The 57,671-nt window shown below is 32.3% G+C and carries 44 protein-coding genes, 5 tRNA genes, 2 rRNA genes and 1 pseudogene; 26 read left to right on the top strand and 26 right to left on the bottom strand.

Annotation, left to right across the window (positions count from 1 at the left end; genetic code table 11):
• Positions 1-103 precede the first annotated feature (103 nt).
• The 5 genes from AJ939_RS05635 to AJ939_RS05620 all read left to right on the top strand — a co-directional run bounded on the left by AJ939_RS05635 (position 104) and on the right by AJ939_RS05620 (position 2,877).
• A tRNA-Ser gene (locus AJ939_RS05635) sits at positions 104-191 on the top strand.
• Positions 192-649: 458 nt separating this feature from the next.
• On the top strand, positions 650-1,150 hold the full coding sequence (locus AJ939_RS11145; protein WP_250540855.1) for a glycosyl transferase family 90: 501 nt from the start codon (positions 650-652) through the stop codon (positions 1,148-1,150).
• Positions 1,151-1,323: 173 nt separating this feature from the next.
• Entirely contained in the window at positions 1,324-1,482 is a 159-nt protein-coding gene (locus AJ939_RS10615) for a hypothetical protein (protein ID WP_079729000.1), read from the top strand.
• 209 nt (positions 1,483-1,691) lie between these two features.
• Positions 1,692-2,486, top strand: coding sequence for a Fic family protein (locus AJ939_RS05625; RefSeq protein WP_004305857.1), 795 nt, complete (start codon positions 1,692-1,694; stop codon positions 2,484-2,486).
• A gap of 1 nt (position 2,487) precedes the next feature.
• Positions 2,488-2,877, top strand: coding sequence for a hypothetical protein (locus AJ939_RS05620; RefSeq protein ID WP_053872655.1), 390 nt, complete (start codon positions 2,488-2,490; stop codon positions 2,875-2,877).
• Between the two features lie 95 nt (positions 2,878-2,972).
• Here AJ939_RS05620 and AJ939_RS05615 read toward each other — a convergent pair whose 3' ends face one another.
• From AJ939_RS05615 to AJ939_RS11310, 6 genes are all read right to left on the bottom strand, one after another.
• Positions 2,973-3,266 (bottom strand): hypothetical protein, encoded by a 294-nt coding sequence (locus AJ939_RS05615; RefSeq protein ID WP_070233456.1) that lies wholly within the window; start codon positions 3,264-3,266, stop codon positions 2,973-2,975.
• On the bottom strand, positions 3,254-3,601 hold the full coding sequence (locus tag AJ939_RS05610) for a hypothetical protein (protein ID WP_070276316.1): 348 nt from the start codon (positions 3,599-3,601) through the stop codon (positions 3,254-3,256). The genes AJ939_RS05615 and AJ939_RS05610 overlap by 13 nt, the downstream gene beginning before the upstream one ends.
• Positions 3,598-3,936, bottom strand: coding sequence for a hypothetical protein (locus AJ939_RS05605; protein WP_070276314.1), 339 nt, complete (start codon positions 3,934-3,936; stop codon positions 3,598-3,600). The genes AJ939_RS05610 and AJ939_RS05605 overlap by 4 nt, the downstream gene beginning before the upstream one ends.
• 155 nt (positions 3,937-4,091) lie before the next feature.
• Positions 4,092-4,787 carry a hypothetical protein gene (locus AJ939_RS05600; RefSeq protein ID WP_053872652.1) on the bottom strand — a complete coding sequence of 232 codons (696 nt, stop codon included), beginning with the start codon at positions 4,785-4,787 and terminating at the stop codon, positions 4,092-4,094.
• A gap of 80 nt (positions 4,788-4,867) precedes the next feature.
• Positions 4,868-6,442, bottom strand: coding sequence for a hypothetical protein (locus tag AJ939_RS05595; RefSeq protein WP_053872651.1), 1,575 nt, complete (start codon positions 6,440-6,442; stop codon positions 4,868-4,870).
• A gap of 276 nt (positions 6,443-6,718) precedes the next feature.
• Positions 6,719-7,159, bottom strand: coding sequence for a DNA topoisomerase (locus AJ939_RS11310; RefSeq protein ID WP_315940633.1), 441 nt, complete (start codon positions 7,157-7,159; stop codon positions 6,719-6,721).
• 136 nt (positions 7,160-7,295) lie between these two features.
• Between AJ939_RS11310 and AJ939_RS05585 the strand changes: the two genes are divergently transcribed.
• From AJ939_RS05585 to AJ939_RS05575, 3 genes are all read left to right on the top strand, one after another.
• Positions 7,296-7,371 (top strand) — tRNA-Ala (locus tag AJ939_RS05585).
• 3 nt (positions 7,372-7,374) lie between these two features.
• Positions 7,375-7,450 (top strand) — tRNA-Val (locus tag AJ939_RS05580).
• Between the two features lie 27 nt (positions 7,451-7,477).
• Entirely contained in the window at positions 7,478-8,029 is a 552-nt protein-coding gene (locus AJ939_RS05575) for a GNAT family N-acetyltransferase (protein WP_070276312.1), read from the top strand.
• On the opposite strand, the pseudogene leuD reads toward AJ939_RS05575, so the two are convergent.
• Positions 7,950-8,376 (bottom strand): annotated as a pseudogene (gene leuD, locus AJ939_RS05570) (3-isopropylmalate dehydratase small subunit); the annotation flags it as partial. The gene AJ939_RS05575 and the pseudogene leuD sit on opposite strands and share 80 nt — an antisense overlap.
• Positions 8,377-8,838: 462 nt before the next feature.
• On the opposite strand from leuD, the gene AJ939_RS05565 reads away from it, so the two are divergent.
• Positions 8,839-9,468, top strand: coding sequence for a hypothetical protein (locus AJ939_RS05565; RefSeq protein ID WP_002860843.1), 630 nt, complete (start codon positions 8,839-8,841; stop codon positions 9,466-9,468).
• 35 nt (positions 9,469-9,503) lie between these two features.
• On the opposite strand, the gene AJ939_RS05560 is transcribed toward AJ939_RS05565, so the two are convergent.
• From AJ939_RS05560 to ruvC, 4 genes are all read right to left on the bottom strand, one after another.
• Positions 9,504-10,151, bottom strand: coding sequence for an outer membrane beta-barrel protein (locus AJ939_RS05560; RefSeq protein WP_070276308.1), 648 nt, complete (start codon positions 10,149-10,151; stop codon positions 9,504-9,506).
• A gap of 137 nt (positions 10,152-10,288) precedes the next feature.
• A complete protein-coding gene (gene queF, locus AJ939_RS05555; protein WP_070233449.1) occupies positions 10,289-10,672 on the bottom strand; it encodes a preQ(1) synthase in 384 nt (127 codons plus the stop codon).
• A gap of 245 nt (positions 10,673-10,917) precedes the next feature.
• Positions 10,918-13,452, bottom strand: a complete 2,535-nt coding sequence (gene flgE, locus AJ939_RS05545) for a flagellar hook protein FlgE (RefSeq protein WP_070276306.1) — start codon at positions 13,450-13,452, stop codon at positions 10,918-10,920.
• Positions 13,453-13,653: 201 nt separating this feature from the next.
• Positions 13,654-14,136: a crossover junction endodeoxyribonuclease RuvC gene (gene ruvC, locus AJ939_RS05540; RefSeq protein ID WP_011050020.1), complete on the bottom strand. Its 483-nt coding sequence runs from the start codon at positions 14,134-14,136 to the stop codon at positions 13,654-13,656.
• A 94-nt stretch (positions 14,137-14,230) separates the two neighbouring features.
• On the opposite strand from ruvC, the gene dnaA reads away from it, so the two are divergent.
• From dnaA to gyrB, 3 genes are all read left to right on the top strand, one after another.
• Positions 14,231-15,553, top strand: a complete 1,323-nt coding sequence (gene dnaA / locus AJ939_RS05535) for a chromosomal replication initiator protein DnaA (RefSeq protein ID WP_002870442.1) — start codon at positions 14,231-14,233, stop codon at positions 15,551-15,553.
• Between the two features lie 159 nt (positions 15,554-15,712).
• A complete protein-coding gene (gene dnaN / locus AJ939_RS05530; protein WP_002860849.1) occupies positions 15,713-16,780 on the top strand; it encodes a DNA polymerase III subunit beta in 1,068 nt (355 codons plus the stop codon).
• Positions 16,781-16,809: 29 nt separating this feature from the next.
• A complete protein-coding gene (gyrB, locus tag AJ939_RS05525) occupies positions 16,810-19,119 on the top strand; it encodes a DNA topoisomerase (ATP-hydrolyzing) subunit B (protein WP_070240267.1) in 2,310 nt (769 codons plus the stop codon).
• Between the two features lie 25 nt (positions 19,120-19,144).
• Here gyrB and AJ939_RS05520 read toward each other — a convergent pair whose 3' ends face one another.
• Positions 19,145-19,486 carry a monoheme cytochrome C gene (locus tag AJ939_RS05520; protein WP_002857673.1) on the bottom strand — a complete coding sequence of 114 codons (342 nt, stop codon included), beginning with the start codon at positions 19,484-19,486 and terminating at the stop codon, positions 19,145-19,147.
• 5 nt (positions 19,487-19,491) lie between these two features.
• Positions 19,492-20,730 (bottom strand): sulfite oxidase, encoded by a 1,239-nt coding sequence (locus tag AJ939_RS05515; RefSeq protein ID WP_044778576.1) that lies wholly within the window; start codon positions 20,728-20,730, stop codon positions 19,492-19,494.
• 203 nt (positions 20,731-20,933) lie between these two features.
• Between AJ939_RS05515 and AJ939_RS05510 the strand changes: the two genes are divergently transcribed.
• From AJ939_RS05510 to AJ939_RS05500, 3 genes are all read left to right on the top strand, one after another.
• Complete coding sequence (locus AJ939_RS05510) at positions 20,934-22,241, top strand: Na+/H+ antiporter family protein (protein WP_070276304.1); 1,308 nt, start codon at positions 20,934-20,936, stop codon at positions 22,239-22,241.
• A gap of 133 nt (positions 22,242-22,374) precedes the next feature.
• Positions 22,375-26,865, top strand: a complete 4,491-nt coding sequence (gene gltB, locus AJ939_RS05505) for a glutamate synthase large subunit (RefSeq protein ID WP_070276302.1) — start codon at positions 22,375-22,377, stop codon at positions 26,863-26,865.
• Positions 26,866-26,874: 9 nt separating this feature from the next.
• Entirely contained in the window at positions 26,875-28,320 is a 1,446-nt protein-coding gene (locus AJ939_RS05500; protein ID WP_070276300.1) for a glutamate synthase subunit beta, read from the top strand.
• Here the strand turns inward: AJ939_RS05500 and AJ939_RS05495 are convergent, their stop codons facing one another.
• The 3 genes from AJ939_RS05495 to AJ939_RS05485 all read right to left on the bottom strand — a co-directional run bounded on the left by AJ939_RS05495 (position 28,321) and on the right by AJ939_RS05485 (position 29,880).
• Entirely contained in the window at positions 28,321-28,896 is a 576-nt protein-coding gene (locus AJ939_RS05495; RefSeq protein ID WP_002866799.1) for a ribonuclease HII, read from the bottom strand. It abuts the gene before it with no gap.
• Between the two features lie 32 nt (positions 28,897-28,928).
• Positions 28,929-29,168 carry a ComEA family DNA-binding protein gene (locus AJ939_RS05490; protein ID WP_002855574.1) on the bottom strand — a complete coding sequence of 80 codons (240 nt, stop codon included), beginning with the start codon at positions 29,166-29,168 and terminating at the stop codon, positions 28,929-28,931.
• Between the two features lie 64 nt (positions 29,169-29,232).
• The gene (locus AJ939_RS05485; RefSeq protein ID WP_002855562.1) at positions 29,233-29,880 is read right to left on the bottom strand and encodes a ferritin family protein; all 648 of its coding nucleotides are present in this window, start codon (positions 29,878-29,880) and stop codon (positions 29,233-29,235) included.
• A 159-nt stretch (positions 29,881-30,039) separates the two neighbouring features.
• On the opposite strand from AJ939_RS05485, the gene ilvD reads away from it, so the two are divergent.
• A complete protein-coding gene (ilvD, locus tag AJ939_RS05480; RefSeq protein ID WP_070276299.1) occupies positions 30,040-31,716 on the top strand; it encodes a dihydroxy-acid dehydratase in 1,677 nt (558 codons plus the stop codon).
• An 11-nt stretch (positions 31,717-31,727) separates the two neighbouring features.
• On the opposite strand, the gene AJ939_RS05475 is transcribed toward ilvD, so the two are convergent.
• Together AJ939_RS05475 and AJ939_RS05470 are read right to left on the bottom strand one after the other, a co-directional pair.
• Positions 31,728-32,252, bottom strand: coding sequence for a YagU family protein (locus tag AJ939_RS05475; RefSeq protein ID WP_002860860.1), 525 nt, complete (start codon positions 32,250-32,252; stop codon positions 31,728-31,730).
• Positions 32,253-32,343: 91 nt separating this feature from the next.
• Complete coding sequence (locus tag AJ939_RS05470; protein WP_070276297.1) at positions 32,344-33,570, bottom strand: HD domain-containing protein; 1,227 nt, start codon at positions 33,568-33,570, stop codon at positions 32,344-32,346.
• A 77-nt stretch (positions 33,571-33,647) separates the two neighbouring features.
• On the opposite strand from AJ939_RS05470, the gene queC reads away from it, so the two are divergent.
• A complete protein-coding gene (queC, locus tag AJ939_RS05465) occupies positions 33,648-34,322 on the top strand; it encodes a 7-cyano-7-deazaguanine synthase QueC (protein ID WP_070276295.1) in 675 nt (224 codons plus the stop codon).
• A gap of 20 nt (positions 34,323-34,342) precedes the next feature.
• Here the strand turns inward: queC and dsbI are convergent, their stop codons facing one another.
• The 6 genes from dsbI to AJ939_RS05435 all read right to left on the bottom strand — a co-directional run bounded on the left by dsbI (position 34,343) and on the right by AJ939_RS05435 (position 40,811).
• Positions 34,343-35,869 (bottom strand): disulfide bond formation protein DsbI, encoded by a 1,527-nt coding sequence (gene dsbI / locus AJ939_RS05460; RefSeq protein WP_070274830.1) that lies wholly within the window; start codon positions 35,867-35,869, stop codon positions 34,343-34,345.
• 11 nt (positions 35,870-35,880) lie between these two features.
• On the bottom strand, positions 35,881-36,048 hold the full coding sequence (gene dba, locus AJ939_RS05455; RefSeq protein ID WP_002779270.1) for a disulfide bond formation protein Dba: 168 nt from the start codon (positions 36,046-36,048) through the stop codon (positions 35,881-35,883).
• A gap of 106 nt (positions 36,049-36,154) precedes the next feature.
• A complete protein-coding gene (locus AJ939_RS05450) occupies positions 36,155-37,933 on the bottom strand; it encodes a methyl-accepting chemotaxis protein (protein ID WP_002860864.1) in 1,779 nt (592 codons plus the stop codon).
• Positions 37,923-38,837, bottom strand: coding sequence for a cytochrome-c peroxidase (locus AJ939_RS05445; RefSeq protein ID WP_044778565.1), 915 nt, complete (start codon positions 38,835-38,837; stop codon positions 37,923-37,925). Before AJ939_RS05445 ends, AJ939_RS05450 begins: the two co-directional genes overlap by 11 nt.
• Positions 38,838-38,924: 87 nt before the next feature.
• Positions 38,925-39,797, bottom strand: coding sequence for a fumarylacetoacetate hydrolase family protein (locus tag AJ939_RS05440; RefSeq protein WP_002860866.1), 873 nt, complete (start codon positions 39,795-39,797; stop codon positions 38,925-38,927).
• A gap of 111 nt (positions 39,798-39,908) precedes the next feature.
• The gene (locus AJ939_RS05435; RefSeq protein ID WP_052859117.1) at positions 39,909-40,811 is read right to left on the bottom strand and encodes an RluA family pseudouridine synthase; all 903 of its coding nucleotides are present in this window, start codon (positions 40,809-40,811) and stop codon (positions 39,909-39,911) included.
• Positions 40,812-40,888: 77 nt separating this feature from the next.
• Here AJ939_RS05435 and purB point away from each other — a divergent pair, with 77 nt between their 5' ends.
• Both purB and AJ939_RS05425 read left to right on the top strand, forming a co-directional pair.
• Positions 40,889-42,217, top strand: a complete 1,329-nt coding sequence (purB, locus tag AJ939_RS05430) for an adenylosuccinate lyase (RefSeq protein ID WP_070276294.1) — start codon at positions 40,889-40,891, stop codon at positions 42,215-42,217.
• Between the two features lie 15 nt (positions 42,218-42,232).
• Complete coding sequence (locus AJ939_RS05425) at positions 42,233-44,602, top strand: ribonucleoside-diphosphate reductase subunit alpha (RefSeq protein WP_002860869.1); 2,370 nt, start codon at positions 42,233-42,235, stop codon at positions 44,600-44,602.
• Positions 44,603-44,640: 38 nt separating this feature from the next.
• Here AJ939_RS05425 and AJ939_RS05420 read toward each other — a convergent pair whose 3' ends face one another.
• Together AJ939_RS05420 and thyX are read right to left on the bottom strand one after the other, a co-directional pair.
• The gene (locus AJ939_RS05420; RefSeq protein WP_070276293.1) at positions 44,641-46,026 is read right to left on the bottom strand and encodes a cation:dicarboxylate symporter family transporter; all 1,386 of its coding nucleotides are present in this window, start codon (positions 46,024-46,026) and stop codon (positions 44,641-44,643) included.
• Positions 46,027-46,145: 119 nt separating this feature from the next.
• A complete protein-coding gene (gene thyX, locus AJ939_RS05415; RefSeq protein WP_044778558.1) occupies positions 46,146-46,769 on the bottom strand; it encodes an FAD-dependent thymidylate synthase in 624 nt (207 codons plus the stop codon).
• A gap of 119 nt (positions 46,770-46,888) precedes the next feature.
• Between thyX and AJ939_RS05410 the strand changes: the two genes are divergently transcribed.
• The 7 genes from AJ939_RS05410 (at position 46,889) to AJ939_RS05380 (ending at position 57,517) form a co-directional block, all read left to right on the top strand.
• On the top strand, positions 46,889-48,520 hold the full coding sequence (locus tag AJ939_RS05410) for a CTP synthase (RefSeq protein WP_070276292.1): 1,632 nt from the start codon (positions 46,889-46,891) through the stop codon (positions 48,518-48,520).
• Positions 48,507-50,078, top strand: a complete 1,572-nt coding sequence (gene recJ / locus AJ939_RS05405) for a single-stranded-DNA-specific exonuclease RecJ (protein ID WP_002866784.1) — start codon at positions 48,507-48,509, stop codon at positions 50,076-50,078. Before AJ939_RS05410 ends, recJ begins: the two co-directional genes overlap by 14 nt.
• An 85-nt stretch (positions 50,079-50,163) precedes the next feature.
• On the top strand, positions 50,164-51,210 hold the full coding sequence (locus AJ939_RS05400) for a type II asparaginase (protein ID WP_074469943.1): 1,047 nt from the start codon (positions 50,164-50,166) through the stop codon (positions 51,208-51,210).
• Positions 51,211-51,955: 745 nt separating this feature from the next.
• Positions 51,956-53,468, top strand: a 16S ribosomal RNA gene (locus tag AJ939_RS05395).
• A 103-nt stretch (positions 53,469-53,571) separates the two neighbouring features.
• Positions 53,572-53,647 (top strand) — tRNA-Ala (locus AJ939_RS05390).
• 8 nt (positions 53,648-53,655) lie between these two features.
• Positions 53,656-53,732, top strand: a tRNA-Ile gene (locus tag AJ939_RS05385).
• 726 nt (positions 53,733-54,458) lie between these two features.
• Positions 54,459-57,517, top strand: a 23S ribosomal RNA gene (locus tag AJ939_RS05380).
• The 16S and 23S rRNA genes sit together here with 2 tRNA genes alongside, the layout of an rRNA operon.
• Positions 57,518-57,671: the final 154 nt, after the last annotated feature.

Raw genomic sequence — 57,671 nt, 5'->3', positions numbered from 1 at the left:
CTAAAAATTTTCTGATTTTTTTAAAAAATAATTTTATTTTCAATATTTAAAAAATTTCTTTATTTTTAAAGCTTTTATAGATATAATGAACGCTTTATTTCATAGACAGGTGTCCGAGCGGTTGAAGGAGCACGCCTGGAACGCGTGTAAAGTGCAAGCTTTCGAGGGTTCGAATCCCTTCCTGTCTGCCATTCTTATTTTTAATATTTAAAAATTATTGTTTTGTCAAAAGTTATTTTATTGTTTACAAATTCTTAAATTTTTGATAAGATATTAAAAATTTTATTTATTAGGTTTTTTATAATGCTACAATCAAGACTTTTGATGAATTTAAAAGGAATAGGAATATCTTTTATACCAAGATATTTTTTTTCAAATAAATTTAGATAAAATTTTTAATGATATTTTAAAATACAATATTAAAGACCTAGAAGAAATACAAACTCGAGTTAAATATTATAATCAAATAAATGAATTTTTTACACCTACAGCAAAGGAAAAAATAGGAAAATTTCCTTTTAAAGACACCTCTTATGCTTTTGATGCTTATGAAATCAGTAAATACTTTAAAGATGAATTTTTATGGAATAAAGAATTTGGCGATGTAAGACATACTTTTAAAGAAGCAACTATTTGCAAATCGAGATCTTTGGAAAATAATATAAATAATATTTTATTAAAACTTGATAAAAATAGGCACTTTTGCTTTTTAAAAGATAACATAAACTATGAAAATAAAAAGGATATAGCAATATTTAGAGGAGCAGTATATCAAAAACATAGAAAAGAATTTTTTGATTCTTATTTTGGTAGAACTTTTTGCGATATAGGAGATACTTCAAAACAACCTAGCCAATGGAAAAAAAACTTTTTAAACAAAAAAGAACAAATGAAATATAAATTTATAATTTCTTTAGAGGGTAACGATGCAGCAAGCAACTTAAAATGGGCTATGAATTCTAATTCTTTAGTTTTAGCTCCAAAAATAACTTGCGAAACTTGGTTTACGGAAGGAACTTTAAAACCAAATTATCACTTTGCTTTGATTGATAATGAGAATTTGTCAGCAGTAATTGAATATTTTAAAGTCGCCCAAAAGATGCATTGGAAATTATTAATAATGTTCATCAATATATTAAGAAATTTTTAGATAAGAAAAAAGAATTCCATATAGGAATTTTGGTTTTGACCAAATATTTTTATTATTCTAGACAACTTGAACTTAACAAAAAAAGAGATATTTTAGAATTAATCAAATAATTTTTCATAAAAAATAAATCTTTTTATACATTTATCACAGCTTATCATTTTTGGCAAAAATATATGGGTATTGTTAAATTTGGGAAAAATGGTTTTGTGCTTACATCGAATATAGATGAAGATGCGGAACAAGGTGGAGAAATAACTTATTATGAAAAATATTATTATAATTTTGAAATCGTAGGCAATATCTACGAAAACAAGGAGTTATTTAGAAGTTAAGGAGTGAAAATTTTATAATATAATACTATATAATATAATATTGATTATCTTTGGAATAAAAGGAGAAAAAAATGAATAACAAAAGAAAAGTTAGGGAATTTCTGTCTTATATGGAGAAATATCTGTTTTTTGTATTGGGATGGTTAAATTAATAGAAAAATTGATAAAATAAAAAAATATTCTATCATTATAAAAAATAGGAAAAGAAAATGAATTTAAAAGATGTTCTAAAGGAAATTGATATTCTAAAAGATTTTTTGAAAGAACACAAACTAGCTTTTGAAACTAAAAAATCACTAGAAGAAGATTTTAAATTAAGATATACAAATGATTCTAATGCAATCGAAGGAAATACACTTACCTTATTTGAAACAAAAGCAGTGCTTGAAGGTATGACTATTGCAGGAAAAAGTGTAAAAGAACACTTAGAAACCATAAACCATTCACATGCTATTGATTTTATGTTAGAACTTGCAAATGCTAATACAATTTTAAATGAATTTGATATTAAATCTTTACATCAAATTATTTTACAAACAATTGATATAAAGAATGCTGGAGTATATAGAAAGGCTAATGTAGTGATTAGCGGTGCAAAACATATTCCACCTGATTATTTGAGTATTGATTTTGAAATGAAAAACTTTTTAAATTGGTATGAGAATGAAGCACAAAATTTACACCCTATTATTAGAGCTTCAAGAATACATATTGACTTTGTTAGAATACACCCATTTATTGATGGTAATGGAAGAATGTCAAGGCTTTTAATGAATTATGAGCTTGTTAAAAATAATTATCCACCTATCAATATTAAGTATTCTTCAAAAGAAGAATACTTTCAAGCTTTGGAAGAAGCTTGTTATTATAAAAACTTTGAAAAATTTGACACAATAGTAATAAAAGAAGTTAAAAATGAACTAGAAAAAAGAAAACATTTCGCTCTAAAAAATGAAAAAAATGAATATCAAGAAAATTTAAAAGATAAAATAAGAAGGAACTAAAATGAAAAAAGAAAAAAGTTTGCATTTAATTATTTTTGGATTATCTTTAATTTTTATAGGTTGTGGAGAACCTAAACTTAAAGAATATACTTATAATTCAGAGCAAGGAAGTAAAGAAGGATATGAATTTGCACTTAAAAAAATTGATGAAGAGTATAAAACAAGTGGAAAGTATTCTTTAATTGATTTAAGCGAAATAAAAAATATTAAAACACTTAAAGAAAGAGATTATAATTTTCTTTTAAATTCACAAAAAGAATCTAAAAAAGAAATTGAAAATGGAAGATATGAATATGCTGATATAATGATTATAAATTATAATGATCATTATAGTATACTTAGCGTTGAGTGTAATTTGCGAAGGAAATTTTGTGATATTTCTGATAATTAAAATGTTTTTATGGGTTGAGTTGCGTTAATGCCTAACTCTTCAGCTTTTTTATCTAGTGTTTCTTTGAGTTTAGCATTTTTCGAAAAAACTTTTAATCACTTTTGATTAAAAGTTTCCATATCTTTCATAATAAGATGGTAAATATATGTATTTAAAGGAAAACCTAAGCTGTCAGCTCTCTCTTGAAGGTATTCTTTCGTCTTATCGCTAATTCTTAATTGTATAGGATTGCTCCCCTTACTTTCTTTCTCTTCTACCATTTTCTTTTTATCCTTTTCTATATCTTTTTTTGTTGCGTTTGGATTTGTAATTTTAACATAGTTACTCTTTCCATATTTTTTTGTAAGTTCTAATTCTTTTAATTTTTTCTCAAATTTTATGTTTTCCATAAAAAATCAACTTTCTCATATTCTTTAAAATTTTCTTCAAAATATTTTTCTCCTTGTTCTTTTGTTTCAAGGCTATATCCTGAAAAATCTATTTTTCTATCTTTGTCTTTTTCAAAGCTGATTATTGTGTAACATTGCTTGTTTTTTGTTACAAAGAGAAAATTATTATGAAGCACAAAAAAATCATATTTTCTTTTATTAAGATTGTATTTTTCTACCATTTCTTTTAAAAAATTTAAAAATACTTCTTCTGTAAGCTCCTTTTGTTCTTCTTTGTATTTTTTCATTAAGTAATCTGCTTCATCTAAAAAATTATAATAATCTATTTTTGTCATTTTCTTCTCCTTTGAAATTTATATTCTTTATTGGAATTTTCTTCTTTTATATTATTTTTGTTAAAATCAATAATGTGATTTACTACTTTTTCAATATCTTTTAAGCATAAATCTTCATCTAACTGAGTATTTATCCTACTTTTATTCCAAGAATGATTTTGATCAAAAAATATGATTTTAGTAATATTCTCGTCTTTTTCAAATAAATCAGTGTCAAATTTTTCTAAATAAATAGGGGCTATACAAACTTCATTTTTCAACTTATTAAAATCTAATTCTTGTTCGTGTTTTAAGCCAATATAGCCACAAAGCCATTGTCCTTTGTCATTTTGCATTAATAAATCCTTATCTTTTAATTCTTTTAGATTAGGATATTCAACTTTCAAAATAGCGTATGGAATGTCATTGATTTGTCCTTCTTTTCTTTCAAGTTCTATATATTTTTTTCCATTTTATTCCTTTGTATATATTTGGTTTAGTTGAGATTTCTTTAAACAATATTTGCTCTCTTGTTTAAAGTGTTTTCCATACCTTGAGAAATCATTTCACTTTGTTTTCCATCAATACCTACTAATGATAAAGCCCATGAAGACCCTTTAATAATTAAATTCCACATAATTACCGCTGAAGCAATTTTTGCAAATATAGTTAATAAGCCTGTGATTGCACCTATAATAAAGTTAGTGTGAAAATTATATACGCTAGTTTTAATTCCTGTAAATTGTTCTACAGAAACAAATAAGAAAAATTCGTCTACTAAAACATTTATAAATAATGATAAATATATAAAGAGAATAATTAATACGGGTTTTAAAAATATAGCCATACCATTAATTAAGAATTCAATAATTTTATCCATTCTTTTAGTTGCTAAGGAGAAAGCTACAACGAATGGTGAAATATAAAAATATTTTATCAAAGAAACTAAATAAGATACAAATATTATAATAGAAGCTGTAGTGCAAACCAATAATGGTATTTTTTGAAAAGTCCATTCTATTAACATTATAGCTATAGCATATCCTGTAATTGTTGAGGCAACTGTTCCTGTTATGTATCCAACGATAGCTCCACCTACTGTTCCTATGATTGGCACAGTAGAAGCTGCTGCTGCTTGAATTACAGCCATGAATTTTCCAGTATTTTCCATTACAAAATCTTTTATAGTTGAAGCTCCTGGTAACATCATCCATACTAATTTACCTGCTATCCATCCTAAAGAGCTATCTGTAATATCATCTTTACTAATTTCAATATCTCCTTTATTTATATTTTCTTTAGTGTTTTGAATATTTTTTTAGTTGCTTTAATCATCCTTTCTTTTTGTTCATCTTCATCACCTTGCTCTTCTTTAAACATAGTTACTTCTGCTAAAATTGCACTACTTGGCGTAAATAAAGAATTTATCCATCCAAGTTGCATTTCTCTTACTGCAAAATAAGCATCAAGATTTTTCATTTCATTGATTTTTTGAGTGTTATCTCTTAATTTATCAATTTTTTCCATTTGAGAATTTATTTTAGTTATTTCATTTCTTGCTTTTAAAATATCAGCTTCTAAAGCTATACAAGCTTCCAAGGAAATATCGCCATTTTTTCCTGCCATATCATTACTATCTTCAGCTAAAAATCGTTTTATTTTTTCTTTATCTTCATCTGTTAAAGAAGTGATATAGCTTTCTCTAATGGCAGATAGTTGGTTTTTATATCTTAAAGAACAAGTTTTTTTATAAATTTCATCTCCTTGACTTATAAGAAACTCATTTTCTTTCTTTTTCTCTAATAAGGCTTTAATACCTTGAATATTTACTCCACCTATACTTTTATAAATTTTATCCATATAGGTTTTTCCACCAATTGCACTAGCCATATCTGCAATATCTGTTGATTTTAATGCAAAATATCTAATGACGTTTTGCATAATTGTTGAGTGAGCTAAACCATTTCCTTCGGGTATAGGCATAAAAAATGTTCCTATCATAATCATTGGAATATAAAATTTATGTAAAAATTTTTGCTTTCCTTCATTTTCGCCCCTATTTTCTAAGTAAGCTTGAATTTTTTCTGCACTAATTGAAGTAAGAAAAAATCCACCAACTAAAACAAGAATTAGAATTTGTAAATGTTGATAAATTTTTTCATTGGCTAAAAATAGATTTGAAAAATACGCCATATTATTTTTATTAAAACCATCTACAGCTGAAGTTTCTTGCAAACTTATACTTGAAGTAGAAAATCCTTTATTTTGATTTAAAACAGAATTTGGAGCTATCAAAAAATCCATAAAACTTTGATTTTTTTGTATAGTTTTAATGCTAAAATTATCTATACCATCTTTTAAGGTTAATTCTCCTAAATTATAAGTTTTTTCTCTATCGATAATATTTGGATTTAAAGTTGCTAAAGCAACTAAATATTTTGCAAAATTAATTTTAGTATCGCTTGGCGTCCATTTAATTATACTTTCTAAATTAATTTTTCTATCTATATTTTCATAATTTTTTAATTCAGTATCAAGTCCTGTATACACTTGTTTAGCACAAGATAAATTAGTTTTTGAAGCATTAAATTTTAAATCTAAATCAAAATTTTCATTTTTATAAACTCTACAAAAAGTTGTCCCATTTTTAAAATCAAATCCTATGATTTGAGTTCCATATCCGCTATTAACCTTTCTACACTCCCAACTACATCCATTTTTAGAATCTATGTCATCATCACTATTAGGAAATATTTTTTGCATTTCTTCTTTAGTAGTTTCAGAAACAACTCCTTGCCCATTATTTGTTCCTTCTGCAAATAAGAAATTAAACAGCAATAAAAATAAAATTATTTTTTTCATTTGTATTTAACCTTTTGCTTATAATTGTTTTGAAAATTATTTTTAGCATTTAAATTAGGTTCGCCATTTAATTCAGGACACATAAATTTACAACCATTTTTCCATTCAGAACAACCATACCAAAATTTGTTTTTTTCATTTTTACTTTCTCTTTTTATTAAGTTTCCTTGATTACATTGAGGACATTTAAAAGATATATTTAAATTAGTGCTTTTATTTTCTAATTCAGGTTTTCCATTAACAGATTTCGCCTTAAAATCACAACCATTAGAATATTCAGAACAAGAAAAGAATTTTCCAAATTTTCCATTTATTTCTCTTAAAAAACCTTTTTTGACATTTAGGACAAGTTATTTTTTCTTTTTCTTCATTAGAAACAATTTTTTTGTTTAAACTCTTTTCATTATCAATTATTTTTAAAATAAAATCATTAATTGAATTTAAAAAATCGCTTCTTTTTAGTTTTCCTTCTTGTATCTCTTTTTGAGATTCAAACCATAAAGCTGTCATGTCTGGATTTGTCAATATAGGATCTAAATTTTGGATTAAATTAATTCCAAGTTCTGTAGCATTAACAATTTGCTTTTTATCCTTTGAAACTACAATATAGCCTCTGTTTATTAAAGTTTCTATGTGATTACTTCTTGTTGCTGGAGTTCCTATTCCGCCATTTTCGCCTTTTTTATCTTTATCTTTTTCTATTAAAAGTTTTTTAATTTTTTCATCTTTAACATATTTAGAAACTTGATTTAAATCTTTTAATAAAGTAGTATATTACATCATAAATTAAAAATTTGATTTTAGTTTTCAGCCAAAAACAAGTAATATTGCGATAAAATCTCAGACTTATAAAGGGGCATTAGCTCAGCTGGGAGAGCACAACGCTGGCAGCGTTGGGGTCAGCGGTTCGAACCCGCTATGCTCCACCATATGGTTCCGTAGCTCAGCTGGTAGAGCACTACCTTGACATGGTAGTGGCCGTTGGTTCAAGTCCAATCGGAGCCACCATCGCCCTTCCTTATACAAAGGATTATCATGCAAAACACTATCATACAAAAAGCCGTCCATAAAGATTTAAATTCTATACTTGAAATCACAAAAGATGCTTTAAATGCTATGAAAGCTATGAATTTTCATCAATGGGATGAGAATTATCCTAATGAAATAGTTTTTCAAGAAGATATACAAGCACAAGAACTTTATGTGTTTAAAGAAAATGATGAAATTTTAGGCTTTATCTGTATCAATGAAAAATTTGAACCTGAATTTTACAAACAAGTTATTTTTAACAAAAAATATGATGATAAAGCTTTTTATCTACACCGTTTAGCCGTCAAACAAAAAGCAAAGGGCAAAGGCGTAGCACAAAAACTTTTAAATTTTTGCGAAAATTTTGCCTTGGAAAATCACAAGGCAAGTTTAAGAGCAGATACTCATAGTAAAAATTTTCCTATGAATTCGCTTTTTAAAAAGCTTGATTTTAATTTTTGTGGAAATTTTAACATACCTAATTACCAAGATCCTTTTTTAGCTTATGAAAAAATTCTAAACTCAAAAAGCTTTTTGAGTTTTTCTCATAGGCTTTGATTTGTGCTTCATGTTTTAAAGTCAAAGCTATATTATCAAGTCCTTCCAAAAGACAAATTCTGTGAAAATCATCTAAATCAAAAGAAAAAATCTTATCTTTAAAAAATACTCTTTTTTTCCAACAAAGAAATTTCTATATTTTTATCTTGGGATTTTTTTAACTCATCAACTATTTCCAAAACCTCATCTTTAGTAAGTTCTATGGTAAGCAAACCATTTCCTAAGGCATTGTTTTTAAAAATATCTGCAAAAGAAGGTGCGATAATAACTCTAATACCATAATCAACCAAAGCCCAAGGCGCATGCTTTCTTGAAGAGCCGCTACAAAAATTTTCAAAACTCACCAAACATAAACATCATCTAAATTATAAATATTTTCATCGTAGTCTAAATTTTCAAGGCAAGTTTTTATCGCCATAACCACTTCTTCTAAATCGCATTTTCTACATCACGCAAAGTGGTGTCAAAGATTATGATTTTATTATCTTTCATGATTTAATCCTTTAAAACCAAATAGACTAAATGAATAAAATTTCAAAAACTTAACAACAATGATAAAAAATTAAAAATGTAAAAAATGATTAAAAATAAAATTGAGTTTTAAAGTGAGAGTTGCAGTAGCAGATTAAAAGTATTGTCTTTACTTTTTTGTTGGACTGAATTTGAAATTTACAAATTTGCTTCATCTTTTCCTCCTTTGTTAAAACTAATCCTTGATGTATCATATTTTTAGTAAATGTATTTGTAAAATTCTTAAATTAAGAAAATTATTGATATAATTGTAATTTTAAGTAACAAAAAGGATGTTGATGTTAAAAGAACTCTTAGAGATTAAAAAAGAAATGGAACCTGTTATTCACGAAGCCAATGTAAAATTAAATATGCTAGCCCGTGAAGTCATAGTCCGAAAAAAAGAATACGAAATTTATGGCCCTATGGTAGATCGTGTTTATCTTGATAATGCCATTTATGTTAAAGTTATGTCAAGTGGACGCGATGTAAAAACAGACAATGTAGCTATAAAAAACGGTTTTTACATGGTTTTTGTCGCCCCTGAAAAGGAAAGTACAAAAGATATCAAAAACAAACTCAAAGTAGCTTATGAGGGGCTTGATAACAAATTTATCGCTACACTCATACGATCTTGCCAACGCTTTAAAGAAATCATAAATAAAACCCAAGCTACACTCGCTAAAGCTTCTAAAATGAATGTAGTAGTAAAAACGAATTTAGGTGAAGCAAGTGCTGCACTAAAATTTAACATCAATATAGAATACACTAGAGACACTCAAAAACTCACTCGCGAAAATTCAAAATCAGCAGGAAGCTTTAGAGATACTAAAACTTATATAAATCTTATAGTAGAAAAAAACACAGATTCTCAAATTTGTGAAAAATTACTTGATGATGTAGAAAAATACTTTATCGGTGGAGGTTGATTTCATTAATGCAAGTTATAAAAACTTGCATTAGATTAAAATTTATAATTATATCCTAAATATACACCATAATTTGTTTGTTTAGGATCGTAAAAGTTTGAGCCCACTTTATTTTGATAAAAATTTCTAGAATTATAATGAATTTGCTCTGCTTTAAAGCCTAATTCTATTTCATTATGTGGTGTCAAATCATATAAAGCACCTATTTTCGCTCCATAAAAATAACCGTCAAAATTTTGCGACAAAGATAAAAAGCTTGTTTTTAAGGTAAGATCTGTTCTTGCATATCCTCCATACACACCTAAAACAGCTCTGGTTTTTTCAAAAAGCTTAGGAGTAAAATCATAACCTGTTAAAAATTTATGTGTAGTAAAATCACCTTCGATTTGAATTCTAGGAGTTTTGATAAAATCACTAAATTCATCAGAATAATTATAACCAGCATAAATTCTATGATTTTCATTTAAACGATATCCAAGTTTTAGACCAAACGATGGTATATTACCTGAAATATCTCCATTGAAAATTTGCTTAGTTGTTTTATTATGCTTTAACTCACTTTTTACTTGAGCATGCATCCAAGCTGCATCAGCACCTATAAAAAAACCGGAATTCTCATCTGCTAAAGCCAAATTTGAAAACAAAGTAGCACTTGCGACAATGCTTAATAATTTTTTATTCATAACCTAACTCCTTATAATAAAATTCGATCTAAAAATTTTAGATCTTTTTATATTATATATTCTTCAAAGATTAAATAAGAATTTTTTATAAAATATTTAATCTTTACATAAAAATATGTGAATATTTTACTCAAATATTATTTTGGAACAACTATATCACTACGACATTCTATTACCGTATGCACATTTCCACGCGGGTTAAAATCCCCCACAACTTTAATCCATTTTGGTTTTAATTTATCTTTTAAAGTATTATAAATTTCATTGATACTTGCTTCATGTGAAACATTTCTATGCATAAAAGTATTGATATAAAGCTTTATCGCCTTAAGCTCAACCACAAATTTATCAGGCATATATTCAAGATAAATCGTCGCAAAGTCAGGATAACCCGAACGCGGACAACAACACATAAATTCAGGCAAAGTAATTTTAATAATATAGTCATTTTTCGCATCATTTGGCCAAATTTCCATATTTTCTACATCAAATTCTTTGATTTCTTTTTCACCATAACGCATAGATTTTCCTTAAATTTAAATTCAAGCAAAAATTATAACAAAATAAGTTTTTAAAACGATTATGATACAGATAAGAAAATGCAATTTTATTGCAACTCACCCCTAGCAAGAGTGAGTTAGCAATAAATTGAAGGCAGTTCAAGCCTAAGCCTAGTATTACAAGACTACCAAGATAGGCTTGTAAAGCAAGGCTTGCTCCCTTAAAGGGAGCAAAAAACAATATTTTATAGAATATTAAGCTTAAATTATTGTTTAAGCTGGATCAAGGTTTGAAGCATTTGATCACTGGTTGAAATGGTTTTTGAGTTTGCTTGATAACCCCTTTGGATAATGATAAGTTCTGTTAAAGAACGGCTCAAATCCACATTTGACATTTCAAGAGCGGAGGTTTTCATCTCGCCACGACCCCCTGTTCCTGCTTCACCTACTACGATATTACCACTATTTGCAGTAACTTTGAAAAGGTTTCCGCCGATTTCCTCAAGACCTGAGTTATTAGCCACTGAAGCCATAGCGATTTTTGCCACTGCAAAGGTTTTACCATTGGTAAATTCGCCTAAGATATTTCCTTTATCATCAACGCGGATAGCATCAGGTTTTAAGTTACCCGAAGTATAACCATCAGTTGCTTGTCCTGTTAGAGTTGAAGCAGAGTTTGAGCTTACAAGGCCGTCATTACTTCCGCTTGTTCCAAAGGAAAGTTTGATTTGTTGATTTGGCGCAGCACCATTGTTTGGTGAAAAGCTTATAGTTTTTGGTGTATAGCTAGCCAAAGATCCATCGTTGTTAAATCTTGCACTACCCACGATGATGTTCGTAGGACCTTCTCCTGTAGTGTTGATCTCTGCAGGTTCTGGCACACGGATGATCATTTGCCATTCATTACCCCCATCTTGAGTGGTACTTTGTTTTACAAACTGTACTTCAAGACTGTGTTTTGAACCTAAAGAATCATAGATATCAAGCGCGGCTGAAAAAGATGAAAGTTTAAGTTGTTCGCTTTCTTTGATCGATCCACCCGTTACTAAAGGACCATCCCAAGCTTTAAAGATAGCTGTAAAAGCATCATTAGTGCTTACTGTGCCTTCTTTGTTAGAATAAGCAGTGATATTAAAACTCATATTTTTTGGTGTACCAGTCTCAATTTTACTATTTTGTGCTGTTGCTCCTGCTGGTATAGTTGAATTTTCTTTAGCATTTGAGATAGCAAAATGCCCTGTATCATTTACAACAACTTTTACAGCTTGGTTTACATCTCCACCTATAGTAAATTTACCATCTCCATCATAGTCTACCCCATATCTAGCATCTCTTTGCAAAAGCTCTCTTAAATCTTCTGTGGTTCTAAACTGTCTTGCAGTAGTATTTAAAAGTCCACCTGTAAGAGCATCTCTATAGTTTTTAGAAGCAGGATCAGTAGGAGTTGCACCATCTCCAGCGTCAAAAGATGGACCTCCATCAGGATTTGTCATAGGTGGCAAATCCACAGGATTTGAACTATAAATATATTTATGCGCAGTAATAACTTGAGCTCTTTCAGTTGTACCATTAACAGCAGCAACATCTATCCAATTGGAATTCCCGTTTTTCTTTAAATTATCTGCTTTAAATTTATCCGTATCACCATCGTAAGTCAATTTATGTAATTCACCTGCTGTATTGGCTTGATTTACGGTTAAATCAATATTTTTCATATTGTCTGTAGTGCCATCAGCATTATCATTAACAAGTTCAAATCCTGTTCCATCAGACTTTTTAACCGCTTTTACTCCTGTTCCATCTCTAGTATCAGTTGGTGCAGTGAAAGTGTTGATATAAGCTATAGCATCATCAAGACTTTGTATGTCTGAATTTTGAATTTTAACTCCGTTTATAGTGATATCAAGAGTTACTTTATTATCTTTGTTACCCCAGAAAATCACACCATTTGGATCACCTTGACTGGTTTTATTATTTTCGTCAAAAGCTGTTCCGGTTTTATTGATAGTATATTTTGCATCAGCATATGAAACCCAAATTCCTTGACCATCTCTTAAATTTAGCCCTGTTCCACTGGCGTTAAAAAGCGATCCTGCATCCACACCTTTTTCAGTTACTTCAATCGAGTTTTTAGAAGTGGTATAAAACTGAGTCGTTCCAGTATCGTTTTCATCTTCAGCTTTGTTGGTTTTAGTATTATAACCATGAACTGAGTCAAGACCATAAAGATTTCTACTTGAAGTTCCTATATTTAAGCCACTATTTAAGTTTGCTTTGATAGCTACTTCGGTTGATTTTGCTGCAGGGATATGCATACCTGGATCGATAAAAATGTTTTGTGGAGTTCTTGAACTATCTATGGTTTGATCATCCCAGTTGATGTTCCATCCTTGAACAATAAAACCTGAATTATTTACAAAGTTACCATAAGCATCAAGTTTAAAATCCCCGCTTCTTGTAAGATAGTTTGTAAGACCGCCATCATCACTCACCATGAAAAAACCATCACCATTGATAGCAACGTCAGTGTTTTTATCTGTAGTTTGAACTGAACCTTGAGAGTGAATTCTTGTAGTAGAACTTACTGAAACGCCAAGACCGATTTGAAGTGGGTTTTGTCCGCCTCTTCCATCAGTTGGAGTTGTAGCGATTTTTACTGTTTGGCTAAACATAGTTCCAAAATCTGCACGAGAGTATTTAAAACCAGTGGTGTTAACATTTGAAATGTTATTGCCTTCAACATCCATCGCAACTTGATGTGCTTGTAGTCCGCTTACGCCAGACCAAAGTGATCTCATCATCTTAAATCCTTTATAAAATATTGCTTTAAAAATTTAACGCTTTGGCTTTAAAAAACTTTTTGCGTTTATTTGAAGTTTATAAGCAAGTTCTGTTCCAACTTTTGAAATTTTTTATAAAATTTTTAAAAAATATAGAAAAAATTTAAAGGTATTTTGGGGTTTATGGAGCTTTGGGCTTTTGTGTAATGAAAATTACCAAAATCACACCCTAACTCTTAAATTTGCCGCATGGGTTAAAGCCACTGCGATAGCATCTGTGATATCTAAAGGCTTGATATCTTTACTAAGTCCTAAAAGCCTTTTTACCATAAAAGCAACTTGTTCTTTGGTTGCTTTGGCTTTTCCTGTAACGGCTTTTTTCACTTGCAAGGGAGTGTATTCTGCAAAATCTCCATGAATTTGAAGAATTTTTAAAGATAGGGCTCCACGAAATTGTGCGAGTTTTAAAACAGTTTTTGGATTGTAAGCAAAAAAGATATCTTCTATAGCCACTTCATCAAAAGAATGGTTTTTAAAAATCAAGTCCAAACCCTCACAAAGTTCTGTGATTTGATACTGTAAGGTACTTGGCTTTATCTTTATAAGTCCTGCTTCTATGAGAATGTTTTTTCCTTTGTTGGCTTCTATGATAGCATAACCACAATTTCTTGAACCTGGATCTATACCTAAAATTTTCAAATTCATACCTTTTGAAAATAAAATACAAAAGCGGATTTTAACCTTTTTTTATGAAATTTAAGATAAAATTTATACATTATGCAAAATTTAAAGAGAGATTATGAATCCAAGCCAAATACTTGAAAATTTAAAAAAAGAATTAAGCGAAAACGAATACGAAAACTATCTATCAAATTTAAAATTCAACGAAAAGCAAAGCAAAGCAGATCTTTTGGTTTTTAATGCTCCAAATGAACTCATGGCTAAATTCATACAAACAAAATACGGCAAAAAAATCGCACATTTTTATGAAGTGCAAAGCGGAAATAAAGCCATCATAAATATACAAGCACAAAGCACCAAACAAAGCAACAAAAGCACAAAAATCGACATAGCTCATATAAAGGCACAAAGCACGATTTTAAATCCTTCTTTTACTTTTGAAAGTTTTGTTGTAGGGGATTCTAACAAATACGCTTATGGAGCATGTAAAGCTATAATACATAAAGACAAACTTGGAAAACTTTATAATCCAATCTTTGTTTATGGGCCTACAGGACTTGGAAAAACGCATTTACTTCAAGCAGTTGGAAATGCGAGCTTAGAAATGGGAAAAAAAGTCATTTATGCTACAAGTGAAAATTTTATCAATGATTTTACTTCAAATTTAAAAAATGGCTCTTTAGATAAATTTCATGAAAAGTATAGAAACTGCGATGTTTTGCTTATAGATGATGTGCAGTTTTTAGGAAAAACCGATAAAATTCAAGAAGAATTTTTCTTTATATTTAATGAAATCAAAAACAACGATGGACAAATCATCATGACTTCAGACAATCCACCCAACATGCTAAAAGGTATAACCGAACGCTTAAAAAGTCGTTTTGCACATGGGATCATAGCTGATATAACCCCGCCTCAACTAGATACAAAAATAGCCATCATAAGAAAAAAATGTGAATTTAACGATATCAATCTTTCTAATGATATCATAAACTATATCGCCACTTCTTTAGGGGATAATATAAGAGAAATCGAAGGCATCATCATAAGTTTGAATGCTTATGCAACCATACTAGGACAAGAAATCACGCTCGAACTTGCTAAAAGTGTGATGAAAGATCATATCAAAGAAAAAAAAGAAAATATCACTATAGATGACATCTTATCTTTGGTATGTAAAGAATTTAACATAAAACCAAGCGATGTGAAATCCAATAAAAAAACTCAAAATATAGTCACAGCAAGACGCATTGTGATTTACCTAGCTAGGACACTTACGGCTTTGACTATGCCACAACTTGCGAATTATTTTGAAATGAAAGATCATACGGCTATTTCACATAATGTTAAAAAAATCACAGAAATGATAGAAAATGATGCTTCTTTAAAAGCGAAAATCGAAGAACTTAAAAACAAAATTCTTGTTAAAAGTCAAAGTTAAGTGAAAGGATGTGAAAAATAAATTCTAGAATGTGAAAAAAAGAAATTAAGCAAAGTATGATAAAATACAAATTTGATTATTTTGCTTTGAAGAATTTCACAATTTCAACAAGCTTATTATTACAACGAATTTAAAATTAAAATAAACCAAGGAGAAAAAATGAAGTTAAGTATCAATAAAAATACTTTAGAATCTGCAGTGATTTTATGTAATGCTTATGTAGAAAAAAAAGACTCAAGCACTATTACTTCTCATCTTTTTTTTCATGCTGATGAAGATAAACTTCTTATTAGAGCTAGTGATTATGAAATAGGTATCAACTATAAGATAAAAAAAATCCGCGTAGAATCAAGTGGTTTTGCTACTGCAAATGCAAAAAGTATTGCAGATGTTATTAAAAGCTTAAACAATGAAGAAGTTGTTTTAGAAACCATTGATAATTTTTTATTTATAAGACAAAAAAGTACAAAATACAAACTTCCTATGTTTAATCATGAAGATTTTCCAAATTTTCCAAATACAGAAGGAAAAAACCAATTTGACATTGATTCAAGTGATTTAAGCCGTTCTCTTAAAAAGATATTACCAAGTATTGATACAAACAACCCAAAATACTCCTTAAATGGTGCATTTTTAGATATAAAAACAGATAAAATTAACTTCGTAGGAACCGATACAAAACGCCTTGCAATCTATACTTTAGAAAAAGCAAATAATCAAGAATTTAGTTTTAGTATCCCTAAAAAAGCTATTATGGAAATGCAAAAACTTTTCTATGAAAAAATAGAAATTTTTTATGATCAAAATATGCTTATTGCTAAAAATGAAAATTTTGAATTCTTTACAAAACTTATCAATGATAAATTTCCAGATTATGAAAAAGTTATACCAAAAACTTTCAAACAAGAACTCAGCTTTTCAACTGAAGATTTTATAGATAGTCTTAAAAAAATTAGCGTTGTAACTGAAAAAATGAAACTTCATTTTAACAAAGATAAAATCATCTTTGAAGGTATAAGTTTAGACAATATGGAAGCAAAAACAGAGCTTGAAATTCAAACAGGAGTGAGTGAAGAATTTAATCTTACTATAAAAATCAAATATTTACTTGACTTCTTAACTTCTATAGAAGAAGAAAAATTCACTTTAAGTGTAAATGAACCTAATTCAGCATTTATAGTCAAATCCCAAGGACTATCAATGATTATCATGCCTATGGTTTTATAATAAGAACAAGTAAAAGATAAAGGAAAAATATGCAAGAAAATTACGGTGCGAGTAATATTAAAGTCCTAAAAGGCCTAGAAGCTGTTAGAAAACGCCCAGGTATGTATATAGGAGATACAAACATAGGCGGACTTCATCATATGATTTATGAAGTTGTGGATAATTCTATCGATGAAGCTATGGCAGGACATTGTGATACTATAGATGTAGAAATCACTACTGAAGGAAGCTGTATAGTTAGTGATAATGGTCGTGGTATTCCTGTTGATATGCACCCAACTGAAAATATGCCAACTTTAACCGTTGTTTTAACTGTCCTTCATGCAGGGGGAAAATTCGATAAAGATACTTATAAAGTTTCAGGTGGTTTGCACGGTGTTGGGGTTTCGGTTGTAAATGCACTCTCTAAAAAACTTGTAGCTACAGTTGAAAGAAATGGAGAAATTTATCGTCAAGAATTTTCAGAAGGTAAAGTTATCAGTGAATTTGGTGTGATAGGAAAAAGTAAAAAGACAGGAACAACTATAGAATTTTGGCCTGATGATCAAATTTTTGAAGTGACTGAATTTGATTATGAAATTTTGGCTAAAAGATTTCGTGAACTTGCATACTTAAATCCAAAAATCACTATAAATTTTAAAGATAACCGCGTAGGCAAACATGAAAGTTTTCACTTTGAAGGTGGAATTTCTCAGTTTGTTACAGACTTAAATAAAAAAGAAGCTTTAACTAAAGCAATTTTCTTTAGCGTAGATGAAGAAGATGTGAATGTTGAAGTAGCTTTGCTTTACAATGATACTTATAGCGAAAATTTACTCTCTTTTGTAAATAATATCAAAACTCCAGATGGTGGAACACACGAAGCTGGTTTTAGAATGGGCTTAACTCGTGTGATAAGTAACTACATAGAAGCAAATGCAAGTGCTAGAGAAAAGGATAATAAAATCACGGGTGAAGATGTGCGTGAAGGTTTAATCGCTGTTGTGAGTGTAAAGGTGCCTGAACCACAATTTGAAGGACAAACCAAAGGAAAACTTGGTTCAACTTATGTGCGTCCTATAGTTTCAAAAGCAAGTTTTGAGTATTTGACTAAATATTTTGAAGAAAATCCTATCGAAGCAAAAGCTATTATGAATAAAGCTTTAATGGCTGCTCGTGGTAGAGAAGCAGCGAAAAAAGCCAGAGAATTAACGCGTAAAAAAGAAAGTTTAAGCGTAGGAACTTTACCAGGGAAATTAGCTGATTGTCAAAGTAAAGATCCAAGTGAAAGTGAAATTTATCTTGTGGAAGGGGATTCTGCAGGAGGTTCTGCAAAACAAGGTAGAGAAAGATCTTTCCAAGCTATATTGCCTTTGCGTGGTAAAATTTTAAATGTTGAAAAAGCAAGACTGGATAAAATTTTAAAATCTGAGCAAATTCAAAATATGATTACCGCTTTTGGCTGTGGTATAGGTGAAGATTTTGATCTTTCAAAACTAAGATATCATAAAATCATCATCATGACAGATGCGGATGTTGATGGATCACATATACAAACCTTGCTTTTAACTTTCTTCTTCCGTTTTATGAATGAACTTGTAACAAATGGACATATTTATTTAGCACAACCGCCTTTATATCTTTATAAAAAAGCTAAAAAGCAAATTTATTTAAAAGATGAAAAAGCTTTGAGCGAATACCTGATAGAAACGGGAATAGAAGGTTTAAATTATGAAGGTATAGGAATGAATGATTTAAAAGATTATTTAAAAATCGTTGCAGCTTATCGTGCGATTTTAAAAGATCTTGAAAAGCGTTTTAATGTGATTTCTGTGATACGTTATATGATAGAAAATTCAAATTTAGTTAAAGCAAATAATGAAGAATTATTTAGTGTAATCAAACAATTTTTAGAAACACAAGGACACAATATCTTAAATCATTATATCAACGAAAATGAAATTCGAGCTTTTGTTCAAACTCAAAATGGCCTAGAAGAACTTGTGATCAATGAAGAACTTTTCACTCATCCACTATATGAAGAAGCAAGTTATATTTTTGATAAGATTAAAGATAGAGGCTTGGAATTTGATAAAGATATTTTAGAAGTTCTTGAAGATGTTGAAACCAATGCTAAAAAAGGTGCTACTATACAACGCTATAAAGGTTTAGGGGAAATGAATCCTGAGCAACTTTGGGAAACTACAATGGATCCAAGCGTAAGAAGACTTTTAAAAATCACTATTAAAGATGCACAAAGTGCAAATGATACCTTTAATCTCTTTATGGGTGATGAGGTTGAACCAAGACGCGATTATATCCAAGCACACGCTAAAGATGTAAAACATTTGGATGTGTAAATTTATCATTGAAGAAATGATTTCTTCAATGAGTTTTGTTTTGTAAGAATATAGCTAGAGGAATTCTTCTTCTTGTATCGTATTTTTCTCCATAATATTTTTCAAGATAATTTAAAATTTTTTCTTCATCTTCAGGTTCTATTTCCCAAAGTCCTTCACTATCTTGCATCCATCTTATAGCTGCTAACCAAGCTTTTCTACTTGCGTGCATATTGGTAATGAGATTGGATCCATGACAAGCTAAACAATTTGCTTCCACTAAAGGTGAATCAGGATCGATAATCAATCCTGTATCAGGGTTAATTTCAAGATTTTGAGCCCAACTTGCACTTAAAAACAATGCTAAGATCAATATAATTTTTTTCACCATTCTTAAACTCCATAAACATTAACTCTATGGCATGCATTATTGATATATCCTCCTGGATTCCACTGTGCTAAAACCATAGGTTGACTGTTACCTTGACTATCGATAGCTCTTGCCCAAATTTCATAATATCCTTTTGTCGGTATTGATATTTGAGCACTCCATTTTTGCCATGCTAATCTATTTAATGGTTTTTCTACTTTTGCTTTGGTCCATGTTACGCCATAATCATTGCTTACATAAACTTCACTAACTTCAAGTTCGCCAGCCCAAGCTTTACCTCTAACTTCAAATTTTTTATTTGCTTTTATTTCAGAACCATTTTTGATATTAGTGATTACAGATCTTACAGGCATTGATTCTATGATTTTCATCTCGCCTTTATAGTTAAAATCTCCTGGTTTTACTGGATTTACAGGAACTTTATAAGAACCTTCCATTTTTTCACCATCATGAATTTTATTTCTTACTGAAATTTTATAAAGCCATTTACCGCTTGTACTTGCAGGGTAACCACCACAAACAAGTCTAAGTGGATAGCCATTGACTAAAGGAATATCTTTGCCTTCATAAGCCCAAGCTATTAGAGTTTCATCTTGTAAAGCTTTAGAAATAGGAACTCCTCTACTAATAGGTGAAGTTTCTTCACCATTTAATTTTGTATCTATGCCATAATATCCGATATAAACCGCATCATTTTTGATGCCACAATCTTTTAAAATATCTTTTAAACGCACTCCTGTCCATCTACCACAAGCTACTGCACCATAACCCCATTGAGTTCCTTTTGTGCTAGGTATAACTTCAGATCTACCATTTCCACCGCATTCAACTGTTAAGGCATAAGTATAGGTTTTAAATTTCTTTTTTAAATCTTCTATGGTGTAAGATTTTTTATTGATAATACTTTCTCCATCGATTTCTAAAGTCCAACCTTTATGAAGTCTTTCTTTTATCGTTTCTAGGCTTGGTGGTAAGCCATTATTTCTAACAAAGAAATTTTCAGGTTTTGTAAAATCAGAATCAAGAGCATAAATTTCAGTTTCTGCTGTTAATGGTTTTTCACCATGATAGATAAGATCTTTTTTACCTTCTATTTTAAAATCAGGTAATTCTTTTGCCAAAGCCTTACTTCCTAAAAAATTCTCAAAAGAAAAATTTGACAATACACTAATGCCAAATAAACCAAGTCCTATATTTTTTAGAAAGTCTCTACGATTTTCTTTTTGATCGTTCTGTTTCATTGAAATATCCTTAAATATTTATATAATCTTTTATTTTATTATAAATTTTAAAAATTTAAATAATTAATTATATTAATTATTTAAATTAAAAAAATTAATTATTTTTATAATTTTACATATTAAATAAAATCATCATATGTTCGAGTTTTATTACATTTTAACTAAGTTTTTTCTACAATTAAATTTTTAAAATTATTTAAGGAATGATTTTGACTTTACTTACTAATCCTATCATTATCAGTGTTGTTTTGATGACTTTACTTTGTTTGTTTCGTTTTAATGTGCTTTTGAGTCTTTTGATTTCAGCTCTTGTTGCAGGTGTATTTTCTCATCTTGAACTCGTAGATACTATGAATATACTTATAAGCGGAATGAAGGAAAATTTAAAAACAGCTCTTAGCTATATACTCTTAGGGGCCATTGCCGCAGCGATTTCAAAGACAAATTTAACTGCATATTTGATTAAGATAGTAAGCCATTTTATATCTCATAAAAAATATTTATTGCTTTTGTCTATAGCTTTGATTTCTTGTTTTTCTCAAAATTTAATTCCTATTCATGTGGCTTTTATACCTTTGTTGATTCCACCTCTTTTAAGTCTTTTTAATAAACTTAAAATCGATCGTAGAGCGGTTGCTTGTGCTTTAACTTTTGGACTTACTACGCCTTATATGGTTTTGCCAGTAGGCTTTGGACTTACTTTTCAAGATCTTTTAAAAGATAATTTAAATGCAAATAATGTAAGTGTATCTTTAAATGATGTTACAAATACTATGTATTTTGCTGCTATTTGTATGATAACAGGACTTTTTTTAGCGCTTTTTGTGTTTTATCGTAAGCCAAGAGAGTATCAAGAATTAGAAATTGCTAAAGTGGATTTAGAAAATCTTGAAATGACGCGTAAGGAATGGGGCGTTTTAGCTGGGCTTGTTCTAACTTTAATTTTACAAATTTTGACTATGAATTTACCTTTATCAGGACTTTTGGGTTTTGTTTTAATGGTTATTTTGGGTGGAGTTGAATTTTCAAAAGTCAATGAAGTTTTTGATGATGGGCTTAAAATGATGGGTTTTATAGCTTTTGTTATCCTTGTTGCTGCAGGATATGGAGAAGTTTTAAAAGAAAGTGGATCAGTAGTAGAGCTTGTAAATTCAGTCGTTCCTTGGATGGAACAAAGTAAATTTTTAGCAGTATTTTTCATGCTTTTAATAGGACTTATCATCACTATGGGTATAGGTACTTCTTTTGGAACTATACCTATCATAGCTACGCTTTTTTGTCCTATTTGTTTGGAACTTGGTTTTAGCATAGCACTTATTATATTTATCTTAGGAGTAGCAGGAGCTTTAGGAGATGCAGGAAGTCCAGCCAGTGAAACAACCATGGGAACTACTGTAGGATTAAATGCTGATAAACAACACGATCACATTAAAGATACTTGCATACCAACTTTTATTTTCTATAATGGTCCATTATTGATTTTAGGTAGTATTATCGCCATGTTTTTATAATTTTTGCAAATCTATTAAAATATTTTTTAATTTATTTATTTTTAAGATAAAAATTATATCGATTTTAAAAAAATGTATGCTATAATCCTTATAAAGCTAACAAAATTTAAATCAGCCTTATAAGGAGAGCAAAATGGATTTAGAAAATATCCTAGAAAATAATCAAAGCATAGGTTTATATCATCCAAAGAACGAACACGATGCCTGTGGCATCGCTGCAGTTGCTAATATACGCGGTATTGCCTCTTATAAGGTTATTTGTGATGCTTTAGAAATTTTGATGAATCTTGAGCACCGAGGTGGTGTAGGAGCTGAAGAAAATTCAGGTGATGGAGCGGGGATTTTGATCCAAATTCCACATGATTTTTTTAAAACTCAAGAATTGGGTTTTGAACTTCCTAAAAAGGGTGATTATGCTGTAGCACAGATGTTTTTATCACCCAATACTGATGCAAAAGAAGAAGCAAAAGAGATATTTTTACAAGGTTTAAAGGATAAAAAACTTGAATTTTTAGGTTTTAGAGAAGTGCCTTTTAATCCTAGCGATATAGGTGCAAGTGCTTTAAAAGCTATGCCTTATTTTTTACAAGCCTTTGTGAAAAAACCAAGTAAAATAAGTGCAGGACTTGAGTTTGAAAGAGTGCTTTATAGTACGCGTCGCCTTATAGAAAAAAGAGCTATTAATGTGCCAAAATTTTATTTTTCAAGTTTTTCTTCACGCACCATAGTTTATAAAGGAATGCTTCTTTCAACTCAATTGAGCGATTTTTATCTTGATTTTAAAGATGTCAATATGAAATCAGCCATCGCTTTGGTGCATTCTCGCTTTTCGACTAATACTTTTCCAAGTTGGGAAAGAGCCCACCCAAACCGCTATATGGTGCACAATGGAGAGATTAATACCATACGCGGAAATGTTGATAGCATAAGAGCTAGAGAAGGCTTGATGCAAAGTGAGTATTTTGAAAATTTAGATGAAATTTTTCCCATCATAGCTAAGCCTAGCAGTGATTCTGCAATGTTTGATAATACTTTAGAATTTTTAGCTCTAAATGGTCGTACTTTAGAAGAAGCTTTTATGATGATGGTGCCAGAACCTTGGCATAAAAATGAAAATATGGAAAGCAAAAAGCGTGCTTTTTATGAGTATCATTCTTTATTGATGGAGCCTTGGGATGGACCTGCTGCTATAGTTTTTACCGATGGAGTGATTATGGGGGCGAGTTTGGATAGAAATGGTTTTCGTCCTTCAAGGTATTATCTTACAAAAGATGATATGCTCATACTTTCAAGTGAAACAGGGGCTTTAAAACTTGATGAAAAAAATATCAAAGCCAAAAAACGCTTAGAACCTGGAAAACTTTTACTCGTTGATACAGCAAGAGGTAGGGTTATAGCTGATAATGAAATCAAAGAGCATTATGCTAATGCTAAGCCTTATAAAAAATGGCTTAAAAATTTAGTTGAACTTGAAAAACAAAAAAGCGGAGTTTATAAACATCAGTTTTTAAAAGAAGATGAGGTTTTAAAACTCCAAAAAGCTTTTGGTTGGAGTTATGATGAGCTTAAAATGAGTGTGGCTGCTATGGCTCAAAATGGTAAAGAAGCTATAGCAGCTATGGGTGTAGATACTCCTTTGGCTATACTTTCTAAAACTTATCAACCTTTGTATAATTATTTTAAACAACTTTTTGCACAAGTAACTAATCCTCCTCTTGATGCCATAAGAGAAGAGATCGTTACTTCTACAAGGATTTATCTAGGAAGCGAAGGCAATTTGTTAAAACCCGATGAAAACAATGCAAAACGCGTAAAAATAGCCCTGCCTGTGATAAGCAATGAAGAACTTTTTGAAGTTAAGGCTTTAAATAAATTTCAAGTTAAAGAATTTTCTATACTTTATGATTATTCTAAAAAAACTTTAGAAAAGGCTTTAGATGAACTTTGTGTTAAGATAGAAGATGAGGTTAAAAAAGGTGTTTCTATTATCATTTTAAGCGATAAAGGAGTCGATGAAAAAAACGCTTATATCCCTGCTTTGCTTGCTGTTTCTGGAGTGCATAATCATCTAGTAAGAAAAAATTTAAGAACACACACAAGTCTTATCATCGAAAGTGGTGAACCTAGAGAAATTCATCATTTTGCATGTCTTTTAGGTTATGGTGCGACTGTTATTAATCCTTATTTGGTTTATGAGAGCATACAAAAACTCATTGCCAATAAAGATTTAAATTTAAGTTATGAAAAGGCGGTAGAAAATTTCATCAAGGCAAGTTCAAGTGGCATAGTCAAAATTGCTTCTAAAATGGGAGTTTCTACCTTGCAAAGTTATAATGGCTCTGCACTTTTTGAATGTTTGGGCTTAAGCTCTAAGGTGATTGATAAATACTTCACTTCTACAACTTCACGCATTGAAGGTATGGATTTAGAAGATTTTGAAAAAGAGCTCATTGCTTTACACAAACATGCTTTTAACGATACACATAAGGCTTTAGATTCTAAAGGAATTCATGGTTTTAGAAGTGCTAAAGAAGAACATTTAATCGATCCGCTTGTGATTTTTAATCTTCAGCAAGCCTGTCGCAACAAAGACTATAAAAGCTTTAAAAAATACTCGGCTTTAGTAGATGAAAAACAAGTTAATTTGCGTTCTTTGATGGAATTTGATTTTAGTGAAGCTATCAGTATAGATAAGGTTGAAAGTGTAGAAAGTATAGTTAAACGCTTTAGAACAGGAGCGATGAGTTATGGTTCTATTTCTAAAGAAGCGCACGAGTGTTTAGCACAGGCTATGAATAAAATAGGTGCTAAATCAAATTCAGGCGAAGGTGGCGAGGATGAAGAACGCTATGAAATCAAAGAGGGTGTGGATAAAAACTCAGCCATTAAGCAAGTAGCAAGTGGGCGTTTTGGCGTGGATTTAAACTACTTAAGTCATGCAAAAGAAATTCAAATCAAAGTCGCTCAAGGCGCAAAACCAGGTGAAGGCGGACAATTAATGGGCTTTAAAGTCTATCCTTGGATAGCCAAGGCTAGGCATTCTACTGCAGGTGTGACGCTTATTTCCCCACCTCCTCATCATGATATTTATTCTATAGAAGATTTGGCTCAACTTATTTATGACCTAAAAAATGCTAACAAAGACGCTAAAATTTCAGTAAAACTTGTAAGCGAAAATGGCATAGGAACGGTTGCTGCAGGTGTGGCTAAGGCAGGAGCGAATTTAATCCTTGTTTCAGGTTATGATGGAGGTACGGGTGCAAGCCCTAGAACTTCTATACCGCATGCAGGAATTCCTTGGGAGTTAGGTTTGGCTGAAACACATCAAACTTTGATTTTAAACAAGCTTAGAGATAGGGTAAGATTAGAAACTGATGGAAAGCTTATGAATGGGCGTGATTTAGCCATAGCAGCACTTTTAGGAGCTGAAGAATTTGGTTTTGCAACCGCGCCTTTGATTGTTTTAGGTTGTACGATGATGAGAGTTTGTCATCTAAATACCTGTCCTTTTGGTATAGCCACTCAAGATATAGAACTTAGAGATCGTTTCAAAGGCAAAGTAGATGATGTGATTAATTTCATGTATTTTATAGCCCAGGAGCTTAGAGAATACATGGCAAGGCTTGGTTTTGAACGCCTAGATGATATGATAGGTCGCGTGGATAAACTCCGCCAAAAAAGTGTGCAAGGTAAAGCAGGAAAGCTAAATTTAGATAAAATTTTAAAATCCTTGCCTACTTATAATAAAACTGCTGTGCATTTTAAAGATTATAAAGACAATAAACTTGAAAAAACGATTGATTATAGAATTTTACTACCGCTTTGTAAAAATGCTGTGGAGAAAAAAGAGCCTATCAAACTTTCTTTAGAAGTAGGAAATCAAAGCCGTACTTTTGCGACTATGCTTTCAAGTGAAATTTTAAAAACTTATGGAAAAGATGCTTTAGACGAAGATAGTATCCATATCAAAGCTATAGGCAATGCAGGCAATAGCTTTGGAGCGTTTTTGTTAAAGGGCATTAAACTTGAGATTATAGGCGATAGCAATGATTATTTAGGCAAGGGTTTAAGTGGTGGCAAAATCATAGCAAAAATTTCAAATGAAGCTACTTTTTCGCCTGAAGAAAATATAATCGCAGGAAATGCTTGTTTATACGGAGCTACAAAAGGTGAAGTGTATTTAGATGGTATAGCAGGGGAAAGATTTTGTGTAAGAAATTCAGGAGCTTTGGCTGTGGTTTTAGGAACAGGCGTGCATGGTTGTGAATATATGACAGGGGGGCAAGTTGTAGTGCTTGGCGATGTGGGTGCGAATTTCGCTGCTGGTATGAGTGGGGGCGTTGTTTATATCTTTGGAAGACACAATGAAGCACATGTAAATACCGAGCTTGTAGATATTAAAGATCTTAATGCTAAGGATGAAAAAGAATTAAAAGCTGTGATAGAAAAACATATCGCTTATACAGATTCTAAAAAGGCTAAAGATATCTTAGAAAAATTCGATAAAAAAGACTTTTTTAAAGTCATGCCAAGAGATTATGAAAAGATGTTAAAAATGCTTGATCTTTGTAAAAATGAAAAAGATCCAAATTTAGCAGCATTTTTGAAAATCACACAAAAATAAGGAGTAAAAATGGGAAATGCAAGAGGTTTTTTAGACTTTAAAAGAATGGATTTTAAAAAAATTGCTCCTAAGGAAAGGGTTTTAAATTACAAAGAATTTACTATACCTTTGGATAAAAAAGAACAAGAATTTCAAGGTGGGCGTTGTATGGATTGTGGCGTGGCCTTTTGTCATACGGGTGTGATGAGCGAAGGAAAAGATGTAGGCTGTCCTTTAAACAATCTCATTCCTGAATGGAACGAACTTATTTATCGTTCTTTATGGAAAGAAGCTTATGAAAGACTTGAACTTACTAATCCTTTTCCTGAATTTACCGGTCGTGTTTGCCCTGCTCCTTGTGAAGATTCTTGTGTGTGTGCGATAAATGGTGTAAGCGTGAGCATCAAAAATAATGAATTATCCATCATAGAAAATGCTTTTAAAGAAAATTTAGTAAGAGTAAATAAACCTAAGCAATACAATGGCAAAAAAATTGCTATCATAGGAAGTGGGCCTGCTGGGCTTGCTTGTGCTAATACTTTAAATTCACTAGGTTATAAAGTAAGTGTTTTTGAAAGAAGCGATAAAATAGGCGGACTTTTGATGTATGGTATCCCTGATATGAAGCTTGATAAAAGTATAGTTCAAAGACGGGTGGATTTGCTTAAAAAAAGTGGGATTGAATTTAAAGCGAATGAAAATATAGACAGCAAAGATAAGGTTTCAAAACTTCTAAAAGAATTTGATGCTTTGGTACTTTGTACAGGAGCAAGCAAGCCTATAGATCTTGATATAGAAGGTAGAAAGCTAAAAGGGGTTGAATTTGCCCTTGATTTTTTAACGCAAAATACCAAAACTTTGTTAAAAACAGGCAAGGGCGCAGATACGGCCAAGGGTAAAAATGTCTTAGTTATAGGAAGTGGGGATACAAGTGTTGATTGTATCGCTGTAGCGACAAGACAAGGGGCCAAATCTATAGTGCGTTTTGAAAGAAGTCCAAAAAGACCTTTGCAAAGAAGCCAAAAAAATCCTTGGCCTTTAAAAGCTGACATTTTTACTACTGATTATGGTTTAGAAGAAGCCATTGCTGTATATGGCAAAGATCCTAGGGAATATCAAAAAATGACAAAGAAATTTTTAGGAAAAACTCATGTAGAAGGCGTTGAAGCAAATGATTTAAAACGCGAGTTTAAAGAAGGCAAAGCTATAAATGTTGAAATTCCAAATTCTAAAAAAACTTATAAAGCGGATTTAGTGCTTTTAGCTATGGGTTTTAGCGGGTGCGAAGAAGCTATCGCTAAAAATTTTGGAGTGAAATTAGATGAGAAAAACAACATAAGCACAGAAAATTTCCAAACCACTCATAAAAAAATCTTTGCTTGTGGAGATGCTAGAAAAGGACAATCTTTAATTGTTTGGGCTATAAAAGATGGTATAGAATGTGCTTTGAGTTTGCATCAAAATTTAGCAAAATAATCATAAAAGTTTAAAACTTTTTCGGTGGAGTTTGCAAATTCCAAATTTAGCTATAAGTTCTTTATGAGCTTTTGTGCCATAGGCTTTGTTTTTTTCAAATTCATAACAAGGAAAGTCTTTAGCTAAGAAATTCATCACCCTATCTTTACTAACTTTTGCAAGTATGCTAGCTGCACTTACTTGTAAAATGCTAGCATCGGCTTTGATTTGTGTTTTTATCCCGTTTATACCTAGGTTGGTGTTTCCATCATATAAGAAGTTATTTTCTGTTTTAAAATGCTTTTTTATAAGCTTTAAGCCTGTTTTTAAACAAGTGCTTAAGCCTAGTGCGTCGATTTGCTCTGAAGAAAAAGCAAGTATGAGATAATTTGAATTTTTGATGATGATTTCATAAAGTTCTTCGCGTTTTTTTTCGCTTAGTTTTTTAGAATCACACAACCCATCAAGTTTTTTGTTCAGTTTGCAAGCTGCCATCATCATAGGACCTGCTAAAGCACCGCGTCCTGCTTCATCAATACCGATTAAATTTATATCAAATTCGTTTAAAAGTTCTTTTGTGTCAAATAAAGTTTTCAAATTTTTCTAAAAAGAAGGGCAAAAATGCCCTTTTATTCTACTGTGATATCATTTTTGATTTTTTCAAAAAGCTTATCACCTATGCCTTTAACTTTTTTAAGATCATCAATACTTGTAAAATTTGCTTCTTTACGGTATTCTAAAATTGCTTTAGCCTTAGCTTCGCCAATACCATTTAAACTTTTTAATTCTTTTAGCGTTGCAGTGTTGATATTTACAGCACCAAAGAGAAAAGCCGTTAAAGCAAAAAATAAAAATAGTAATTTTTTCATTTTCTTATCCTTTTATTAAAAAATCATTATAATATTATCTTAAAAAGGATAAGAATTTCTTAACTTAACCCAAAAATTCGCGTTTAAAATACTCTTTTGGTGCTTTACATAAAGGACAGGCTGCTGGAGCTTTTTTACCACGATGTATATGTCCGCATACTTCACAAACCCATAATTCTTCTACTTCACTATTGAAAAATTCTTCTTCTTCGAGCATTTTTTTAAGTGCTAGATATTCTCTTTCGTGTTCAATTTCTACTTTACCAATAGCTGTAAATAATCTCGCTATAGCCTTTTTGCCTTCATCTTCAGCAATTTTTGCAAAATTTGGATACATAGTTGTGTGCTCATAGTTTTCACCTTCTGCAGCACTTACTAGGTTTTTTGTAGTTACTTCTAAAGGTTTGCCATCAACGATTTCATGATAAGCTTTAAATTCTGCTCTTGCATGCCATTTTTCATTTTCAGCTGCTTCTCTAAAATGTCTAGCAACCGCATGCCAACCTTCTTCTTCAGCTACATCAGCAAACAAATCATATTTGTTTCTTGCCATAGATTCGCCTGCAAAAGCTTTCATCAAATTTACTGCAGTTAAATCTGTAGTGATACATTTCATTTCTTCACCACAACAGCTAAGCTTACCGCCACCTACATTTTGAACTTCTACTTCATTACCACATTTTTGGCATTTATAGGTTTCATATTGTCTCATTTTGACTCCTTTTTTGATTATCAAAAAGCATTGTATTATAAAAAAATATTTTTGTCAATTAATAATTTTTATCATTTATGAAAATGTATATCAAAATAAATTTCACAAAAATTAAGCTTTGCTAAATATAATTTTAAAAAATTATTATCAGGAGTTACAATGAGAAGCGATGCGATAAAAAAAGGACATTTAAAAGCACCTAATCGTTCTTTACTTCGTGCTTGTGGTTTGAAAGATGAAGATTTTGATAAACCTTTTATAGGTGTAGCAAATAGCTATATAGACATAATCCCAGGGCATTATTTTTTAAATGATTATGCTAAAATCATTAAAGACGAGATACGCAAAAATGGTTGCGTGCCTTTTGAGTTTAATACCATAGGCGTAGATGATGGTATAGCTATGGGGCATGAAGGTATGCTTTATTCTTTACCAAGTCGTGAAATTATCGCAAATTCCATTGAAACAGTGATGAATGCTCATCAACTTGATGCTTTAATCTGTATCCCAAACTGCGATAAAATCACTCCTGGTATGTTAATGGGAGCTTTAAGGGTCAATGTTCCAACCATTTTTGTAAGCGGTGGCCCTATGGCTTCAGGAGTAACCAAAAAAGGAGAAAAGATCAGCCTTAGCTCTGTTTTTGAAGCTGTAGGGGCTTATGAAGCCAAAAAAATTAGCGAAGAAGAATTTAAAGACATAGAATGTTCAGCCTGTCCAAGCGGTGGATCTTGCTCGGGAATGTTTACAGCAAATTCTATGAATACCTTATGTGAAGCTATGGGTATAGCACTAGAAGGTAATGGAACCATCTTAGCCTTAAGCAAAGAAAGAGAAGAGCTTTTAAGAAAAGCAGCGCGTCGTATTTGTGAAATCGCCTTAGATGAGCGTTTTAAAATTCGCAATATCATCACTCAAAAAGCCGTGCGTAATGCTATAGTAGTAGATATGGCAATGGGTGGAAGTAGCAATACAGTTTTACATATGCTTGCCATTTCACGTGAAGCAGGGGTAGCGCTAGACATTAAAGATTTAAATTTCATCTCAAGCAAAGTCGCACACATAGCAAAAATAGCCCCATCACTAAATAGTGTTTATATGGATGATATCCACAAAGCAGGGGGTGTGAGTGCAGTTATGGCTGAAATTTCAAGCAGACAAGGACATATTTTAGAACTTGATGCACTGACTATCACAGGAGAAAGTCTCAAAGAACGCTTAAAAAATGCCAAAGTCAAAGATGAAAATATCATTCGCAAAGTAGATAATGCTTACTCAAAAGTAGGTGGACTTGCTATTTTGTTTGGAAATTTAGCTGAGCAAGGTTGTGTTATAAAAACCGCAGGAATAATCGGAGAAAGAAAATTTAAAGGCAAAGCTGTTTGTTTTAACTCTCAAGATGAAGCTATAAAAGGTATTATTAAAGGCAAGGTGCAAAAAGGAAATGTTTGTGTGATACGCTATGAAGGTCCAAAAGGGGGTCCTGGTATGCAAGAAATGTTAAGCCCTACTTCACTTTTAATGGGTATGGGTTTGGGCGCTGATGTAGCTTTAATCACCGATGGTCGTTTTAGTGGAGCTACAAGGGGTTTAAGCGTGGGTCATATTTCTCCTGAAGCAGCTGAAGGTGGTCTTATAGGACTTTTAAAAGATGGAGATGAAATAGAAATTGATGTAGATGCTTATACCATCCATGCAAATTTAAGTGAAGAAGAAATCACTCAACGCAAAAAAGAATTTGCATTGCCTCAAAAAGAGGTGCCTTCAAGATGGCTTAGAATGTATCAAAAACTTGTTAGCAATGCTAGTAAAGGTGCAGTTTTGGATATGGAATGAAAGGAAACCTTTCATTCTTCTATTTCTTTGGTTATACGATTTCTTATATCTCTACGAACTATTTCCATGCCCCACAGCCAAACAATATGTCCAAAAATTTCAGACAGGTGTTCATCAAAAGGAATTTCAGAAAGTGGTGGAACTTCTGCAATTAAAGGCATTACAATAACATGGGCAAAAAGATAAACAAAAAATCCAAAAACTGCACCTTGCCACATAGTAATGCGGTGCCATTTTTCCGCTATCATACAATAAGCCACTCCAAAAACAATAGAAAAACCAACATGCACTATAAAAATTGACAAAGGCATTTGCATACCTGAAAACATATAAGTCCAATCAGTAGGTAAGCCTAGTTGTTCTAGAAAAATTTTAGGTGGAGTAACACGTTCTAAAGCATCTGCTGGCCAAAAAACATTGGGATTTCTTGGAGGAAAAGGTACTTCCCAACCCCATTTAACAATAGCTCCGAAAATACCCGCTAATATACCTATAAAAAAGGCTAAAGTATAGCGCTTTTGAAAGTATTTTTTCATAATAACTCCTTTATATTTTATACAAAATAAAATTTGAATTTATAATATTTTTGTTTAAAATATATTGAAAATAGGAGCATAAAAATCTTATTTAAATTTTAAAATACTCTCTTAAACTTTCACAAATTTCAAAAAAATTTACCCCATCTATAGTAGGATTTTCTTTAAAAAACTCATGCATTCCTAAAAAACCACTTTCAAGTTCTTTAGACTTTACACCATAGCTTATACTAAGTCCTGCTTCTATAAAAGCAGCGATTTTATCACAGTATTTAAGCGCCTTACCATCTATAGCACCAAATTCATTTTCATTAAAAGAACTTAAACTTCCGCTGCAAAGTTCTATTTTAGCATTTTTATAGGTGCGATTTTCAAACTCATTTTTTACAAAATTTGACTCACCGTTTCTACCTTCTCTAATGCCTAAAATATAAGAAAATTCAGCCCTTAAACCCTCAGGTACAAAGGGTAAAATTCTTTCATTAATAAGTTTCATTTCATAATCATTTATAATATCATGAAGCCCATCAATGCCGTATTTTACAGGGCTTATAATATCACGCGTTAAAGACTCTGGCAAATCATGAAACAAAGCACAATAAAAATTATTCTCAAGTCTTTTATCGCAAGCCTTGATTTTTAGTGAGTAAAAATATCCCAAAATCGCCACCACAAGCATATGTCCTAAAACCGCAGTTTCTGGTATGCGTGGAGTTTGAGCCCAACGCTTTTGAAAGCGAAGTCTTCCGCTAAGATCGATGATTTTGGCTATTTTTTGATTTAAAGCGATTTTTCTAGCTCCTATAAGCTCATAGTAATCTTCTAATTCTTCTTCAACTTTGTTTTTAATCTCATCAATATCATTTAAAAAAGCTGAGGTTTGATAAACTATGTTAAATTCCCATCTTGTAGCAAAATACGAAGCTGCTTTTAAGATAAGCCTTTCTTTAGCGTAAGCATTGCCGTTTAAATACGCTTCAAAACGCTTTAAAAACTCTCCTTCTTCTATATCTTCTATCATAGGTTCGATTTTGCTTAAAACCCAAGCATTAACTTCAGCTTTTTTTTGACGCACGATTTCATGATACACATCAGGGCGTATATCGGTTACTACCACACGACTTAAAAACTCAAAAATTCCCCCTTCTATAATCACTCTCATATCCACATCTTTTTCCATTTTAGCGATGAAATATGCGATGATGAATTTATGAGCTTGTTTGTCAAGTTCAACCAAAGTTGCCATTCTTGGATAATCATTCCAACGACTGATAGAAGCGGCTTTAAAAATGTGTTCTATGAGTTTTATGCTTATCATGCTTTTGCCTTTTTTTGCAATTTAAATTTAAAAATTTTTGTTAAAATTGCGAAATTATAGCAAATTTAAGGATAAAAATGAGTAAAAAAGCGCTTTGTATCATAAGTGGCGGTATGGATAGCACTTTGTGTGCTTATCTAGCCAAAAAAGAAGGCTATGAAATCATCGCTTTGCATTTTGACTATGAACAACGTACCCAAGAGAAAGAAAGAGAATGTTTTAAGCAAATTTGCAAAACTTTAAAAGTAGAAAAATCTTATATTTTAGATGTGAGTTTTATCAAAGATATAGGGGGTAATGCCTTAACCGATAAAAGTATAGACATTCCTAAAAATGAGCTTTGTGCAAGCGATACTCCACCTATCACTTATGTGGCTTTTCGCAATGGAATTTTCTTAAGTATAGCAGGATCTTTGGCTGAAAAGGAAAATTGTGAGAGTATTTTTATAGGGGTGGTAGAAGAAGATGGCAGTGGTTATCCTGACTGTACTGATGAGTTTATACAAAAGGCACAAGAATTTATCAATGAAGGTACGAGTAAGAATTTTAAAGTTTATATAAAAACTCCACTTGTTAGACTGAACAAAGCTAAAATTGTAGAACTAGCTTTAAAAGAAAATGTGCCTTTAGAGCTTACTTGGTCTTGTTACGAGAGTGAAGATGAAGCTTGTGGGGAGTGCGATAGTTGTTTACTTCGTTTAAGAGGTTTTGAAAAAGCAGGATTTAAAGATAAGATCAAATATAAGTCCTAGTTTTCACTAGGACTTAAAGCTTAGTTTAGAGTATAAAGCTTGTTTGCTCCATCTTGATAAGAAAGAATGTTGATTTTTCCATCTTTAAAGAAAATGCTTCTAGCATTAGTGATAGAGCTTGGGAAAGCGATAGTTTTTACTACTTCTTCTTTAACTGGATCAATTACAGCAATCACATTGTGATTTTTGCTTAGTGCATAAATTTCTCCATCTTTAAAAGTCATAGAAGTTACATAAAGATCGCCTAAAGTTTTACCTTCTTTAAGATTTGCTTTTGGAGTAAATTCTCCTGAAAGAACACGATCTTTTAAAGAAACTTTAGAGATTACAAAAGTTTTAGCGTCTTTGTTGTTTGGAACAGTTGCAAGATAAAGATAATTTCCATCTGTAGTCATGCTTGCTACATGGTTAAATTTCGCTCTTACAGTATCAAGTCTTCCACGACCTAAACCTTCACCTTGGCCTTTAAATTTATCATTACCTTTTACAAAATCAGCGTATTGTTTAGCGATATCTTCTTCACTTGCATTAGGATTTTTTGCAAATCTTAAGAAAGATTTGTTTGAGCCCATAAGAATGAATTTATCGTTCATATAAGGTATAATACCAATAATTGGATCGATAGTAGCTGAAAAATAAGGATCAAGCTCAAAACCTTCTTTAACGCTAAAATTATTATCTAAGAAAGCCACATCCCATTTAGAACTTGCTACAAATTCATTGTTGATATAATCAAGAGTATTGATGGCTTTGTCAAAATTTATGGTTTGTTCATTTGTGATTTTAAGCTCATCATTGATTTTTGCAAATGGAGCATTGTTGATATCATTATCAAATTTTATGCCAAGTTTTTCACTTGCAGGTGCAAAAGCATAATCAGGAGCTTTAACATCGCGCTTTCCTAAGAAAGAAATATTTTGCCATAAACCATTCCAACCTTCTTTACTCCAAATGATGTATTTTGGATTTAAGCTAAATCTTACAGGATCGCCTTGTCCCACATAAGGAGGAATTCCTGTGCTTACAAAAGCTTGGAAAACATTTGAAGCTACTACAATCGCACTGATAACTACAGCTGCGAGAGAAAATTTCGTATATTTTCTAAATTTTTCTCCATTTAATTCTGCTTCAAAAGCATTAAATTTAGGAGCAAAAGCAAAAATCACACCTAAAAGCAATACAACAGCCCAAAATACCACTTCAGCCCAAAAATAAGTATGGATACCAAAAACTGCTAAACCAAAACCTTGATCTAAATCTCTATGAGCGTGATTGCCATAGTGAGCAAAAGATTGATAAAGGCCTACTGCTGTCATGATTAAAAGAGCAGCAAGGTATTTACCTTTCATACCATAACGAACAATGAAAAGCGCCATCACACCGATAAAGATCATTGCTTCTCTTTGTCCCCAGCAAAGTGTGCAGGGACTATCACCCAACATATAACCAAATACAAAATTTGCAATACCTACAGGTAAGAGTATGATCAAAAAGCCTGCTAAACACATTAGTGTGTAGAAATTTTTTGTTTTATTGATTTCGTTCATTTAGCCCTCCCTTACAGATTCATTATTGTTAATAGTGCGCCTGTTTTGTGGCCAACATAGAAAAAAACCATTAAAAGCCAAGCTACCATTACTAAACCAAAAGCCAAATTTTCTTTTTCTGGTTTTTTGATAATCAGTATCAAGGCGATTAAAACTAATAAAAGTTCAAGAAACTCCATAGTATCTCCTTATGAAATAAAAACCGTTAATTTTACTTTAAAAACATAAATTAAAGATAAATTTTTTATTAAAATTTCGTGTTAATTTAAATTAACACGAAAAAAGTTACTGAAAGCTACTTAATTTTTCAGAGAGTTTAGACGCACCATTTAGAACATTTTGAGAGATATTATTGATTTCGGATGATAAATCTTTAACAGAATTTGCAAGTTCATTAACCTTGTCTATGCTTGTTCCTAGGATAAGCATTTTATCTTTTACTTCCATGCTTTTATCTTTCATGGTTTGGGTTGATTCTATAGAGCTTTCTAGTTTATGCATAGAATTTACAAGTTCTTGTTGTAAATCATTGGTTTTTAAAGAGGTTTCTTTCATAGAATCATGGATAAGATCCATCAAGGCTTTGTTGTCATTGATTTGTTGGACTATAGCATTAACAGTAGCATTTATATTTAAAAGAGATTTACTTGTTTTATCGGCAAGTTGACCTACTTCATCAGCAACAACTGCAAAACCCCGTCCATGTTCGCCCGCTCTTGCAGCTTCAATAGCTGCATTCAAGGCAAGTAGATTGGTTTGATCGGCTATATCTCTAATAGAACTCGTAATTTCTATAATATTATCTGCACTTTGAGTTAGATTATCCATATTGGCTACTATATTTTGCTCTTTTTCATTATTTTCATTTATTAAATTTACAAGTTCAGATAGAGTAAGTTCTACCTTATCCATCAGTATGTGCATATCTTGCATATTTTCTATGCTTTCTTGTGCTAAATTTCCCGCAAGATTGATATGATCATCTAAGACATAGGTGATTTCTTTAACGCCTTGAATTTGTTCATGTTGTGAATTAGAACTGTTTTCAAGCATCATAGAGTTGTTTTTGAGCTTTTGTGAATTTTGATGACTTGATTTAGCATTTTCTATGGCTTCTATGATTGAGTTTTGAACGGTGGATATAAATGAATTAATATATTGAGCACTTTGTCCAAGTTCGCTTTTTGGATCTATATTTAAACGAGAGTGTAGATTGGCTTCTTTACTAGCTAAATTAGCGCTTAGTTTTTCTAAAGTATGAATTGGCATGATGACTTTTTTTAGTGTTAATAAAATAAAAAATACAAATAATACAAGAGTGATTCCAAATACTGTTAAAGCGATATAAAATTTAAATAAATTAGATTGTTCTACAGCATTTTGAGTGAAAGCGTTAAGTTGTTTTAACTCTTTCATAAGAGAATTATTCTCATAAATAGAAGAATTATCTTGCATAATAGAAATCTGTTTTACAATCATTTTATAGTGTTTTAGAAAAAGTTGTAAATTTTCACTTTTTGTATCGTTTTTGATTTCTTTCATAAGGCTGTTGAGTTGATTGAGTGTTGTTTTTTGCAAAATACTTTCAGTTGAAAGAACGCTTAACATAGAACTCATTGTTCTATAGTTGTTTTTATTTGTTTCATGGTTTTGTTCTAATTCTTCAAAATAATTTTTAGCTAATTCAAACAAATAAAGTTTTGAATTTACCGCTATGGAATTTGCGGATTTGAAATAATTAAGCTGGATTAGTTTGGCATTAAAAATTTCTTCCGCTTTGCTTATATCAATCCCAAAAGTTTTAAGTTTTTTAAAGTTTTCTTGCATTTTTTTTATTGCTTGAACACTTGGATCATAGTTAATAAAATTAAAACTATTTTGAAAAACGGAATTGATTTTTTCATCTGAAATTTGTAGCTGTTGAACTATGTTTATTAAGTCTTTATTATCTTTAGATGAGGAGTAGTTGTTAAAAATAATACCTAGCAAAACAAGAATAAAAGCTAAAACTAGCGTAGATAAAATAATAAATTTTATCAAAAATGAACTTTTTTTATTTGTCATGATATTCTCCTGTCAAGCTTTCTAGGAATGCAACTATATTATCAACTGTTTTTTGATCTAAAAATTTTCCTAGTTGATAGTAAGCCATAAACTGAACACAAGCATCTAAAGTAGGTATAGAACCATCATGAAAATAAGGCGCGGTTTTGGCTATATTTCTTAAACTAGGAACCTTAAATATCATTTTATCAGCTTCTCTTTTTGTGATTTCATAGCGTCCTAAATCTTCTTGATTTGGGTATTCTTCAAAAATACCGATTTTTTGAAACATATTTCCACCTATATTTTGACCTTGATGACAAGAAATGCAGCCATTAGCTTTAAAATCTTCATAACCTTTTTTAGCTTGAGCTGAAATAGCATTTTGATCTCCGCTAAGATAGCGATCAAAAGGAGAATTTGGAGTGATTAAGGTTTTTTCAAATTCTGCAACTGCAAGAGCTATGTTTTCTACCGTAACTTCTCCATAAAGTTTTTTAAAAGTTTTTACATAATCTTCATTAGAATTAACTTTTTGTAAAAGAAGTTCAGGACTTAGTCCCATTTCTTTTGGATTAAAAAAAGGCACTTTTGCTTGTTCTGCTAAATCTTTGGCTCTGCCATTCCAAAATTGCACAAAATTAAACACAGAATTAAAGGTTGTAGGAGTGTTAAAAGGTTTATCAAGTTGATTATCAACTCCTATTGAAAATTCAAGTCCATCAACGCCGTGTTGATCAAGCCTATGGCAGGTATTACATGAAACTTTTCCATCTTTGGATAAGCTTTTATCCATATAAAGACTTTTTCCAAGCTTAGCTTTTTCTTTATCATAAGGGATGGAATTTGGAATAGGGGTTATCATATCTACTGCAAAGACTATATTTGCATAAGATAAACATAAAATTATTATTATTTTTTTCATAATAAATTTCTACCTTAAGTTTAAATTTCTCAGAATGTCATTATACTTTAATTTTGGTAAATTGTTTAATATATTGATATTTTTTATTTAAAGTTTTTTTATTTTGTTGCAAAGTTCTCCTAAATTTTCTATGACACAACGTACTTTATCTCCTGATTTTAAAAAAGTAGGTGGATTTAACCCCATGCCCACTCCACTAGGAGTTCCCATAGATATAATACTTCCAGCTTTTAAAAGCATGCCCGCGCTAAGTTCTTCTAAGACATAAGCAATATCAAAAATAAACAATTGGGTGTTAGAGTTTTGGCGTAGTTCATCATTGACATAGCTTTGAAGTTGGAGTTTAGGAGGATAAGAAATTTCATCTACGCTTGTGATATAAGGTCCCATTATAGTGCTACCTTCAAGACTTTTTGCTCGGTAGAATTGTTTGTGGCGTTTTTGAAGTTCGCGAGCTGAAATTTCATTGATAATAGTATAGCCAAAGATATAATTTTTTGCATCTTTAGCTTTGATTTTATAAGCATCTTTACTTAAAATAAATGCAAGCTCACATTCATAATCAAGCTGAGAAGTTACATCTGCATGTAAAGGTATATCACCAAAAGGTGGCGTAGCTTGATTGCAGCGTTTTCCAAAATATACAGGATATTCTCTTTCTTCAAATTTTTCACCCTTAAATTTGGCAGATTCTTTGGCATGATCTAAAAAATTAATCCCAAGACATATAATATCTTGACGAGGTTCTATAATAGGAGCTAGATAATCTTCTTTTGGAATTTCATAGGCTATTTTAGAATCCAAGTCTGTAAGCTTGTGTTTAAATTTATCAAAATAGATAATAAATTCATTCATATCGTTAGTTTCAATGCCAAGATCAGCAAAACTTACAATTTTTCCACTAGAATTTAGTACTCCTAGATTGGGTTTTTGATCCTGTATAAAATTAACAAATTTCATTAAAAAATCTCGCTTTTTTATTTAATTATACTTAAAGTTTTAGCAAGAATTATTTTTTTGTTTTAAAATTTGGTAAAAAAGTGATTGATTGTAGCGTAGTGAAACATCATTTTATTTTATGGAATTGTTGAAAATTTCTTTTATGTTTATTTTTGAGTTGATATCAAAATTTTGATTTTTATATTGAAATTTCAAACGATAAGAATGTAAACACAAACGCAAGGCACCTGTAAGTTTTAAGCGTTCTTTAGGATTTAATTTTTCATCTAAAATGCTTTCGATTTGTTCTTTGCTAAGCCCATAAAGCGGATCTCCTAAAATGGTATGGTTTTTATAGTGCAAATGCACTCTTATTTGGTGTTGCCTGCCTGTTAAGGGTTTGCAAAGTAAAAGAGTAGCGTTGATTTTAGGAAAGTATTCTAAAATTTCAAATTCAGTGATAGCTTGTTTTCCTTCTTTGCAAATTTGCATTCTTGTTTTTACATCATCGTAGTTTTTAGTTAAATTTATAGCTTTATCAACTATAAAATTTTCTTCTATTTTTCCATGAGCTAGAGCAAGGTATTCTTTTTGAACTAGTTTTTTTTCAAATAAGCTTTTAAGATCAATTTGTGCTTTTTTATTTTTGGCTATAAGTATAAGTCCGCTCGTTTCTTTATCGAGCCTGTGTGTTACGCAAGCTTCTTTTCCCCAAAGATGCCAAATTTCATCACTAAGACTGTATTTGCAATGTCTACCATTTGGATGGCTTAAGATCCCACTTTCTTTTTCAAGTATGGCAAAGTCTTCATTTTCAAAGACAATTTCTACTCCTTTGGGGTTGTTTTCATAGACTATAAGCTCTACTAAACCATTTAAAATTTTATTCTTTTCTTCTACTAAAATTCCATCACAAAAAAGTCTTTTTTTGTCTATGAGTTTTTGTGCTTCATTTATGCTAATTTTTAAATTTTCCATAAGGACTTGAAACGCCTTTTTTCCATTATTTGAGAGTTTTATTTTTATGTAGGCCATTTAATAACTTTCTTAGGATAATTTGATATAATTTCCGTTTTTTAAAATATAAAATTATAGCTAAAAAGGTTTCAAAGATGGTTGAAAGATATAGCAGAGAAATCATGGCTAAAAAATGGGACATGCAAGCAAAATATGATGCGTGGTTAAAAGTAGAATTAGCTGCTGTAAAAGCTTGGAATAAACTCGGTCTCATTAATGACACAGACTGCGAAAAAATTCTTAAAAATGCAAAATTTGATATTGCAAGAATAGACGAAATAGAAAAAACCACAAAACACGATGTTATCGCTTTTCTTACAAGTGTAAGTGAAAGTTTGGGAGAAGAGAGTCGTTTTGTGCATTATGCAATGACAAGTTCTGATTGTATAGATACAGCTGTTGCTTTACAGATAAAAGAGAGTTTGGAGCTTATTTTAGAAGATGTTTCTTTGCTTTTAGAAGTGATCAAAAAGCGTGCTTTGGAGCATAAAAACACCTTAATGGTAGGAAGAAGTCATGGAATTCATGGAGAGCCTATCACTTTTGGTTTGGTGTTAGCTATTTGGTATGATGAAATTTTGCATGCAAAAGAGCTTTTAGAACATGCAAAAGAAGTGATAAGCTATGGAAAAATCAGCGGTGCAATGGGAAATTTTGCTCATGCACCTTTGGAATTTGAAGAAGAAGTTTGTAAAAATTTAGGTCTTAAAGCCGCTCCTGTTTCAAATCAGGTGATTCAAAGAGATCGTTACGCTCAAGTTATTTCTGCTATTGCGATTTTAGCTTCAAGTTGTGAGCAAATCGCTGTAGCCATAAGACATTTTCAAAGAACTGAAGTTTATGAGGCTGAAGAGTATTTTAGTGTAGGACAAAAGGGAAGTTCAGCTATGCCACATAAAAGAAATCCCGTTTTAAGTGAAAATATCACAGGGCTTTGTCGTGTGCTTAGATCTTTTGTAACTCCAGCTTTAGAAAATGTTGCACTTTGGCATGAAAGAGATATATCTCATTCTAGTGTCGAAAGATTTATTTTGCCTGATGCTTTTATCACGGCTGATTTTATGCTTATGCGTCTTACAAATATGATTGATAAGCTTTTGGTTTATCCTGAAAATATGATGAAAAATTTAAATCTTACAGGCGGGCTTGTATTTTCAGGGAGGGTGCTTTTAGAGCTTCCATTTAAAGGCATTAGTCGTGAAGAAGCTTATAAAATAGTTCAAAGAAATGCTATGAAAGTTTGGGCGGATTTGCAAAATGGCAAGGCTGCTATCAATGAAAAAAATGAAAGTTTGTTTTTGTTGGCACTTTTAGAGGATGAGGATTTAAGAAAAAGTTTGAGCGAAGAGGATGTAAGAAAATGTTTCGATTATAACTACTATATAAAAAATGTTGATGCAATTTTTAAAAGAACATTTAAATAAAAAGCAAGGAAGGCAATGAAAGTTATTAAAAGAAATGGTCGCACAGAAGAATTGGATATTTCTAAGATTAAAAAATGCACCTCTGATGCTGTAAAAGATTTAGAAGGTGTGAATTTAAGCGAACTTGAACTCGATGCAAAGATTCAATTTCGCGATGGAATTTCAACTGAAGAAATTCAAAAAACTTTAATTAAAACCGCGGTAGATAAGATAGATATTGATTGTCCAAATTGGACCTTTGTTGCAGCTAGACTTTTTTTATTTGATTTGTATAAGAAAGTTAATGGTATGAATCGCTATAATCATTTGCGTGAATATTTTGAAAAGGGCGAAAAAGAAGGAAGAATTTTACTTGGTCTTAAAGAAAAATACGATTTAGATGATTTAAATGCTTATATTAAGCCTGAACGCGATATGCAATTTACTTATCTTGGTATTAAAACTTTATATGATAGATACTTGATTAAAGATAGTAAAGGTATGCCTATAGAACTTCCTCAACAAATGTTTATGGCCATTGCGATGTTTTTAGCGCAGAATGAATTTAATCCCCAAGAATGGGCAAAGAAATTTTATGATCTTATTTCTAAATTTGAACTCATGCTTGCAACTCCAACTTTATCAAACGCTAGGACAACGCGCCATCAACTTAGCTCTTGCTATATAGGTTCAACTCCTGATAATATTGAAGGCATTTTTGATTCTTATCAAGAAATGGCTTTGCTTTCTAAATTTGGTGGCGGTATAGGTTGGGATTGGTCTAAAGTGCGTGCTATGGGTGGAAGCATAGATGGACATAAAAACGCTGCAGGAGGGATTATACCTTTCTTGAAAATTACTAATGATATTGCCGTGGCAGTAGATCAACTAGGAACCAGAAAAGGAGCTATAGCCGTTTATATAGAACCTTGGCACATGGATATAAGTGATTTTATTGATTTGCGTAAAAATTCAGGTGAAGAAAGACGCCGTGCTCATGAACTTTTCCCTGCTTTATGGATCAATGATCTTTTTATGAAGAGAGTAAGAGCTAATGATAAATGGACTCTTTTTGATCCTGCAGATACAGCGGATTTGTGTGATTTATATGGCGAGGCTTTTGAAAAACGCTATGAAGAATATGAAAAAGATGAAAGCATTACCAAAGAAATCGTAGAAGCTAAAGAGCTTTGGAAGAAAATTTTGCTAAATTATTTTGAAACAGGCTTGCCATTTTTATGTTTTAAAGATAGTGCTAATAGAGCAAATCCAAATGCTCATGTAGGAATTATTAGAAGTTCAAATTTATGTACTGAAATTTTTCAAAATACCGAGCCAAATTATTATCAAATTAAAGTAGTTTTTGAAAATGGAGATGAGCTTCATTTTGATGAAGAACAAAAAGTTGTGATCGATGGGGGATATGAAAAACCAGCCAAAAAAATCTCAACTTTAGATAGTATTGATGGTAATAAAGTTTATATAGTGGAAAAATATAAAAATGATGGAAAAACAGCCGTTTGTAATTTAGCAAGTATAAATCTTAGCAAAGTATATACCAAAGAAGATATAGAGCGTGTTGTGCCAACGGCTATTCGTATGCTTGATAATGTAATTGATTTAAATTTTTATCCTCATAGAAAAGTAAAAGATACAAATTTAAAATCTCGTGCCATAGGTCTTGGAGTCATGGGTGAGGCACAAATGCTTGCTGAGGCTAAGATTCATTGGGGAAGTGATGAGCATTTAAATAAAATCGATGAGATTATGGAGCAAATTAGCTTTGAGGCTATTAATGCGAGTTCAAATTTAGCTCTTGAAAAAGGTTCTTATGAAGATTTTGAAGGATCAAACTGGAGCAAGGGGATTTTTCCTATTGATGTAGCAAGTCCTAAGGCTAAAGCTTTAACTTTAAGAGAAGGTTTATTTGATCAAAGTGAATGCGATTGGGTTAAACTTAGAGAAAAAGTTAAAAAAGATGGTATGAGAAATGGTTATCTGATGGCCATTGCACCTACTTCTTCTATTTCTATCTTGGTGGGTACTACGCAGACTATAGAACCTGTTTATAAAAGAAAGTGGTTTGAACAAAATTTAAGTGGTATGATACCTGTTGTTGTGCCAAATTTAAGCCTTGATACTTGGCAATACTATACTCCAGCCTACGAACTTGATCAAAAAATTCTTGTAAAGGCTGCTGCTGTGCGTGGTAAGTGGATCGATCAAGGGCAGAGTTTAAATATCTTTTTGTCGCTCGATAAAGCAAGTGGGGGATATTTAAATGAAATTTATCAACTCGCTTGGGAGCTTGGAGTAAAATCTACTTATTATTTAAGAAGTGAAAGCCCTGATAGTGAAAAAGTCAATGTTGCAGATCGTAGCATAGAATGTGAAGGTTGCCAATAAATACTAAAACCCAATGAAAAGCATTGGGTTTTAAAAGATTAAGAATTGTAAATTTCTTTATCTAGAGCTTTTAGATTTTTTGCGGTACAAAGTGCCGAAGTCATAGTTCCTGAGACATTGCTTGCTGTTCTTGCCATATCTATAATAGGATCTATGGCTAAAATCAAACTTAGCATGACAAAATTATTACCAAATCCAATCCCTGCTAGCATAATAGAAGCTGCCATAGTTGCGCTTCCAGGTACCCCAGCTATACCCAAGGATCCAATCACAGCTACCAAAACTATCATTAAAGCAAATGTAAAATCAATATGTGTATGTGTAGCAAAAGCTACAAAAACTGCTGCTAAAGCTGGAAAATATCCTGCGCAACCATTAAGTCCTGTTGTTGTACCTATAGATGCTACAAAATTAGCTATAGCTGAATTAACTCCAAATTTATTTTGCAAAGTTGAAGTGGTCATAGGTAAAGTGCCTAAAGAAGATCTTGAGCTAAATGCAAATAACCATACAGGAAAGGCTTTTTTTGCATATTTTATAGGGTTTAACCCTTGTGAAGCAAGAAGTAAAAAATGCACCCCAAACATTATAAACATAGCTATATAAATAAGCATTATAAAAAGTCCAGCTGTTTTGATAGCTTCAAAACCATTGCTTAAAAGCACATTAGCCATCATACAAACTACAGCATAAGGCATAAATCTAATAACTGTAGCAGTCATGTTCATCATAATATTATAAAAGGTTAGGATAAAATTATGAAAACTTTTAAAGGCTTGTTCATACTCTTCTTTTTTAGAAATTTTTTTAGCACTAATTCCTATAAAAAAAGAAAAAATGACAATAGCTATAATATTTTCTTTATTAATAGCTGTAATGATGTTGCTAGGTATTAGTCCTAGTATAATATTTGAAAAAGTTTGAATTTCGCGAATTTGTTTATCTCCTTCATGTATAGCAAAATTACTTCCTAAATCAAAACTATAACCTAAAAATATACCCAAGGTTGCAGCTATGGCTGTGCTAAAGAGTATCCAAAAAAGACTTATTCCAAGCAAGGAGGATATTTTGATATTTTTATCAATTTCTATAATTACTTTTATAATGCAAATGCTTACAAGAGGAACAACTAGCATTTTTATAAAAGCTACAAAAACAGAACTTACAAATGCAAACCAATGTTTTGTTTCACTATACCAAAGAATATTACTTGCTTCTTTAGCATCTGGAAAATTTGCCAAATATTGCAAAGCAAAACCAAACCCCAAACCCATTAAAAGCGCAAATAGCATGCGAAGAGAAAAATTGATTTTTATATCCCGCATTTTTTTTAATGCGTAAAAAACAACGCAAAGCATAGCAAGAGTAGTTATAGTATGAGCTTGTGAAATCATTAGAAAATCTTGAAAAAATTGTTTATCCATAAAAAGTCCTTATAAGAAACTATAATCAAGCACAAGGTATATGAAAATATACTTGCATAAAGCTTGATTTTATAAATGGTAGCATAAAAATATTTTAAATAAGATAAAATTAGTATGATTTATTCTATATCTTTATGTAGGCAATGTTCAAATATAAATTTGTGTTCTTGTGGTAAGGCTTCAAATAAAGCATTTGCTAAATTTCTAATCTCCCAAAGAGCTGATTTTGAACTACGCAAAGATATGAAATTTTGCAAACTTCTTGCATTAATCGTTAGTGTAAGTTCGGTTTTATAACTTTCTGGTAAGCAGTATTTGGCTATATCTAGACTAATGCTTTTTTGTAAAATAGTGCGTAAATTTTCTAAGGCTTTAATACTTGCGTTATCAACCTCTTCATTGCCACAAAGCACAAGATAACGGCTTGCATTTTCAAAATCTCCTGTTTTAAATTCAGCTTCATTGCGAAGTTCTTTTAAGGTATAACGCGTGCTTTTTACACTAGGACTAGTGTGACGGTGTCTTGCAACTTCTTGCAAACAAGCTCTTGAAATTCCTTGTATATAAAAAGTATAGTTTAGATGTTCTAAGGTTGAAGCGTGTTTGAATTTATTACCCACGCGATCGATAAGTTCTTTATCTTTTTCGCCACCGCAATCGCCTTTTTCAAAGCTTTGCCAACAAGTTCTTGTTGCATGAGAACAAATAGATAATGGAGTGTGAAAAAGTAAAGTGATTTGCATGCTTATTCCTTTTTTGATAAAAATATTTTTTATAATTCTTGCATTTTTTACTTAAAATTCTAATGAAATAAAAAGTTTTATCAAGCTATAATTAGATAAAAAAATAAGGCTTATTATCAATGAAACAAACAAAATATATTTTTGTAACAGGCGGAGTTTTAAGTTCTTTGGGTAAAGGGATAGCTGCTGCTTCTATCGCAACACTTTTAAAAAATTCAGGGCTTAAAGTGAGTATTTTAAAAGCTGATCCTTATATCAATGTCGATCCAGGCACCATGAGTCCTTTTGAGCATGGGGAAGTTTTTGTAACTGATGATGGAGCAGAAACGGATCTTGATTTGGGACATTATGAGCGTTTTTTGGATGAGAGTTTATCTCAAGATAATAACTTTACTACAGGACGCGTTTATCAAAGTGTGATTGAAAAAGAAAGGCGTGGAGAATATCTTGGCAAAACCATTCAAGTTATCCCTCATATAGTAGGAGAAATCAAAGATCGCATTAAAAAAGCAGGAGAAGGCAAAGATATACTCATCGTTGAAATAGGCGGAACTGTTGGGGATATAGAAGGCTTGCCTTTTTTAGAAGCTATTCGTGCTTTGCGTTTGGAAGTGGGTAAAAATAATGCTATGAATATTCATCTTACTCTAGTACCGTTTATCAAGGCTACAGGAGAATTAAAAACAAAGCCAACTCAACATAGTGTAGGCGAGTTAAGACGCATAGGCATTAGTCCTGATATGATTATTTGTCGTAGTGAAAAAGCTCTTGATAGAGATTTAAAAGATAAAATTGCTATTTCTTGTGGGGTGGAAAAAAATTGCGTGATAGAAAGTGTTGATGCGGCTAGTATTTATCAAATTCCACTTAATTTTTTAAAGCAAGATATTTTAAGCCCTATTGCTGAAATTTTGGATTTGAAAAATTTAAAACCTAACATGGAAAATTGGGACTCTTTGGTAAAAAGAGTTATAGCTCCAAGCAATGAAGTTAAAATCGCTTTTGTAGGCAAATATGTGGATTTAAAAGAAAGTTATAAAAGCCTTACTGAAGCTATTATACACGCAGGTGCAGCCCTAGATACTAAAGTGGAGTTAAAATGGGTAGATAGTGAAAAACTTGAAAATATGGAAAGTTCTGAAGTATTTAAAGATGTGAGTGGAATTTTGGTTGCTGGGGGATTTGGATATCGTGGTGTAGAAGGTAAGATAAAAGCCATTCAATACGCAAGAGAAAATAAAATTCCTTTTTTAGGAATTTGTTTAGGTATGCAGCTTGCTTTGGTGGAATTTGCTAGAAATGTATTAAAACTTAAAGATGCAAATTCAAGTGAATTTGATGAGAAATGCCAAAATCCTGTGGTTTATTTGATTGATGAATTTATGGATACAAATGGAGAAAAACAAATTCGTACTGCAAAAACTCCTTTAGGCGGAACTATGCGTTTAGGAGCTTATAAATGCGATATTAAGGAAAAATCCCTTTTGGCTAAGGTTTATAATGAAGCAAAAAGTGTAAAAGAACGCCATCGTCATCGCTATGAAGCAAATCCAAAATATAGAGCAGATTTTGAAAAACACGGTTTGATTGTAAGTGGTGAAAGCAAAGGATTGATCGAAGCAGTTGAGCTTAACTGTCATCCTTTTTTCTTGGCTGTGCAATTTCATCCAGAATTTACTTCAAGACTTGAGCATGTTAATCCTGTGATTTGCGGTTTTATCAAGGCAGCTATAAACTATGAAGATAATTAATAAAAATGAAATTAAAAAAATTTTGGCTTCACGCTTTGAAAAAGATTTGCATACCAAACTTTGTGATCTGCCTTTGCCATGCTGTTTAAAGGATGCATATAAAGCAGCTAATCGCATCAAAGAAGCTGTAGAAAAAAATGAGAAAGTCGCTATAGTAGGGGATTATGATGTTGATGGAATCATTTCTTGTGTTATTATGGCGGAATTTTTTGATGATATAGGTTTTGATTATATAGTAAGAATTCCAAATCGTTTTAAAGATGGATATGGATTAAATGCTGAGATTATCAACGAACTTGATGTAAATTTAATAATAACAGTAGATAATGGAATAGCTGCTCTTGAAGCAGCCAAACTCTGCAAAGAAAAAAATATAGATTTGATTATCACTGATCATCATATGCCTCAAGATGTTTTGCCTGATGCTTTTGCCATTATCAATCCAAAGCAAAAAGATTGTGATTTTCCAGAAATTGAAATTTGTGGAGCACAGGTAGCTTGGTATTTGATAGCGGCTTTAAAAGAAGTTTGCAAGCTTAAATACGATATGAGTAAATTTTTAGAACTTTTGGCGATTGCAATTATTGCAGATATGATGGAGCTTAGAGATTTAAATCGTGCTTTAGTAAGGCGTGGTATAGATCATATTAACAAATCCAAAAGAGCTGCTTTTAGGGCTATTAAGCATTATTATCAAAAGGATAAATTTGCTCTTGATAATATAGGGTTTTTAATTGCTCCGCTTATAAATAGTGCTGGAAGAATGGATGATGCAAGTATTTCTTATGAATTTTTACACACTAAAGATTTTAATAAAGCTTTAGAATATCTAGAGCAAATTGTTAGTTTTAATGAAAGTCGTAAAGATGAAGAAAAACAGCTTTTTGAAGATAGTTTAAATCAAATCGATGAAAACGATTCTTGTATTGTGGTATCGGGCTTAAATTGGCATGAAGGGGTTTTAGGGATTGTGGCAAGTCGTTTAGCTAAACATTTTAATAAACCTGCTTTTGTATTTTCTCAAAATGAAGAACACTTAAAAGGCAGTGCAAGAAGTGTTGGCAAGATTGATATTTTAGCTTTAATTTCTAAGACAAATTCTATATTAAGCAATTATGGCGGTCATAAAGGTGCTGCTGGAATCAGTTTAAACTCTGAAAATTTTGAACAATTTAAAAATAAAATCAAAAAAGAATGTTCGCAAATTTCTGAAAGTGAATTTTTGGATACGGATGAAATTTTAGGAATCTTAGAACCTAGCGAAATTGATTTTGAAATGCTTGAAATTTTAGAATCTTTTGAACCTTTTGGACATAAAAATCCACGACCTTTTTTTGTTTTAGAAAATCTTTGTGTAAAAAATAAAAAACTTCTAGGTAAAGATGAAAAACACTTAAAGCTTATTTTAACCAAGGAAAATAAAACCATAGAAGCTTTATTTTTTAATTTTGATAAAGAGCCAGAATTGAATCAAAATATTTCTTTGCTTGGAAGTATTTCTAAGAATGAATTTAGAGGATTAGTAACTCCACAATTTGTTATTAAAGAAATTTTATAAATTTTATAAAATTTTTATTTATTATTTATTAATATTATATAAGTTTCATTAATGAAACGAATTTTAACAAAATAAGGGGAGAATTGTGAAAAAGTTACTATTATGTGTATTAGTATTTTTATCTATAGGAGCATGTATGGCAGAAGCTAAACCAAAGATTGCTATTTTAGCAACAGGTGGAACTATAGCGGGTTCTATTGATAGTGCTGTTGCCACAACAGGTTATACAGCTGGGGTTGTTGGTGTAGATGTTTTAATCAAAGCGATTCCACAAATTCAAGATTTAGCTAATATTAGTGGGGAACAAATAGCAAATATTGATAGTTCAAATATGCGTGATGAAATTTGGCTAAAGCTTGCTAAAGAAATCAATAAGCTTTTTGCTGAAGGGGTGGATGGTGTGGTTATAACTCATGGTACTGATACCATGGAAGAAACTGCTTATTTTCTAAATTTAACCATTAAAAGTGATAAGCCTGTAGTTTTAGTTGGCGCTATGCGTCCATCAACTGCTATAAGTGCAGATGGGCCAAAAAATCTTTACAATGCTGTAGCATTAGCTGCTGATAAAGAGTCTAAGGGCAAGGGTGTTATGGTAGCTATGAATGATAAAATTTTAAGTGCTAGAGGTGTAGTAAAAACCCATAGTTTAAATGTTGATGCTTTCTCTTCTCCTGATTTTGGGGATTTGGGTTATATAGTAGATGGTAAAGTCTTTTTCTATAATAATGTTACTAAAGCTCATGCAAAAAACGCTCCTTTTGATGTAAGCAAACTCACAAGTTTGCCAAAAGTAGATATTCTTTATAGCTATTCAAATGATGGTAGTGGTGTCGCTGCAAAAGCTCTATTTGAACATGGAACTAAGGGCATAGTTGTTGCAGGAAGTGGTGCAGGAAGTATACATGAAGATCAAAAAAATGTTTTAAAAGAGCTTATAAAAAAAGGACTTGATGTTGTTGTAAGTTCAAGGGTTGTAGCAGGTCGTGTTGCTGTGAGTGATTCAGATGAAAAATTAGGTTTTATTAGTGCTGAAGATTTGAATCCTCAAAAAGCAAGAGTTTTGCTTATGTTAGCGCTTACAAAAACAAGTGATCCTAAAAAAATTCAAGAGTATTTTTTAAAATATTAAAATTTTTTAAATATTTCTAAACTTAGGGAATTTATCTTCCCTAAGTCAAGCCTTTTAATCCTAATAATAGTATATTATATCTTGCATTTTTTATTATCATTAAAATATAGCCCCCATTTTTTAACCCACCAAATACTTATATAAATACTTACACAAATATTTATACTATTTAATCCTTTATTTAATCCCCTTTTAAGTTTAATTGGTTATACTTTCATTTCCTTTTTTTGAAAAAAGGACTTAAAATCTTTTAAATTATAAAGTTTCACTAACTGAGTAGATTTTATAAATTAACTTTATTTTAGATTTTTTAAGTTTTTAAATTATTTGAGTTTTTAACTTTCTTAATTTTTTAATTTAAAACTAAAAAGCTTTTTTATAAATCTTGTTTTTAATTTAAAAACTTTTCTTTTAAAAATGATTTTTTGTTTTGTTCTTTTAACTTAGTATTGTTATTCAAATCTTATTAGTCAATCTTTGAAATCTAAATAAGTGATCGATTGAGCCAGAAAGATTTAGGCATAAGCAATTATGTAAAATCTATTCAATCTAATTTAAAAAGATTAAAAGCTTTTCTTTTAATCTTTTATAACTTTTTCTTTGAAGAAAAAGATTAAACTATCTATAAAAGTAATAAGGTTTATCTCTTTAATGTAATCTAAGTAGTTTATCTATATTAGGTTGGCGGGGTAGGCCTTTAGCTTGCTTCTTAGTCAAGGCTTTGCCTTGATGCTAAAGAAGGTTTATTATGGAGAGTTTGATCCTGGCTCAGAGTGAACGCTGGCGGCGTGCCTAATACATGCAAGTCGAACGATGAAGCTTCTAGCTTGCTAGAAGTGGATTAGTGGCGCACGGGTGAGTAAGGTATAGTTAATCTGCCCTACACAAGAGGACAACAGTTGGAAACGACTGCTAATACTCTATACTCCTGCTTAACACAAGTTGAGTAGGGAAAGTTTTTCGGTGTAGGATGAGACTATATAGTATCAGCTAGTTGGTAAGGTAATGGCTTACCAAGGCTATGACGCTTAACTGGTCTGAGAGGATGATCAGTCACACTGGAACTGAGACACGGTCCAGACTCCTACGGGAGGCAGCAGTAGGGAATATTGCGCAATGGGGGAAACCCTGACGCAGCAACGCCGCGTGGAGGATGACACTTTTCGGAGCGTAAACTCCTTTTCTTAGGGAAGAATTCTGACGGTACCTAAGGAATAAGCACCGGCTAACTCCGTGCCAGCAGCCGCGGTAATACGGAGGGTGCAAGCGTTACTCGGAATCACTGGGCGTAAAGGGCGCGTAGGCGGATTATCAAGTCTCTTGTGAAATCTAATGGCTTAACCATTAAACTGCTTGGGAAACTGATAGTCTAGAGTGAGGGAGAGGCAGATGGAATTGGTGGTGTAGGGGTAAAATCCGTAGATATCACCAAGAATACCCATTGCGAAGGCGATCTGCTGGAACTCAACTGACGCTAAGGCGCGAAAGCGTGGGGAGCAAACAGGATTAGATACCCTGGTAGTCCACGCCCTAAACGATGTACACTAGTTGTTGGGATGCTAGTCATCTCAGTAATGCAGCTAACGCATTAAGTGTACCGCCTGGGGAGTACGGTCGCAAGATTAAAACTCAAAGGAATAGACGGGGACCCGCACAAGCGGTGGAGCATGTGGTTTAATTCGAAGATACGCGAAGAACCTTACCTGGGCTTGATATCCTAAGAACCTTATAGAGATATGAGGGTGCTAGCTTGCTAGAACTTAGAGACAGGTGCTGCACGGCTGTCGTCAGCTCGTGTCGTGAGATGTTGGGTTAAGTCCCGCAACGAGCGCAACCCACGTATTTAGTTGCTAACGGTTCGGCCGAGCACTCTAAATAGACTGCCTTCGTAAGGAGGAGGAAGGTGTGGACGACGTCAAGTCATCATGGCCCTTATGCCCAGGGCGACACACGTGCTACAATGGCATATACAATGAGACGCAATACCGCGAGGTGGAGCAAATCTATAAAATATGTCCCAGTTCGGATTGTTCTCTGCAACTCGAGAGCATGAAGCCGGAATCGCTAGTAATCGTAGATCAGCCATGCTACGGTGAATACGTTCCCGGGTCTTGTACTCACCGCCCGTCACACCATGGGAGTTGATTTCACTCGAAGCCGGAATACTAAACTAGTTACCGTCCACAGTGGAATCAGCGACTGGGGTGAAGTCGTAACAAGGTAACCGTAGGAGAACCTGCGGTTGGATCACCTCCTTTCTAGAGTACAAAGTAATAAGTCTCACCACTATTACTTCAAATATATAAACTCAATTGATTCTTGTTTAGATTTCAAAGATTGATGATAAAGCTAATTGTTTATGGGGAATTAGCTCAGCTGGGAGAGCGCCTGCTTTGCACGCAGGAGGTCAGCGGTTCGATCCCGCTATTCTCCACCATTTATTAAGGGCCTATAGCTCAGCTGGTTAGAGTGCACCCCTGATAAGGGTGAGGTCACAAGTTCAAGTCTTGTTAGGCCCACCATAAAAAAGATTTGAATAAAAAAGCTTTAAAATCTAAAGCAAGTATATAAAGTAGATTAAATATAAAATATAAACTCTATACTTAGATTTATTTTTTTATCTTTAACTATAAAAGAATATACTTTAATAGATATAAGTAGCATATACATTATGTATTTATATTTATAATGATTATATTAATATATATACTTCCTTTAGGTTTTAAACCTAAATGTTCTTTTTAATTATCATTGTTAAGAGTCACAAGCAAGTTTTAATAAAAACAATTTTACAGGACTTGTTAAAGGATAAAACCTATTTATCTTTTCTTTGGTTTAACTTATATCTTTTAATTATCTTTATCTTTAAAATAAAGAGAATATTAGATTTAAGATTTATAAATTAAAGACAAGTTTCAAACTCACAGCTTAGTTAAGACTAAATCATTTAGTTTCTATATTAAGGTTTGAATGCTTTCCGTCTTAAGATAAAGAAGTCTTATCATAAAAACTTTAACAAGGAAGTGATGCGTTTTAGAATCAATAAAAAAGGTAGAAGTTAGGTTATATCTAACTTTTATGCAAATTGTTTTTTTAGTGATTAAGAATTGAAGCTTTATCTACATTAATTTTTTAATGAATGTTTAGTTTATTTCGTTTTAAGCCTAATATCTTTTAGGTTGGCGGGGTAGGCCTTTAGCTTTGGTTCTTTAAGATGAGCTTTGCTCATCTGCTAAAAGAACATCAAAAGGTAAGCTACTAAGAGCGAATGGTGGATGCCTTGACTGGTAAAGGCGATGAAGGACGTACTAGACTGCGATAAGCTACGGGGAGCTGTCAAGAAGCTTTGATCCGTAGATTTCCGAATGGGGCAACCCAATGTATAGAGATATACATTACCTATATAGGAGCGAACGAGGGGAATTGAAACATCTTAGTACCCTCAGGAAAAGAAATCAATAGAGATTGCGTCAGTAGCGGCGAGCGAAAGCGCAAGAGGGCAAACCCAGTGCTTGCACTGGGGGTTGTAGGACTGCAATGTGCAAGAGCTGAGTTTAGCAGAACATTCTGGAAAGTATAGCCATAGAGGGTGATAGTCCCGTATGCGAAAAACAAAGCTTAGCTAGCAGTATCCTGAGTAGGGCGGGACACGAGGAATCCTGTCTGAATCCGGGTCGACCACGATCCAACCCTAAATACTAATACCAGATCGATAGTGCACAAGTACCGTGAGGGAAAGGTGAAAAGAACTGAGGTGATCAGAGTGAAATAGAACCTGAAACCATTTGCTTACAATCATTCAGAGCACTATGTAGCAATACAGTGTGATGGACTGCCTTTTGCATAATGAGCCTGCGAGTTGTGGTGTCTGGCAAGGTTAAGCAAACGCGAAGCCGTAGCGAAAGCGAGTCTGAATAGGGCGCTTAGTCAGATGCTGCAGACCCGAAACGAAGTGATCTATCCATGAGCAAGTTGAAGCTAGTGTAAGAACTAGTGGAGGACTGAACCCATAGGCGTTGAAAAGCCCCGGGATGACTTGTGGATAGGGGTGAAAGGCCAATCAAACTTCGTGATAGCTGGTTCTCTCCGAAATATATTTAGGTATAGCGTTGTGTCGTAATATAAGGGGGTAGAGCACTGAATGGGCTAGGGCATACACCAATGTACCAAACCCTATCAAACTCCGAATACCTTATATGTAATCACAGCAGTCAGGCGGCGAGTGATAAAATCCGTCGTCAAGAGGGAAACAACCCAGACTACCAGCTAAGGTCCCTAAATCTTACTTAAGTGGAAAACGATGTGAAGTTACTTAAACAACCAGGAGGTTGGCTTAGAAGCAGCCATCCTTTAAAGAAAGCGTAATAGCTCACTGGTCTAGTGATTTTGCGCGGAAAATATAACGGGGCTAAAGTAAGTACCGAAGCTGTAGACTTGCACACAACTTAGATTATTTAAGTTTAGAATATAAAAAACTAAGTTATATGTTTTAAGTTATATTTTTACTGATTTTTATAGAGTAAAGATAGAAACAAAACTTAGTAAAATCAGTAAAAATATTCTTGGTTTAAAGTTTAAGTAGTTTAAGTTGTGTGCAAGTGGTAGGAGAGCGTTCTATTTGCGTCGAAGGTATACCGGTAAGGAGTGCTGGAGCGAATAGAAGTGAGCATGCAGGCATGAGTAGCGATAATTAATGTGAGAATCATTAACGCCGTAAACCCAAGGTTTCCTACGCGATGCTCGTCATCGTAGGGTTAGTCGGGTCCTAAGTCGAGTCCGAAAGGGGTAGACGATGGCAAATTGGTTAATATTCCAATACCAACATTAGTGTGCGATGGAAGGACGCTTAGGGCTAAGGGGGCTAGCGGATGGAAGTGCTAGTCTAAGGTCGTAGGAGCTTATATAGGCAAATCCGTATAAGAACACTCCGAGAACTGAAAGGCTTTTTGAAGTCTTCGGATGGATAGAAGAACCCCTGATGCCGTCGAGCCAAGAAAAGTTTCTAAGTTTAGCTAATGTTGCCCGTACCGTAAACCGACACAGGTGGGTGGGATGAGTATTCTAAGGCGCGTGGAAGAACTCTCTTTAAGGAACTCTGCAAAATAGCACCGTATCTTCGGTATAAGGTGTGGTTAGCTTCGTACTAGGATTTACTCCGAAAGCGAAGAAACTTACAACAAAGAGTCCCTCCCGACTGTTTACCAAAAACACAGCACTCTGCTAACTCGTAAGAGGATGTATAGGGTGTGACGCCTGCCCGGTGCTCGAAGGTTAATTGATGGGGTTAGCATTAGCGAAGCTCTTGATCGAAGCCCGAGTAAACGGCGGCCGTAACTATAACGGTCCTAAGGTAGCGAAATTCCTTGTCGGTTAAATACCGACCTGCATGAATGGCGTAACGAGATGGGAGCTGTCTCAAAGAGGGATCCAGTGAAATTGTAGTGGAGGTGAAAATTCCTCCTACCCGCGGCAAGACGGAAAGACCCCGTGGACCTTTACTACAGCTTGACACTGCTACTTGGATAAGAATGTGCAGGATAGGTGGGAGGCTTTGAGTATATGACGCCAGTTGTATATGAGCCGTTGTTGAGATACCACTCTTTCTTATTTGGGTAGCTAACCAGCTTGAGTTATCCTCAAGTGGGACAATGTCTGGTGGGTAGTTTGACTGGGGCGGTCGCCTCCCAAATAATAACGGAGGCTTACAAAGGTTGGCTCAGAACGGTTGGAAATCGTTCGTAGAGTATAAAGGTATAAGCCAGCTTAACTGCAAGACATACAAGTCAAGCAGAGACGAAAGTCGGTCTTAGTGATCCGGTGGTTCTGTGTGGAAGGGCCATCGCTCAAAGGATAAAAGGTACCCCGGGGATAACAGGCTGATCTCCCCCAAGAGCTCACATCGACGGGGAGGTTTGGCACCTCGATGTCGGCTCATCGCATCCTGGGGCTGGAGCAGGTCCCAAGGGTATGGCTGTTCGCCATTTAAAGCGGTACGCGAGCTGGGTTCAGAACGTCGTGAGACAGTTCGGTCCCTATCTGCCGTGGGCGTAAGAAGATTGAAGAGATTTGACCCTAGTACGAGAGGACCGGGTTGAACAAACCACTGGTGTAGCTGTTGTTCTGCCAAGAGCATCGCAGCGTAGCTAAGTTTGGAAAGGATAAACGCTGAAAGCATCTAAGCGTGAAGCCAACTCTAAGATGAATCTTCTCTAAGCTCTCTAGAAGACTACTAGTTTGATAGGCTGGGTGTGTAATGGATGAAAGTCCTTTAGCTGACCAGTACTAATAGAGCGTTTGGCTTATCTTTAATAAAGCATCACTTCCTTGTTAAGGTTTTTAAGAAGACTTTGAATATAGATAATATTTAGAGTTTCATAGAAATCTTTCAAGTAGAGTTTGTATTAGAACTTGCTCTTAACATTGTTTTTTAAGTATTCTATATAAAAACTTATCAAAGATAA

It is taken from the genome of Campylobacter sp. BCW_6889, from assembly GCF_001762535.1.
Taxonomy (GTDB): Bacteria; Campylobacterota; Campylobacteria; order Campylobacterales; family Campylobacteraceae; genus Campylobacter_D; species Campylobacter_D jejuni.
Note: the sequence above shows the minus strand (reverse complement) of the source record. Positions and strands in the feature narration are given on the sequence as shown.

Coding starts and splice junctions, on each gene's coding strand:
- AJ939_RS05500 (WP_070276300.1), top strand. CDS start 26,875: ATGGGAAATGCAAGAGGTTTTTTAGACTTTAAAAGAATGGATTTTAAA.
- AJ939_RS05615 (WP_070233456.1), bottom strand. CDS start 3,266: ATGGAAAACATAAAATTTGAGAAAAAATTAAAAGAATTAGAACTTACA.
- AJ939_RS05485 (WP_002855562.1), bottom strand. CDS start 29,880: ATGAGACAATATGAAACCTATAAATGCCAAAAATGTGGTAATGAAGTA.
- AJ939_RS05435 (WP_052859117.1), bottom strand. CDS start 40,811: ATGGCCTACATAAAAATAAAACTCTCAAATAATGGAAAAAAGGCGTTT.
- AJ939_RS05410 (WP_070276292.1), top strand. CDS start 46,889: ATGAAACAAACAAAATATATTTTTGTAACAGGCGGAGTTTTAAGTTCT.
- AJ939_RS05595 (WP_053872651.1), bottom strand. CDS start 6,442: ATGAAAAAAATAATTTTATTTTTATTGCTGTTTAATTTCTTATTTGCA.
- AJ939_RS05490 (WP_002855574.1), bottom strand. CDS start 29,168: ATGAAAAAATTACTATTTTTATTTTTTGCTTTAACGGCTTTTCTCTTT.
- queF (WP_070233449.1), bottom strand. CDS start 10,672: ATGCGTTATGGTGAAAAAGAAATCAAAGAATTTGATGTAGAAAATATG.
- AJ939_RS10615 (WP_079729000.1), top strand. CDS start 1,324: ATGGGTATTGTTAAATTTGGGAAAAATGGTTTTGTGCTTACATCGAAT.
- dsbI (WP_070274830.1), bottom strand. CDS start 35,869: ATGAACGAAATCAATAAAACAAAAAATTTCTACACACTAATGTGTTTA.
- dnaA (WP_002870442.1), top strand. CDS start 14,231: ATGAATCCAAGCCAAATACTTGAAAATTTAAAAAAAGAATTAAGCGAA.
- AJ939_RS05610 (WP_070276316.1), bottom strand. CDS start 3,601: ATGACAAAAATAGATTATTATAATTTTTTAGATGAAGCAGATTACTTA.
- queC (WP_070276295.1), top strand. CDS start 33,648: ATGAGTAAAAAAGCGCTTTGTATCATAAGTGGCGGTATGGATAGCACT.
- AJ939_RS05445 (WP_044778565.1), bottom strand. CDS start 38,837: ATGAAAAAAATAATAATAATTTTATGTTTATCTTATGCAAATATAGTC.
- ilvD (WP_070276299.1), top strand. CDS start 30,040: ATGAGAAGCGATGCGATAAAAAAAGGACATTTAAAAGCACCTAATCGT.
- AJ939_RS05450 (WP_002860864.1), bottom strand. CDS start 37,933: ATGACAAATAAAAAAAGTTCATTTTTGATAAAATTTATTATTTTATCT.
- AJ939_RS05560 (WP_070276308.1), bottom strand. CDS start 10,151: ATGAATAAAAAATTATTAAGCATTGTCGCAAGTGCTACTTTGTTTTCA.
- AJ939_RS05620 (WP_053872655.1), top strand. CDS start 2,488: ATGAAAAAAGAAAAAAGTTTGCATTTAATTATTTTTGGATTATCTTTA.
- AJ939_RS05575 (WP_070276312.1), top strand. CDS start 7,478: ATGCAAAACACTATCATACAAAAAGCCGTCCATAAAGATTTAAATTCT.
- AJ939_RS05475 (WP_002860860.1), bottom strand. CDS start 32,252: ATGAAAAAATACTTTCAAAAGCGCTATACTTTAGCCTTTTTTATAGGT.
- AJ939_RS05440 (WP_002860866.1), bottom strand. CDS start 39,797: ATGAAATTTGTTAATTTTATACAGGATCAAAAACCCAATCTAGGAGTA.
- flgE (WP_070276306.1), bottom strand. CDS start 13,452: ATGATGAGATCACTTTGGTCTGGCGTAAGCGGACTACAAGCACATCAA.
- thyX (WP_044778558.1), bottom strand. CDS start 46,769: ATGCAAATCACTTTACTTTTTCACACTCCATTATCTATTTGTTCTCAT.
- AJ939_RS05420 (WP_070276293.1), bottom strand. CDS start 46,026: ATGGATAAACAATTTTTTCAAGATTTTCTAATGATTTCACAAGCTCAT.
- AJ939_RS05470 (WP_070276297.1), bottom strand. CDS start 33,570: ATGATAAGCATAAAACTCATAGAACACATTTTTAAAGCCGCTTCTATC.
- AJ939_RS05625 (WP_004305857.1), top strand. CDS start 1,692: ATGAATTTAAAAGATGTTCTAAAGGAAATTGATATTCTAAAAGATTTT.
- ruvC (WP_011050020.1), bottom strand. CDS start 14,136: ATGAATTTGAAAATTTTAGGTATAGATCCAGGTTCAAGAAATTGTGGT.
- AJ939_RS05515 (WP_044778576.1), bottom strand. CDS start 20,730: ATGAAACAGAACGATCAAAAAGAAAATCGTAGAGACTTTCTAAAAAAT.
- AJ939_RS05425 (WP_002860869.1), top strand. CDS start 42,233: ATGAAAGTTATTAAAAGAAATGGTCGCACAGAAGAATTGGATATTTCT.
- AJ939_RS05510 (WP_070276304.1), top strand. CDS start 20,934: ATGATTTTGACTTTACTTACTAATCCTATCATTATCAGTGTTGTTTTG.
- gyrB (WP_070240267.1), top strand. CDS start 16,810: ATGCAAGAAAATTACGGTGCGAGTAATATTAAAGTCCTAAAAGGCCTA.
- dnaN (WP_002860849.1), top strand. CDS start 15,713: ATGAAGTTAAGTATCAATAAAAATACTTTAGAATCTGCAGTGATTTTA.
- AJ939_RS05600 (WP_053872652.1), bottom strand. CDS start 4,787: ATGTTACCAGGAGCTTCAACTATAAAAGATTTTGTAATGGAAAATACT.
- purB (WP_070276294.1), top strand. CDS start 40,889: ATGGTTGAAAGATATAGCAGAGAAATCATGGCTAAAAAATGGGACATG.
- recJ (WP_002866784.1), top strand. CDS start 48,507: ATGAAGATAATTAATAAAAATGAAATTAAAAAAATTTTGGCTTCACGC.
- AJ939_RS05605 (WP_070276314.1), bottom strand. CDS start 3,936: ATGCAAAATGACAAAGGACAATGGCTTTGTGGCTATATTGGCTTAAAA.
- dba (WP_002779270.1), bottom strand. CDS start 36,048: ATGGAGTTTCTTGAACTTTTATTAGTTTTAATCGCCTTGATACTGATT.
- gltB (WP_070276302.1), top strand. CDS start 22,375: ATGGATTTAGAAAATATCCTAGAAAATAATCAAAGCATAGGTTTATAT.
- AJ939_RS05565 (WP_002860843.1), top strand. CDS start 8,839: ATGTTAAAAGAACTCTTAGAGATTAAAAAAGAAATGGAACCTGTTATT.